This window comes from Devriesea agamarum, from assembly GCF_900070355.1.
GTDB classification, from domain to species: Bacteria; Actinomycetota; Actinomycetes; order Actinomycetales; family Dermabacteraceae; genus Devriesea; species Devriesea agamarum.
In genome coordinates, this window is record NZ_LN849456.1 from 2883577 (window position 1) to 2941247 (window position 57671).

General features: G+C 61.3%; 49 protein-coding genes (1 of these 49 running past the window's edge). 36 read left to right on the top strand and 13 right to left on the bottom strand.

Translation table 11 applies throughout. The annotated features are described in order from the left end of the window. From rsmH to dnaE, 20 genes are all read left to right on the top strand, one after another. Window positions 1-280, top strand: the 3' portion of a protein-coding gene (rsmH, locus tag BN1724_RS12105; RefSeq protein ID WP_058235568.1) for a 16S rRNA (cytosine(1402)-N(4))-methyltransferase RsmH. Its footprint begins 740 nt before the window's first position; only the last 280 of its 1020 coding nucleotides appear in the window; its start codon lies beyond the left edge, outside the window; the stop codon is at window positions 278-280. 2 nt (window positions 281-282) lie between these two features. Continuing rightward, window positions 283-789 carry a hypothetical protein gene (locus tag BN1724_RS12110; RefSeq protein WP_058235569.1) on the top strand — a complete coding sequence of 169 codons (507 nt, stop codon included), beginning with the start codon at window positions 283-285 and terminating at the stop codon, window positions 787-789. Window positions 790-793: 4 nt separating this feature from the next. Next, window positions 794-2539: a peptidoglycan D,D-transpeptidase FtsI family protein gene (locus BN1724_RS12115; RefSeq protein ID WP_084253041.1), complete on the top strand. Its 1746-nt coding sequence runs from the start codon at window positions 794-796 to the stop codon at window positions 2537-2539. Window positions 2540-2545: 6 nt separating this feature from the next. Continuing rightward, complete coding sequence (locus BN1724_RS12120; protein WP_058235570.1) at window positions 2546-4420, top strand: UDP-N-acetylmuramoyl-L-alanyl-D-glutamate--2,6-diaminopimelate ligase; 1875 nt, start codon at window positions 2546-2548, stop codon at window positions 4418-4420. Further along, entirely contained in the window at window positions 4414-5937 is a 1524-nt protein-coding gene (locus BN1724_RS12125; protein WP_058235571.1) for a UDP-N-acetylmuramoyl-tripeptide--D-alanyl-D-alanine ligase, read from the top strand. Before BN1724_RS12120 ends, BN1724_RS12125 begins: the two co-directional genes overlap by 7 nt. Further along, window positions 5934-7019 (top strand): phospho-N-acetylmuramoyl-pentapeptide-transferase, encoded by a 1086-nt coding sequence (gene mraY, locus BN1724_RS12130; RefSeq protein WP_058235572.1) that lies wholly within the window; start codon window positions 5934-5936, stop codon window positions 7017-7019. The genes BN1724_RS12125 and mraY overlap by 4 nt, the downstream gene beginning before the upstream one ends. After that, the gene (gene murD, locus BN1724_RS12135) at window positions 7016-8686 is read left to right on the top strand and encodes a UDP-N-acetylmuramoyl-L-alanine--D-glutamate ligase (protein ID WP_084253042.1); all 1671 of its coding nucleotides are present in this window, start codon (window positions 7016-7018) and stop codon (window positions 8684-8686) included. Before mraY ends, murD begins: the two co-directional genes overlap by 4 nt. 2 nt (window positions 8687-8688) lie before the next feature. Next, window positions 8689-10056 (top strand): peptidoglycan glycosyltransferase FtsW, encoded by a 1368-nt coding sequence (locus BN1724_RS12140; RefSeq protein ID WP_157085892.1) that lies wholly within the window; start codon window positions 8689-8691, stop codon window positions 10054-10056. Next, the gene (gene murG / locus BN1724_RS12145; protein ID WP_058235573.1) at window positions 10053-11195 is read left to right on the top strand and encodes an undecaprenyldiphospho-muramoylpentapeptide beta-N-acetylglucosaminyltransferase; all 1143 of its coding nucleotides are present in this window, start codon (window positions 10053-10055) and stop codon (window positions 11193-11195) included. The genes BN1724_RS12140 and murG overlap by 4 nt, the downstream gene beginning before the upstream one ends. Then, the gene (locus BN1724_RS12150) at window positions 11195-12919 is read left to right on the top strand and encodes a UDP-N-acetylmuramate--L-alanine ligase (RefSeq protein WP_084253044.1); all 1725 of its coding nucleotides are present in this window, start codon (window positions 11195-11197) and stop codon (window positions 12917-12919) included. Before murG ends, BN1724_RS12150 begins: the two co-directional genes overlap by 1 nt. A 272-nt stretch (window positions 12920-13191) precedes the next feature. Further along, window positions 13192-14289 (top strand): cell division protein FtsQ/DivIB, encoded by a 1098-nt coding sequence (locus tag BN1724_RS12155; RefSeq protein WP_172797132.1) that lies wholly within the window; start codon window positions 13192-13194, stop codon window positions 14287-14289. Between the two features lie 368 nt (window positions 14290-14657). Next, window positions 14658-15791, top strand: coding sequence for a hypothetical protein (locus BN1724_RS12160; protein WP_058235575.1), 1134 nt, complete (start codon window positions 14658-14660; stop codon window positions 15789-15791). A gap of 510 nt (window positions 15792-16301) precedes the next feature. Then, entirely contained in the window at window positions 16302-17600 is a 1299-nt protein-coding gene (gene ftsZ, locus BN1724_RS12165) for a cell division protein FtsZ (protein ID WP_058235576.1), read from the top strand. Next, window positions 17600-18367 carry a peptidoglycan editing factor PgeF gene (gene pgeF / locus BN1724_RS12170; RefSeq protein ID WP_084253046.1) on the top strand — a complete coding sequence of 256 codons (768 nt, stop codon included), beginning with the start codon at window positions 17600-17602 and terminating at the stop codon, window positions 18365-18367. The genes ftsZ and pgeF overlap by 1 nt, the downstream gene beginning before the upstream one ends. Before the next feature lie 208 nt (window positions 18368-18575). Then, window positions 18576-19064: a cell division protein SepF gene (locus BN1724_RS12175; RefSeq protein WP_058235577.1), complete on the top strand. Its 489-nt coding sequence runs from the start codon at window positions 18576-18578 to the stop codon at window positions 19062-19064. A gap of 9 nt (window positions 19065-19073) precedes the next feature. Beyond that, window positions 19074-19364, top strand: a complete 291-nt coding sequence (locus BN1724_RS12180; RefSeq protein ID WP_058235578.1) for a YggT family protein — start codon at window positions 19074-19076, stop codon at window positions 19362-19364. Window positions 19365-19520: 156 nt separating this feature from the next. Then, window positions 19521-20204, top strand: coding sequence for a DivIVA domain-containing protein (locus BN1724_RS12185; RefSeq protein WP_058235579.1), 684 nt, complete (start codon window positions 19521-19523; stop codon window positions 20202-20204). Then, window positions 20201-20785, top strand: a complete 585-nt coding sequence (gene lspA, locus BN1724_RS12190) for a signal peptidase II (RefSeq protein WP_058235580.1) — start codon at window positions 20201-20203, stop codon at window positions 20783-20785. Before BN1724_RS12185 ends, lspA begins: the two co-directional genes overlap by 4 nt. Further along, window positions 20778-21704 carry an RluA family pseudouridine synthase gene (locus BN1724_RS12195; protein ID WP_058235581.1) on the top strand — a complete coding sequence of 309 codons (927 nt, stop codon included), beginning with the start codon at window positions 20778-20780 and terminating at the stop codon, window positions 21702-21704. The genes lspA and BN1724_RS12195 overlap by 8 nt, the downstream gene beginning before the upstream one ends. A 217-nt stretch (window positions 21705-21921) precedes the next feature. Further along, entirely contained in the window at window positions 21922-25473 is a 3552-nt protein-coding gene (gene dnaE, locus BN1724_RS12200) for a DNA polymerase III subunit alpha (protein WP_058235582.1), read from the top strand. Window positions 25474-25802: 329 nt separating this feature from the next. On the opposite strand, the gene BN1724_RS12205 is transcribed toward dnaE, so the two are convergent. Then, window positions 25803-27899: an MDR family MFS transporter gene (locus BN1724_RS12205; protein ID WP_231928251.1), complete on the bottom strand. Its 2097-nt coding sequence runs from the start codon at window positions 27897-27899 to the stop codon at window positions 25803-25805. Beyond that, window positions 27896-28393 carry a MarR family winged helix-turn-helix transcriptional regulator gene (locus tag BN1724_RS12210; RefSeq protein WP_058235583.1) on the bottom strand — a complete coding sequence of 166 codons (498 nt, stop codon included), beginning with the start codon at window positions 28391-28393 and terminating at the stop codon, window positions 27896-27898. The genes BN1724_RS12205 and BN1724_RS12210 overlap by 4 nt, the downstream gene beginning before the upstream one ends. A gap of 205 nt (window positions 28394-28598) precedes the next feature. On the opposite strand from BN1724_RS12210, the gene hisD reads away from it, so the two are divergent. After that, window positions 28599-30086 (top strand): histidinol dehydrogenase, encoded by a 1488-nt coding sequence (gene hisD, locus BN1724_RS12215; protein ID WP_058235584.1) that lies wholly within the window; start codon window positions 28599-28601, stop codon window positions 30084-30086. Between the two features lie 131 nt (window positions 30087-30217). Here the strand turns inward: hisD and BN1724_RS12220 are convergent, their stop codons facing one another. After that, the gene (locus tag BN1724_RS12220; protein WP_058235585.1) at window positions 30218-30592 is read right to left on the bottom strand and encodes a DUF3054 domain-containing protein; all 375 of its coding nucleotides are present in this window, start codon (window positions 30590-30592) and stop codon (window positions 30218-30220) included. A 211-nt stretch (window positions 30593-30803) separates the two neighbouring features. On the opposite strand from BN1724_RS12220, the gene BN1724_RS12225 reads away from it, so the two are divergent. The 8 genes from BN1724_RS12225 to BN1724_RS12255 all read left to right on the top strand — a co-directional run bounded on the left by BN1724_RS12225 (window position 30804) and on the right by BN1724_RS12255 (window position 37272). Next, the gene (locus BN1724_RS12225; RefSeq protein ID WP_331709467.1) at window positions 30804-31844 is read left to right on the top strand and encodes a histidinol-phosphate transaminase; all 1041 of its coding nucleotides are present in this window, start codon (window positions 30804-30806) and stop codon (window positions 31842-31844) included. Then, a complete protein-coding gene (hisB, locus tag BN1724_RS12230; RefSeq protein ID WP_084253047.1) occupies window positions 31841-32545 on the top strand; it encodes an imidazoleglycerol-phosphate dehydratase HisB in 705 nt (234 codons plus the stop codon). Before BN1724_RS12225 ends, hisB begins: the two co-directional genes overlap by 4 nt. Next, window positions 32542-33324, top strand: a complete 783-nt coding sequence (locus BN1724_RS12235; protein WP_058235586.1) for a hypothetical protein — start codon at window positions 32542-32544, stop codon at window positions 33322-33324. The genes hisB and BN1724_RS12235 overlap by 4 nt, the downstream gene beginning before the upstream one ends. After that, window positions 33321-34040, top strand: coding sequence for an imidazole glycerol phosphate synthase subunit HisH (gene hisH, locus BN1724_RS12240; protein WP_058235587.1), 720 nt, complete (start codon window positions 33321-33323; stop codon window positions 34038-34040). The genes BN1724_RS12235 and hisH overlap by 4 nt, the downstream gene beginning before the upstream one ends. Beyond that, complete coding sequence (locus BN1724_RS13125) at window positions 34022-34186, top strand: hypothetical protein (protein WP_172797133.1); 165 nt, start codon at window positions 34022-34024, stop codon at window positions 34184-34186. Before hisH ends, BN1724_RS13125 begins: the two co-directional genes overlap by 19 nt. Before the next feature lie 77 nt (window positions 34187-34263). Beyond that, window positions 34264-34998: a bifunctional 1-(5-phosphoribosyl)-5-((5-phosphoribosylamino)methylideneamino)imidazole-4-carboxamide isomerase/phosphoribosylanthranilate isomerase PriA gene (priA, locus tag BN1724_RS12245; protein WP_058235588.1), complete on the top strand. Its 735-nt coding sequence runs from the start codon at window positions 34264-34266 to the stop codon at window positions 34996-34998. 77 nt (window positions 34999-35075) lie between these two features. After that, window positions 35076-35813 (top strand): SseB family protein, encoded by a 738-nt coding sequence (locus tag BN1724_RS12250; RefSeq protein WP_058235589.1) that lies wholly within the window; start codon window positions 35076-35078, stop codon window positions 35811-35813. A 154-nt stretch (window positions 35814-35967) separates the two neighbouring features. Beyond that, complete coding sequence (locus BN1724_RS12255) at window positions 35968-37272, top strand: MFS transporter (protein WP_058235590.1); 1305 nt, start codon at window positions 35968-35970, stop codon at window positions 37270-37272. A 258-nt stretch (window positions 37273-37530) separates the two neighbouring features. Here BN1724_RS12255 and BN1724_RS13460 read toward each other — a convergent pair whose 3' ends face one another. From BN1724_RS13460 to BN1724_RS12270, 3 genes are all read right to left on the bottom strand, one after another. Then, the gene (locus tag BN1724_RS13460) at window positions 37531-38238 is read right to left on the bottom strand and encodes a hypothetical protein (protein ID WP_058235591.1); all 708 of its coding nucleotides are present in this window, start codon (window positions 38236-38238) and stop codon (window positions 37531-37533) included. A 113-nt stretch (window positions 38239-38351) separates the two neighbouring features. Then, entirely contained in the window at window positions 38352-38915 is a 564-nt protein-coding gene (locus BN1724_RS12265; RefSeq protein WP_058235592.1) for a hypothetical protein, read from the bottom strand. A gap of 273 nt (window positions 38916-39188) precedes the next feature. Then, window positions 39189-39497 (bottom strand): DUF1844 domain-containing protein, encoded by a 309-nt coding sequence (locus tag BN1724_RS12270; RefSeq protein WP_084253178.1) that lies wholly within the window; start codon window positions 39495-39497, stop codon window positions 39189-39191. A 747-nt stretch (window positions 39498-40244) separates the two neighbouring features. On the opposite strand from BN1724_RS12270, the gene infC reads away from it, so the two are divergent. The 5 genes from infC (at window position 40245) to BN1724_RS12295 (ending at window position 44987) form a co-directional block, all read left to right on the top strand. Further along, window positions 40245-40841, top strand: a complete 597-nt coding sequence (infC, locus tag BN1724_RS12275; protein WP_231928300.1) for a translation initiation factor IF-3 — start codon at window positions 40245-40247, stop codon at window positions 40839-40841. Window positions 40842-40931: 90 nt separating this feature from the next. Beyond that, complete coding sequence (gene rpmI / locus BN1724_RS12280) at window positions 40932-41126, top strand: 50S ribosomal protein L35 (RefSeq protein WP_058235594.1); 195 nt, start codon at window positions 40932-40934, stop codon at window positions 41124-41126. An 83-nt stretch (window positions 41127-41209) separates the two neighbouring features. Next, entirely contained in the window at window positions 41210-41590 is a 381-nt protein-coding gene (gene rplT, locus BN1724_RS12285) for a 50S ribosomal protein L20 (RefSeq protein WP_058235595.1), read from the top strand. 8 nt (window positions 41591-41598) lie between these two features. Then, entirely contained in the window at window positions 41599-42504 is a 906-nt protein-coding gene (locus BN1724_RS12290; protein ID WP_231928252.1) for a TrmH family RNA methyltransferase, read from the top strand. A 425-nt stretch (window positions 42505-42929) separates the two neighbouring features. After that, a complete protein-coding gene (locus BN1724_RS12295) occupies window positions 42930-44987 on the top strand; it encodes a bifunctional copper resistance protein CopD/cytochrome c oxidase assembly protein (protein WP_172797134.1) in 2058 nt (685 codons plus the stop codon). 250 nt (window positions 44988-45237) lie between these two features. Here the strand turns inward: BN1724_RS12295 and BN1724_RS12300 are convergent, their stop codons facing one another. Further along, window positions 45238-45870 (bottom strand): MBL fold metallo-hydrolase, encoded by a 633-nt coding sequence (locus BN1724_RS12300; RefSeq protein WP_058235597.1) that lies wholly within the window; start codon window positions 45868-45870, stop codon window positions 45238-45240. A 41-nt stretch (window positions 45871-45911) separates the two neighbouring features. Next, window positions 45912-47009 (bottom strand): S-(hydroxymethyl)mycothiol dehydrogenase, encoded by a 1098-nt coding sequence (locus tag BN1724_RS12305; RefSeq protein ID WP_058235598.1) that lies wholly within the window; start codon window positions 47007-47009, stop codon window positions 45912-45914. Window positions 47010-47168: 159 nt separating this feature from the next. On the opposite strand from BN1724_RS12305, the gene pheS reads away from it, so the two are divergent. Together pheS and BN1724_RS12315 are read left to right on the top strand one after the other, a co-directional pair. Further along, window positions 47169-48464: a phenylalanine--tRNA ligase subunit alpha gene (pheS, locus tag BN1724_RS12310; protein WP_084253179.1), complete on the top strand. Its 1296-nt coding sequence runs from the start codon at window positions 47169-47171 to the stop codon at window positions 48462-48464. Between the two features lies 1 nt (window position 48465). Continuing rightward, entirely contained in the window at window positions 48466-51141 is a 2676-nt protein-coding gene (locus tag BN1724_RS12315) for a phenylalanine--tRNA ligase subunit beta (protein WP_058235599.1), read from the top strand. 104 nt (window positions 51142-51245) lie between these two features. Here BN1724_RS12315 and BN1724_RS12320 read toward each other — a convergent pair whose 3' ends face one another. The 5 genes from BN1724_RS12320 to BN1724_RS12770 all read right to left on the bottom strand — a co-directional run bounded on the left by BN1724_RS12320 (window position 51246) and on the right by BN1724_RS12770 (window position 57445). Next, window positions 51246-52991 (bottom strand): ABC transporter substrate-binding protein, encoded by a 1746-nt coding sequence (locus BN1724_RS12320; RefSeq protein WP_058235600.1) that lies wholly within the window; start codon window positions 52989-52991, stop codon window positions 51246-51248. Window positions 52992-53129: 138 nt separating this feature from the next. Further along, window positions 53130-54191 carry an ABC transporter ATP-binding protein gene (locus tag BN1724_RS12325; protein ID WP_058235601.1) on the bottom strand — a complete coding sequence of 354 codons (1062 nt, stop codon included), beginning with the start codon at window positions 54189-54191 and terminating at the stop codon, window positions 53130-53132. Further along, window positions 54188-55387 (bottom strand): ABC transporter ATP-binding protein, encoded by a 1200-nt coding sequence (locus BN1724_RS12330; RefSeq protein ID WP_084253049.1) that lies wholly within the window; start codon window positions 55385-55387, stop codon window positions 54188-54190. Before BN1724_RS12330 ends, BN1724_RS12325 begins: the two co-directional genes overlap by 4 nt. Next, a complete protein-coding gene (locus tag BN1724_RS12335; RefSeq protein WP_058235602.1) occupies window positions 55384-56328 on the bottom strand; it encodes an ABC transporter permease in 945 nt (314 codons plus the stop codon). The genes BN1724_RS12330 and BN1724_RS12335 overlap by 4 nt, the downstream gene beginning before the upstream one ends. Window positions 56329-56335: 7 nt before the next feature. After that, window positions 56336-57445, bottom strand: a complete 1110-nt coding sequence (locus BN1724_RS12770; protein ID WP_231928253.1) for an ABC transporter permease — start codon at window positions 57443-57445, stop codon at window positions 56336-56338. Window positions 57446-57671 lie beyond the last annotated feature (226 nt).

A 57671-nucleotide genomic window follows, 5' to 3' on the forward strand; every position in this document is an offset into this window, starting at 1 on the left:
TCGGCTGGCGGTTGAGTCCTACCACTCGCTCGAAGACCGGATTGTGAAAACAGAATTTGTGGCGCGGACAAGTTCCTCAGCGCCACCCGGGCTTCCGATTGAACTCGACGAACACCGCCCAGACTTCCGCTTGATCACCCGGGGTGCGGAAAAAGCATCCGACCAGGAACAAGCCATTAACCCGCGATCCGCATCGGTGCGCCTGCGGGCAATTGAACGAACGCGTGAAAAGACCTCGACCAGCTCACAACCCAGCAAGCACAGGAGGAGGGAGAACTGAGGATGGCACAGCCCGCCCGACAGTACGCCCCCGGTATGCGCTCCGCATCCACCCAACGCGGACCTGCTGCCACGTCCGCGAGTGCTCCGCGACTGACGGTCGTTGCGCGCCCGCGTCCTTCCCGCAGCAATGTTCCCTTTGTTCTGCTGTGCACCGCAATTCTGCTGGCTACGCTGGGAGCAGTGTTAGCCCTCAATATCTCCATGGGGCAGGGGTCGTATGAGCTGAGTTCACTTCAGCGCACCTCACAAAAACTGGTCCACGAGAAGCAGACCCTCGCCGAACGTAACCAAATGCTAGGCGCTCCGCAGGAACTTGAACGTCGGGCGCGAGCCATTGGGATGGTTCCCGCGGGAACATCAGCGTACGTTGACCTCGCAACCGGCAAGATTATCGGCGATCCGCACCCGGCAGCGGCCGACGAAGCGCCCAAGCCCGGTGTGCCGGTCCCGGATCTGTCCACCCACGGGCATAAGCCGTACCACGGGATGGGTAACGAGGGGGATTAGGTAGATGCGCAGTATTCCCCCGTCGCGGGTGGGTAACCCCACCACCAGACATCGCGCCATCCTTGCGGTGGTGCTTGTCGCTATTTTGGTGCTCGCGGGTCGCTTGGTGTGGGTGCAAGGGCTTAACGGGCAGGCCCTTGCCGCCCAAGCGCGCGAAGAGCGCACCGTCACCACAGACATTCCCGCTGTTCGCGGTGAGATTATGGACCGCAACGGGACGGTCCTCGCGGCCTCCATCGAAAGGTATGACATCTGGGTTAACCAGCTGCAAGTGGTGGACTACGGAAAAAACAATAAAAAAGTCGACGTGAAGGGCGTGAAAGGTGCGGCGATGAAGCTCGCGCCGGTGCTCGGTATGTCGGTGGACGAGTTAGAGCAAAAACTCACCGGTAAGCGCGGTTTCCTCTATCTCGCCAAAGGCGTGACGCCGCAGGTTCGCGATGCGGTCATCAAGCTGAAGATTGATGGGATCGGGTCCTATCGAGTGGGTGCTCGCGCCTACCCGGCTGGACAGGTCGGAGCGAACATCGTCGGGTTTATGAAAGCCGATGGAACTCCCGCGGCGGGTGCGGAACTCTCACTGGAAAAAGAGTTGCAGGGCACCAATGGCAAAGTCACGTATGAGCGAGGCGGTGGCGGCCAAACGATTCCCACCGGGGACAACACCACGATTCCGGCCGTGGATGGCAAAGATATCGTGTTGACAACTGACCGCGATCTGCAGTGGAAAGCGCAGGATGTGCTCGCCCAGACCGTGCAGAAATGGGGTGGCACCGGGGGTAGCGCGGTGGTGATCAACCCGCGCACCGGGGAAGTGCTCGCATTGGCGGATTACCCGACCTATGATCCGAACGCGCCGTCGAAGGGTAAAGATACCTATTGGGGAAATCGCTCAATATCGAATGTATTTGAACCAGGGTCGACTGGGAAACTATTCACTATGGCGGCCCTTATCGACCAGGGTAAGGTCACTCCTGAAACACAGTTCACCGTTCCTTACGAAAAATACTTCGAGGGTGAACGAATTAAGGATTCCCATGAGCATTCGGTGCAAAAACTGACGCTCGCTGGGGTGCTGAAAAACAGTTCCAATGTTGGCACTGTGATGGCCTCACTGAAGGTTGAACCGTCGGTGCGCTATGACTATCTGAAAAAGTTCGGATTCGGTTCACCCACGGGTATTGATCTCCCCGGGGAGTCCGGCGGAATCTTGCATCCGGCCAACGAATGGCACGGTCGCACCAAGTTCACGACTGCGTTTGGTCAGGGGTATGCGGTGACCGCGCTCCAGGTCACCTCCGCGGTCGGAACATTTGCCAACGGTGGAGTGCATGTCTCGCCAACCATTGTGCGCGGCGAGCAACAGCAAAACGGCACGATTAAACCGCTGCACGAGAAAAAGCAGACCCAGGTGGTATCGCCGCAGACCGCATCGACCATTTTGCAGATGATGTCGACCAATGTTCCGGATAATCCAAAGGAAACCGCGTATGTACCGGGGTACGCGGTGGGTGGTAAAACTGGAACAGCTCAAGAACCCGGGGGAACGTACACCGCGTCGTTTATTGGAACAGCCCCGGTGGATTCGCCTCAACTAGTGGTCGGGGTCTTTGTTTACGGTTTGAAGACCTTTATTTCGGGCAGTCAAGCTGCGGCGCCAGCATTTTCAGAGATCATGCAGTACGCACTGCAAAATCAGCAGATCGCCCCGACGGGTAGGCCCAGCCCGCAGCTGGCGACGGAATGGTGAGAGCGCATGGCGGATCTGACATCTCAGCACCTCGATGATTCATCGTATGCTCAGGCCGATTGCTTCAAGCCTCAGCCCGAGACTCAGGACCTCACGGCGAAAACCCAACACGTCATGACAGACCTTCCACGACCAATAACCCCGAGGTACATTCCACTCACCCGGATCGCTGACTACCTTGCGCAGCTGTGCCAGCTTCACACGGGACCCGTGAAAGACGGGACCCAGACCGTGGATACCAACCTCGTAGCCGAAGAGATGGTCGATGCTCCGCCCGACGTATGCGGCGTCAGCCTCGACTCGCGCCGGATCATGCCTGGTGATCTCTACGCAGCCTTACCCGGTGCAGTGACCCACGGGGCTCGATTCGCGTCCCAGGCACACAGCGCCGGAGCGGTTGCCGCCCTCACCGACCCGTCAGGTGCCGCGGACTGCCGAGAAGCTGGACTGGCAACCTTGGTGGTGCCAGATCCTCGCGCTGTTCTCGGCGAGGTATCCGCGCTGATTTACGGCACGAAAGCTGCCGCTGACACCCCAACCGGTGCGCCCGCCATTGATATGCCGAGGTTGATCGCCGTGACCGGGACCAACGGGAAAACCTCGGTAACTACTATGCTCACCGACGCGGTGCGTGTCCTCGGTGAACGGGTCGCCGTGATCGGCACAAACGGTACTCGCTATGACGGCGTCGACGGGGAGCACCGGATCGCTACCGTGCGCACCACGCCGGAAGCCCCGGAAGTCCACGGGATTCTAGCGCGTTGCGGGCAAAGCGGCGTGCGCACCGTCGCGATGGAAATCTCATCCCACGCTCTTGTTCTCCACCGGGTCGACGCGCTGGTGGCAGATATTGCCTGTTTTACGAATCTGAGTCAGGACCATCTGGATTTCCATCACTCGATGGACGAATACTTCCAGGCCAAAGCCATGTTGTTTACTCCCGAGCGCTGCCGGGAGGCGGTGATCTGCCTCGATGATGAGTGGGGACAGCAGCTCGCAGCGCTCAGCCAGGCGCGTGGCCTTCGCGTGACAACCTATTCGGTGAGCGCTCACACCCAGGCCGATGATGCGCATCCGGCTTCAGCCCACGCCTCATCCCCTGTTGGCGCCCCCGGGCCGATTGCGGACTACGTAGCGACCGATCTTCGTGCCGACGGCTACGGCGTGCGGTTCACCATGCTGCATACGTCCTCCGGTCAACGCCGTGAGGTGCACAGTCCCTTACCCGGGCGTCACTATGTGGCCAACACGATGGCTGTGCTACTGATCCTGGACCGTCTCGGCTACCAGGCTGAGGCGGCGGCCGCCGCGATCTCTACCGGGCATGGAGTGCCGGGGCGAATGGAACTCGTTCATCGCGAACAGATTCTCGGGGTGGTCGATTACGCCCACACCCATGACGCCTTGGACAAAGCGCTCACGGCCTTGCGCCCGGCCCTGACATCGGGTGGTCGGCTGCTGGTCGTCATGGGGGCCGGAGGTGATCGCGACCGAGATAAACGGCCCCGCATGGGGCAGGTGGCTGCTGAGGGAGCCGATGTTGTGATCGTGACCGATGACAACCCACGCAGCGAAAACCCAGCGGATATCCGCGCAGCGATCCGGGCTGGTATCCCGCAGGACACCGCGGCCGAGGTGATTGAGATTCCCGGCCGGGCCGAGGCCATCCGCCATGCTGTCACCCTGGCTCGACCCGGCGATATCGTGCTTGTGGCCGGCAAGGGAGCGGAAACAGGTCAAGACATCGCCGGGGTGATCCATCCCTTTGACGATCGGGCCTGTTTGCGGGAGGCTTTCGGCCAGGCGAGAACACCAAACTCACCGCCGCACCCATCACCGTTACATTCGCATCACACCGCTACTGGAGGACCTCAGTGCTGAAGATCAGCGTCCGCGAGATTGCCGACATCGTCGGAGGGCGGATCGTCGGAGATATGGACGCGACGGCACTGATCGATGGCGACGTCACCATTGATTCGCGTGCGGTGCGTCCCGGTGATGTGTTCGCAGCTTATGTCGGCGAACGCGTTGACGGGCACAACTATGCCGCGGCCGCGGTGGATAGCGGAGCTGCACTGTGTCTGCTTACCCGGGATGTAGGGGTGCCTGGGATCGTTATCGAGGACATGACGCACGCGCTGTCCGCACTCGCGCGGGCCACCCTCGACCGGGCGCGCCAGGTAAACCCGCGTCTGAAAGTTGCCGCAGTCACCGGCTCCGCAGGTAAAACCGGTGTCAAAGACCTACTCGGCCAGATCCTCAGCAGTCAGGGTCCGACCATAGCCCCGCCAGGCAGTTTGAATAATGAAATCGGCCTGCCACTGACGGTGCTGAAACTCCGCGAAAACACCGCATACCTGGTCCTCGAAATGGGGGCCCGGGGCATCGGCCACATCGCCCACCTCACCAGCATTGCCCGACCCGACGTCGCCGTGGTGTTGAACGTGGGGACGGCACATCTTGGGGAATTCGGTAGCGCGGACGGCACCGCGCAGGCCAAAGGTGAACTGGTGGAAGCACTCGCCGAGTCAGGCCGTGCCGTGCTGAACGCTGACGACCCGCGCGTTGCAGGCATGGCTACCCGCGCGCAGGCCCCCGTGACCACCTGGGGGCTCGGTCCCGCGAATATTAGGGCAGAGGATGTACGGCTGAGCCGGGATGCGTGTCCATGTTTCCGGCTGGTTATTGAGCCCGGTCTGCGCGCACTTGGCGGCGAGCCGATTGCGGCGGCTGAGTATCGGGTATCGCTTCAGCTGGTCGGGGAACACCAGGTGTATACCGCGCTCGCCGCGATGACGACCGCACTTGTTCTCGGGGTGGATGCCGACGCGGTGTGCACCGCAGTGGAGCAGGCGCGCGCCGTCTCGCCCCACCGAATGGCGGTTCACCACGGCGCAGACGGTGTCACGATCATTGACGATGCCTATAACGCCAACCCGGATTCCATGCGGTCGGCGCTCAGAACACTTGCCCATCTCGGACGCGGGCAGACCAATGGTTCCTCGGCAGGGACCCCTCGGACCATCGCGGTGCTGGGTGAAATGCGGGAACTTGGCCCAGACAGTGTCAGACTCCACGATGAGATTGGGCGCCTCGCCGTACGGTATGACATAAATCTGCTGCTTACCATCGGCGATGGCACCCGTCCTATGCACCAGGGAGCTCTCCTCGAAGGTAGCTTCGGAGGTGAAGCACAGCACGTCGATACCATCGCTGAGGCTGAGGCTGTGTTACAAACATCAGTGGTCCCGGGCGATATCGTTCTCGTGAAATCGTCACTCTCCGCAGGACTGTGTCATCTTGCTGATCGATTGGTCGCGATCCATGAGCCAGCAGCGGGTGGGGATGGCACCACAACGCGAACGAGCAGATTAAACGTCGGAAAGGCACAGGCATGATCCCCATCATTGTGGCCGGAGGCATCGGCTTCGTGCTGTCCTTTATCGGGACTCCGATGTTTATCCGTCTGCTCGAGAAAAAGGGATACGGCCAGTTCATCCGGGACGACGGCCCCACATCCCACCACACCAAGCGCGGCACGCCCACCATGGGCGGGACCATCATTATTTTGGCGTCGATCATCGGCTTTTTCGGTGCGCACGCTTTGATCTGGCAAGCCCCAACCGTCTCAGGCATGCTGGTGCTGTTTTTGATGGCGGGCCTTGGCATTGTGGGATTTGCCGACGACTACATCAAGATCAGCCGTCACCGCAGTCTCGGCCTGCGACCCCGCTCGAAACTCGCCGGTCAATTCCTGGTGGCGACTGTATTCGCGGTGCTTGCCCTGAGCTTCCCCAATGCTGACGGGCTGACCCCGGCATCGAGCCGCATATCGTTCGTGCGTGATATTCCCTGGCTTGACCTCGCGGTGGGCGGAACAGTTGTGGGGATCATTCTGTTTGCTATCTGGTCGAACTTCCTGGTGGCGGCTTGGTCCAACGGTGTAAATCTCACCGATGGGCTCGATGGTCTTGCCACCGGCGCCACCATCTTGTTCACCGGCGCGTATGTGTTGATCGCGTTTTGGCAGTGGCGCCAATCCTGTGACGATCTGATAGCTGGTGCCTGCTATTCGGTGCGTGACCCCCAAGACATTGCCGTGGTGGCCTCTGCTATCGCCGGGGCGTGCGTGGGCTTTTTATGGTGGAACACCTCGCCCGCCAAAATCTTCATGGGCGACACTGGTGCGTTGGCGCTCGGTGGGGCGCTGGCCGGGCTCACGATGGTCTCGCGTACGGAGCTGCTCGGAGCCATTATCGGTGGTCTGTTCGTGGTGATTTCACTGTCGGTCATCATCCAGGTGGGATCCTTCAAAATGACGGGCAAGCGAGTGTTCCGAATGGCGCCGCTGCAACATCACTTCGAGCTCAAAGGCTGGGGTGAAGTCACCATTGTGGTGAGATTCTGGATCATCGCAGTGATTTGTGCGGCAGCTGGCCTCGGTATCTTCTATCTTGACGCCATTCCGAGGCTGCGATGACGACGTCGCCGCAACCGGACGCGAAGCAGCCGAGCCCACAGCAACTGAACCCACAACAATCTGACCCGCAGCGGGTGGCCATACAGCTAACGGAATTGGAACAGGCAGGCCCGGCACAGTCGGATAGCGCGTCGGTACGCTCAGTCCCGGTCGCTGATCGGCCTTGGCCCGGCTTAGACGTCACCGGGTTATCGATACTGGTCTGCGGTTTCGGAGTCTCCGGATATGCCGTCGCCGACCAAACCATGCAACGCGGAGCCCACGTGCTGGTGGTAGACGCCCAAGAGTCTGATACCAAGCGCGAACAGGCACAGATACTGGGTAATCTCGGGGTCGAGGTGCGCTTTGGCGATGATCACGTGCGCGTTCTTCCCGACGACCGGCACATCGACTTAGTGGTGACCTCACCGGGTTGGCGTCCAGACCACCAGCTACTCACCGCAGCCCGAGACAAAGGAATCCCGGTCTGGTCCGAGATTGAACTCGCCCGCCGCATGCAATCTGCCGACGGTCCGGTCTGGTTGGGGGTGACCGGCACCAACGGTAAAACCACGGTGGTCACCATGCTCGAGAGCATGTTGCGCGCGGCGGGGATCCGGGCGGTTGCCGCCGGTAACGTCGGGCTACCGGTCATTGAAGCGGCCCTGTCACCGGAACCGTTCGAGGTACTTGCCGTCGAACTCTCGTCGTTCCAATTGCATTGGACCGATCATGTTCGGTGCGAGAGCGCAGCTGTGCTCAATATTGCCGACGATCACCTCGACTGGCACGGCGACCTGGACGCCTACGGCGCAGCCAAAGGGAAGATCTATGACGGGGTTCAGATCGCGTGCGTGTACAACACCGCAGATCACAAGACCCGCCACCTGGTCGAGAACGCGGACGTCGTGGAGGGGGCACGGGCCATCGGAGTGCGGCTTTCCACCCCCGATATATCTGAGCTCGGCCTGGTCGAAGATATTCTGTGTGACCGCGCCTTCATCCCCACCCGCCAGCACCAGGCCGCTGAACTCGCCACCCTGGCCGACCTTGCACATCTGGCCCCCGCCCCAGAGCCAGATTCCGACGATGGTACGCCGAACATACCCCCACACCTCGTGTTTAACGCCTTGGCGGCCGCCGCGCTTGCACGCGCACACGGGGTCAGTCCGCAGGCGGTTCGCGACGGGCTACGGGCATACCGCATGGGCGGGCACCGCAGTGCGGTGGTCGCATCGGACAATGGTGTGACCTGGATTGACGACTCCAAAGCCACAAACCCGCATGCTGCCTTGGCGGCGTTCGGCAGCCACTCGAGCGCGGTGTGGATCGCCGGTGGTCTTGCAAAGGGCGCGCACTTTGACGATCTCGTTCAGGCAATCGGCCCTAAGCTGCGGGCAGTCGTGCTGATCGGAACCGATCCGGAACCGCTCATCGATGCGTTGGGCCGACACGCCAGCGGCGTCCCGGTGATCCGGATTGATCCGGGAGAGACTGGAAGTGACCGGCATGCAGATGGCGGACGCGCGGTGATGGCGGCAGCAGTTCGAGCGGCGCACGGGGTGGCTGAGTCCGGCGATGCCGTGGTGCTCGCACCGGCCTGCGCCTCGATGGACCAGTTCACCGACTACGCCGCCCGGGGTGACATCTTCGCCGCTGAGGTCGGTGCACTGATGACGAAGGGATGACTATGGCGGTGTTGAACCCCCGTCGGCGCGCAGCTGCTCGCCAGAAACGGGCAGTTGCCGCTTCCCGCGCATCAGGTTCACCTCGTGAATTGAAACCCGTCGCCGACCCGCCGACACCCCAGCATCGATCACCTGTGACGGCGTGGCTGTCCTCGCCCGCTCTTGACTTCTACGCCTTGATCGTGCTGGGCATTTTGCTGGTGGGTTTCGGTTTGATGATGGTGCTGTCCAGCACAGCGATCAGCAACATCGCGGTGGATCGCTCCGGGTATGCGGGCCTGCTTCAGCAGGGACGATTCGCGATCCTCGGCATCGTGGCAGCGGTGGTCGCAGCACTGGTTCCGATCCGGGTGTTCAAACGCTATGCCTGGCCCTTTATGGTGTTCGCGATTTTGTTCCAGCTGCTCGTGTTTGTGCCCGGGCTGGGATGGGCGGTGGGGGGTAACCGCAACTGGATCAGGATCGCTGGTTTTACCGCGCAACCCTCGGAGCTGCTGAAGCTTGCGCTCGCGTTATGGATGGGCGCGGTGCTGGCCATTAAACGACCGTTGCTGCGCGAATTTAGACACTTACTGATCCCCGCGGTGCCTATGTTCGGTCTGGTGCTGCTGCTCGTCGCGCTCGGCCATGACCTAGGAACCACGCTGGTTCTGGCGTGTTTAGTCGCGGGGTCGCTGTGGGTGGCCGGGGTACCGCGCAGAGTGTTCGCGGCATTCGGTGCGGTTGGCCTCATCGGGGTGATTGGTTTGACGGTCACCAGCAAAAACCGGATGGGGCGCATCCTTGCCTGGCTCACCGGGGACTGCCCGGACGATCTATGTATGCAGCCGGTGCACGGTCTCCAAGCCCTGGCCGAAGGTGGCTGGTGGGGAGTCGGGCTGGGGGCGTCGCGACAAAAATGGGGGCGGCTACCCGCTGCCGCCAACGACTACATTTTCGCCATTATCGGCGAAGAACTCGGTTTATTTGGCACGCTCACGGTGATTTTGCTGTTCGTAGCGCTGGCATTGGTGCTGGCCCGCATGGTGGTGCGCCATCACGGTAACCCGTTCGTCCAGATCACCATTGCGGGTGTGTCAGCTTGGCTATTTGGGCAGGCACTGATGAACATGTGCGTGGTGGTGGGGCTACTGCCGGTGATCGGTGTTCCCCTGCCCTTTATCTCCGCGGGTGGATCGGCACTGGTGGTGTCATTGATGGCTCTCGGTGTCATGATTTCGTTTGCCCGACATGAGCCCGGGGCACAGGAAGCAATTTCTGCTAGCTTTGGCCGGGTTCGCCGGTCGGTCGCTGTGCTGCCGGTTCGTCGCCGGGGTGCTTCGCGTCCCTCCCGTTCAGCTCGAAAGTCATCCCGAAAGGCAGGTTCATGACCTCAAAGTCCGCTCCTGTGCGTATTTTGCTAGCTGGAGGGGGCACCAGCGGTCACGTCTCCCCGCTGCTGGCCACCGCCGATGCGCTTCGTCGACGCGCGTCCGAACCCGAGCTGGTGGTGCTTGGCACCGCGGTTGGTCTCGAAGCGGATCTGGTTCCCGCCGCGGGCTTAGAACTGGTCACCGTGCCGAAGGTTCCGTTTCCGAGGCGGCCCAATACTGCGGCCTTAAAGTTTCCAGGACGGCTCGTGGGGACGGTGAAAACCGTGCGCCGTCTGCTGACCGACCGCCGAATCGATGCGGTGGTGGGTTTTGGCGGCTACGTGTGCCCACCGGCCTACATCGCTGCCCGGATCTGTGGCATCCCGGTGGTGCTGCACGAATCCAATGTCAGGCCGGGTTTGGCGAATCGGCTCGGCGCCAAGTCGGCCCGGCACGTGACAGTTGCATTCGACGGCACCCCGTTACCGGACGCCGTCACCATCGGGATGCCGATGCGTCGCGAGATCACGCAGTTAGGCGCCGGTGACACGGGCGAAGATCAAAGCACACGAGTGGCATTGCGCGCCCAGGCTTGCGCAGAGTTTGGCCTGGATCCGCAGCGGCCGGTGTTGCTGGTGACCGGCGGGTCGCTAGGTGCAAAAAGATTGAACGATGCGGTGGCTGAATCAGCTCGAAGGATCATCGATTCCGGCGTACAGATTCTCCATATCACCGGTCGGGGAAAGCTCGGTGCTACTGAGCGTCCCGGCTACCGTGCGGTGGAGTTCATCTCGCAGATGGAACGTGCCTATGCGGTCGCGGATCTTGCAATCACTAGGTCTGGCGCCGGCACTGTGAGCGAACTCGCAGCGGTTGGCCTGCCTGCGATTTTGGTCCCGTTGCCGATTGGTAACGGCGAGCAGGCGCTGAACGGTCGGCATCTGGTCGAGGCGGGAGGGGCACTGATGGTTCCCGATGCTGAGCTCACCGCGCAATGGCTGCTTGACCATGCGCTGGTGATCCTTCACGATCCCGCGCGACTTGAGACCATGAAGTCGGCCGTGGCGAAGGCATGTCCTCGGGATGCGGCGGAACGCCTTGCGGATCTTGTTCTTGAGGCTGCCCATAGCCACGCTGTGAGCGCGGGAGGAAAGTGATGAGTGAGTCTCGCCAGGGGATCGCCTCGACCGACGATACGTCGATTAACCTGCCATCCGATGTGCCCACTGTGCTGCGGCCAGGGCCCGTGATCACCCGCAGCACCTGGCCCGCCTTAGAGCTGGGTGGGGGACCGCAGTCGGTGCATATTGTGTGCATCGGTGGCGCGGGGATGTCGGCCATTGCCCGGCTCGCCGTGCAGGCGGGCCTGAAGGTTAGTGGATCGGATCCACTCGAGGGGCGCTTTATCGGCCTGCTGCGGGAGGCCGGGGCCGATATCGCGATCGGCTTTCACACCGACAATGTTCCCGATGACGTCGATATTTTGGCGGTTTCCTCCGCGGTGCGACCCGATAATCCCGAGGTCAAACGGGCTCATGACCTGGGTATTCCTGTTGTTCACCGGGCGGCGGCGCTGGCGGGTCTGCTTGCGGGACGCCGCACCTTGATCGTGGCGGGGACCCACGGGAAGACCACCACCACGGCGATGTCGGTGATGGCTCTGCGCGGGGGGATGACGGGGCAGCACCAGCCTGATTCCGACTTGTCGGGATCGCCGCATGATCCGGCGTTCGCTGTGGGGGCGGCGGTGCCAGACCTCGGACACAATGCGTACCTGGGGACAGGGCAGTTCGCGGTAATTGAAGCCGATGAATCCGATGCCTCGTTTATTGCCTACGCGCCGCAGGTGATCGTCGTCACCAACGTTGAAGCTGATCACCTGGACCATTACGGCGACGAGCACACCATGCTGCGCGCTTACGATGCGCTCGTGGCCCGGCTGCCGGAAAGCGGCCACCTGGTGGTGTGCATCGATGATCCCGGAGCGGCAGCGCTCGGACAGCGGGCGCAAAGCCTTGGCTGTCAGGTGGTGTCCTACGGCACCTCAGCGCAAGCTCAGTGGCGCATTCATGACATTTATGAGACGCCCCAGGGCGTATGCGCCACGGTGCAGGCCCCCGGCACCCAATCGCCGTTTACGCTCCGCTTGGCGGTTCACGGGCGCCACAATGCTCTGAATGCTGTGGGTGCGTTGGCGGGTACGGCTTTGCTCCAGCCCGAGCGTGACCTCAATGATCTTGCGGCTGGTCTTGCCCGTTTCCATGGGGCGGCACGGCGTTTTGAAGCCAAGGGGGAGAGCGGCGGGGTACGGGTGTATGACGACTATGCCCATCATCCGCGGGAGGTCGCCGCAACGATCGTGGCGGCCCGTGGGATCGTGGCCCAGCCAGATGGTCAGCCAGTGCAAGCCGGCTTGGGTTCGGCTGCGGCGAATGCGGATGTAGCGAATGCGGCTGCGGCGAATGTGGACACTGAGCGTCAGCGCGACAGCTCGGCCGGCAATTCGGCCCACGGTCGGGTGCTGGCTGTATTCCAGCCGCACTTGTTTTCTCGGACCCGCGCCTTTGCCGCGGAATTCGCGCAGGCACTCGCGCTCGCCGACAAGGCCTGGGTGCTGCCGGTGTATGCCGCACGCGAAGACATCGACGACACCGTGGATGCGAGCACGATTACCCAAGCGCTGCCGGGTGCAGTGGAGGGCTTGGTGGCGCTGACACGCCGTGAGGACCTTCCCGCGCTGGTCGCTGAGGTGGCGAGGCCCGGAGATGTGCTGTTGATGATGGGTGCCGGCGATATTACTGATGACACCGAACCTGTTCTTGCGGCACTGGGGCGCGCAGCTGCGCAGCGTGCTCCCGAGGGCGGAGGGTCGCGGCGGTGACACCGCGCAGGCCTCCTGCCCCTCGGGTCCCGCGGGCGAGCAGCGGACAGCCACCGAGCGGTGGAAAACCATCGAGCAGTGGAAACTCTTCGAGCGGTGGAAATTCGCCGGGCAGTCGAAATCTCAGGGCCAACGGCAAGCCCATCGCGGCGGGTAGTTCTCGCGGGCGAGGGAAGCCCCCGGCTCAGATGGATCCGGCCACCGGGAAACCCTCTTCGAGCAGGAGCACGTCACAGCCTCCAGCGGCCCCGACGGTGCCACCGCGGCGAATTATGGCACAGGGGCGCGACGCGTCTGCTCTGGGGACGAGGCAACCCGGATCGGTCAGACCGTCTCGTTGGCCGAAGCGTGCGGCGAACGCGGCGGGAGGTGCGCGCGGTTCCGGCGGGGATGGGGTGCACAATCCCGACCCGGGCAAAGAACTTAACCCCAGCCCGGGTAGTGCTCGTAAACCCGGCGCAGGTGCCGGTGCGAGCGGTGCCCGCGTGGTACAGGCTGGTGACCGTTTTGGTGCCCGAACCCCGGCGCGCAGGGGTGGCGCGGCGAAAAAAGCGGTACGAAAGACAGATGCGCGTGCGGTGACCTTGGCCGCAGGAGGTCGGCGAAAAGCTCGCAGCGCCGATCCTGGGGGCACCGAACAGGGGCTGTTCCGCCGGATCCTTTGGGGGAAAAAATCCTGGCGGCGTGGCCGACGGATTGCGACGCTCAGCGCGATCGGTGTTCTGATCGTGGTGGGGATTTTGTTTGCCCTCGCACTGTTTTTGCCAGCGCTGTCGGTGCAGACCATTGAGGTCAAAGGGCGCACGTATGTGAGTTCCGGCAGCGTCGAGAAGGCATTGTCTGGGACGAAAGGAAGTCCGCTTCTGTTCGTCAATACCGGCGCTTTGGATAAAAGTCTGGATGCCGTGCCCGGTATTCAGTCGGCGACGGTGGTGCGCAAGTGGCCTTCCACGCTGGTGGTGACGGTGAAGGAAAGGACACCTCTGGCGATCATTAGCGAGCCCGGCGGAGCCACCAAGGTTGTAGATGCTGAAGGGGTGACCTTGCCGGTTGATCCCGGTTCACAAGAAGGACTAGTTCCCCTGACCGTGGGGCAGGGTTCCCAGGATCCCAATGCCGCAGTGGAGACGATGCTGAGCACTTTGGCGTCGATGCCCCAGGACTTGCGGGGGCGGATCTCTGATATTGCCGCGACCTCACGCGATGATGTGTCTTTTACGATTCGTGCCAATGAGAACGAAACTAAGCGCGTGATCTGGGGAAATGCGAGTGATGGGCCGTTGAAGTCGCGGGTGCTCACGGTTTTGCTCGGGCAACCGGGCGGAACTATTGATGTCTCCTCGCCGACCGCCCCGGTGACGCATCCGTAGCCGTGGTTCGCCGCTGGCGAGGGACACGATGTGACTTTGATTGGAAGGTGGCGCTCTCTTCGCGACGGCTGTGGCGTCCTATCCCGCGCTTGGCCGGCGCAAAGTTGCTCCGTACCGGGCCTAATGCAGCTAGCCGCTGAACCGTGATGGCCTGTACCGATCTCGTCTAGAAACCCCGGAGGGATCTCCCTTGCCCGAGACGTTTTGGTGGTGGACCCTGGAATCGTGGCAGCTCAGGAGGCGCGGACGAGCCCTGGACAGCCTGACTGTTCGTAATGCTCTGCCTCGTCCCGGTTCGTATTTCGATTTGGCACTGTATGTACGTCTTCGTCGCAGAACGCCTTCCCTAGTTCTTCCAAGGAGTCTTTATGACGATTGAGCAGACTGGACAGACTTCTAAGCTGCCAGATCTCGCCCATGATTCGCTTCCTGTGCTATGGCTCTGCGGGGCCCCGGGAGCGGGCAAGTCGACAGTTGCTTGGGAGTTGTTCATAAAGCATGCAAATGAGCAGGTTGCGTATGTAGACATCGATCAGCTGAAGATATTTGCTCCGGGCTCTGGAGAGTCTTTCGCGCTAGCCATAATGAATTTCGGCACGCTCGTCGATATCCACCGTGAACTTGGAACACAGGCCTTGATTGTGTCAGGTGTCATCGACCCTGAGCAGATGTCGTTCCTTGAGGCCGGGATCAGTGGCAGAGCTAATGTGACTTGGTGTCTAGTCGATGCTGACGACGCTAGACTCCGCTGTCGTATTCGAGAGCGGGACTGGCCGGAGCAGCTGGTTGACCTGGTGATCGCCGAAGCTCGCGCATGGCGCGGCATGCGCCACATCGCGAGAGTAGATACCACTTCCACGACTCCCGCAGAGGCCGGGAAAGACGTCGAAGGGCTCATTGCTCTGCGACCCGCTACTGGGCCCGAGTCATGTCTGCGGCGTGGTGCAATGGGTAGCAGTGACCTCGTCGTCATTTATGGACCGCGAGCGGTGGGCAAGTCTACGATCTCCTGGGGCTTATTTGAGAACTGTGTCAACCGAGGTGAGCCGACCGGATACTTGGATGCAGATCAGCTCGGATTCATCCACGCCGATGAGGTGATTCGTGATCGGCTGATTTGTCTCGCCGTCGTATCCATTGCGCAGAATTTCAGGAAAGCTGGCGCTACCTGCACCATAGTCAACGGCAATCTATCGTGGAACCTGATCGCGACTTTAGAAGACAATCAAACAATGCTGGTGTATCTGGATGCATCCCATGAGGTGCTCGTCGAACGCATAGCGGCTCGGAACGCTGGTGATTATGCCCGTCTGGCAGGTGATGACCTAAGCGGTGCCTCCGATGAGACTCGCGCAATGGTGCTCGAGCAAGCTCAACGACAACGCGAAGAATACGCTAGGGCTGCCGCGTCTGCTCACAGAATCAACGTCACCACTACTGACACCAACGCCCACGTGGGGGCTCTCATCGGACTGCTCTTGGGCCCCCGAGCTCGCCCATAGCTGGCCTCCCACAGGAGGCGTCGACCACGGCGTCTGCCTGCTGGGTGATCATCGCAGGGTGTCTGGGAACGGCAAGAATACGCTGACTCGTATCCTCGCCGACCGCCCTGGTGACCCATCCGTAGCCGTGGTTCGCCGCTGGCGGGTCGCATGCCTGAATGGGTACCACATCAAAGCCGCTGTCAGTGTCCTGGTGACCGGCTCACGTTAGCCCGTCCCCTGCAGAAGAAGCCATGTAATGATTACATTTGGTGCAAGGGTGCAAGGGTGCAAGGGTGCAAGGGTGCAAGGTGTTGGTTGCGGTACCTTGGATTATTTCTGGATTGGGTCTCGTGATTGTTGCGACACGCGAGGGGCGTAGGTTGTTGCACCTGCATGATGCCCGCCCTAGCGTCAAAAGAAGAGATGAGCGCACTAAACTATGAACCTCAAGTCGAGGTTTAGGGTTTGAGGCGGATGGCATTCCAGCCCCTCATCAGTATGAATACGTCGAAGAGCAAGGAAAGCGCCGTGGCAGGAGCCCAGAACTACCTCGCAGTCATCAAGGTTGTCGGCATCGGTGGCGGTGGTGTCAACGCTGTAAACCGAATGATTGAGTCCGGTTTGAAAGGCGTCGAGTTCATCGCTATTAACACCGATGCACAGGCTCTTCTGATGTCGGACGCCGACGTGAAGCTCGACGTTGGTAAGGAAATCACTCGAGGGCTGGGCGCAGGCGCCGACCCAGAAGTTGGGCGCAAAGCCGCAGAGGACCACGCCGAGGAAATCGAAGAGGTCCTCCGCGGCGCCGACATGGTGTTCGTTACCGCAGGTGAGGGCGGAGGAACCGGCACCGGTGGCGCCCCCGTGGTAGCCAAGATCGCCCGCAGCCTCGGCGCTCTGACTATCGGCGTAGTCACCCGGCCCTTCACCTTTGAAGGTCGCCGCCGTTCCACCCAGGCTGAATCGGGCATCGCCGCCCTGCAGTCTGAGGTCGACACCCTCATCGTGATCCCGAACGATCGTTTGCTGTCAATCGCCGACAAGCAGGTTTCCATGCTGGACGCCTTCAAGAGCGCTGACCAGGTGCTCTTGTCTGGTGTTCAGGGCATAACCGATCTGATCACGACCCCCGGCCTGATCAACCTCGACTTCGCCGACGTGAAGTCCGTGATGCAGGGCGCAGGAAGCGCCCTGATGGGGATCGGTTCCTCGCGCGGAGACGACCGTGCGCTGCAGGCCGCTGAACTTGCCGTGTCCAGCCCGCTGCTGGAAGCCAGCATCGACGGCGCTTACGGCGTGCTGCTGTCCATCCAGGGCGGCAGTGATCTCGGCCTGTACGAGGTATCCGAGGCGGCACGTCTGGTGCAGGAAGCTGCTCACCCCGATGCCAACATCATTTTCGGTGCGGTGATCGACGACGCCCTTGGAGACGAGGTGCGAGTGACTGTGATCGCCGCCGGATTCGAGGCCGGAGGTCCGACCCGGCGCGAAGAGGTGCGGGTGCTCCCCACCCGTGCACAGCCTGCCCAGACGACACCCCAGGTGTCCGCTCCAGCGCCTGTGTCTCCCGCTGGCCGTCACGAAGACCGTCCAGCTGCCACGCAGTGGGGTGCTGCTCAGCAGACGTTCCATCCCTCTCAGCCCGCCCCCGCGGCTCCCGCAGGGGAGACGCAGCCGGTCAACGCGGTGCCTGCCGAGGGTGAGGCATTCGAGACGGACAACCAGCAGGCGGATCCGGCACCGGTTGCCCCGCCGCGCGTACCCCACATTGACGAACCCCGCCGCGGACGAGACGACGATCTCGACATCCCCGATTTCCTCAAGTGATGGCCGAGGTCTCCCGGGGTATTCGTCCCGCTCATCTCGGCCACGCTCCGGGAGACCCGACCCGCAGTTTCTTCACCACCCGATACGGTGGCGTCTCCTGCACGCCGTTTGATAGCGCGAATCTGGCCTTCCATGTGGGTGATCAGCCAGATCAGGTGAAGGTGAACCGGGATCGGCTGCGGATGTTCTGCCAGAAGCCGGTGCTGTTTGTTGACCAAGTGCATTCAGCTGATGTCTACACCGTGCCCGAGGACATTAACCTTCCAGACCTACTCGCCAGGCCCCCGGTCCACGCTGATGCGATAGTGACCCAGCGGCGCGATATCGCGATTGCGGTGATGGTGGCCGACTGTGTTCCCGTGATCATGCGCGATGACGTGAACGGAGTGATCGGGGTAGCGCACGCTGGGCGCCCCGGACTACTCGCCGGTGTGCTGCAAGCCTGTGTCGCAGCCATGCAGGCCTACGGAGCAGACCCGGTTGCCATGGTGGCCGCCGTCGGGCCGTCTGTATGCGGACGATGCTACGAAGTGCCAGCCGATATGCGCGAGATGGCCTGCCAGATCCTGCCGGAGTGTTGGGCTGAAACCTCGTGGAACACTCCGGCTCTGGACCTTCGCGCCGGAGCCCGCTCTGTTCTTCGGTCCCTCGGGCTGAGCGCTGAGAGCATCGATATGGCCCACCCCTGCACGATGGAAGATGACAGGTTTTTCTCCTACCGCAGAGACGGACGGACTGGCCGCTTCGCAGGGGTCGCGGTGCGATGAGTACCGGTATATGGGCACAAAGGCGTCCCAGTTTGTCCCGATCGGATGATCTGTTCGCGAAATTCCCAACAGAGCTGGCGACACGCCGGGTGAAAATGTGCGGTAGGGCTCGTGGTCAGGTACGTTCTGGACAAGGACCGTACTGCACTCCCGTGCTTCCCCAAGTCAACGACGCGTCCGATGTAACGACGAACAGGGAGACCTCACAATGGCCGGCGCACTGCGCAAGACGATGGTTTACCTCGGTTTGGCCGAGGACGACGACAGGTACTACGAGCAGCCTCAAACCAGTGAGCCGCATGCGGTCTCTCCAAGGGCCCAGGAGGTCCGACACGACCAGGAGGAGCGGGAGGCACACGTGACGCCAATCCGGAATCGACAGAATATAGCGCCGGTCCAGATGGCCAGCATCCACGACACAGCTATGCAGCGCATCACTACAATCCATCCGCGCTCGTATAACGACGCCAAAGCGATTGGCGAGTCCTTTAGGGACGGCGTGCCGGTGATTATGAACCTGTCCGATATGGATGACGCCGACGCGAAGCGGATGGTGGACTTCTCTGCGGGTCTGGTGTTCGGGTTGCGCGGCGCTATTGAGCGTGTCACCAACAAAGTTTTCCTCCTCTCGCCAGAACACGTCCAGATTGAGGGCGATGGCAGTGGCGAGGAGAGCAGCTTCTACAACCAGAGCTGATCAGACACCATGCAGCTGATTGTAGGCATCGCATATTTGGCGGTGCTGCTCTACATGATTGCGCTCATCACGAGGTTGGTTCTGGAATGGATTCAGGCCTATGCCCGGGACTTTAGGCCGCGTGGATTAGTGCTGATCCTGTTTGAGGTGGTCTACACCGTGACCGATCCGCCGGTTTCCCTGGCCAGGCGCTTAATTCCGCCGCTCCGGTTTGGGGGCATTGCGCTGGATCTAGGCCTCTTTATCGTGCTGATCCTGTGCTCCGTGATCCTTTCTATTCTCGGAGCGTTGGTGTCATGACCAGCAAAGATAACCAGCTGGCTAGGTTGTGTTCCGAGAACTGTTTCAGCTGCGCCGACATTTCGACTACGCTGATCTATGTACCGTCCATAAGGACGGCCAAGTACCGTCCATAAGGACGGCCAGTCATGATCCGATCCACGAGAAGGTGACCCCATGGCCCTGATGCCCGAGGACCTGCTGAATAAGCGGTTCACCCCGGTGCGTTTCACCGAAGGCTACGACATGGACGAGGTCGATGAGTACCTCGATAACGACGTCATGCCTCGCCTCCAGGAGCTCATCGACGAAAACGATCGTCTGACCAAGGACCTCGAACTGGCGAAGCAGCGCATCGCTGAACTCGAGTCCCGGATCGACGCTCCCGTGGGAGCTGAGGTTCGCCCCGAGTTCCGCCCTGTCGAGGAGCCGGCGGTCACCGCCGCTGTCGAAGAAACCCCGAAGGCTCCAGCTGCACGCGACGAGGCACCGGTACCCAGCGACACGACCTCCGCCATCGCTCAGATGGGCGCAGATGGCGCCGACCGGTCTGCCACCGGCATCATTGCCCTGGCTCAGCGTCTGCACGACGAGTACGTCAAGAACGGCGAGGACGAGCGCGATCGCCTCATTGCCGAGGCTCGGATCGAGCACCGTCGGATCATCGGCGAAGCGGAAGAGAAGTCTCGCGCCACGCTCGAGCAGCTTGAACAGCGCAAGATCGGGCTGGAGAAGAGCATCGAGCAGCTTCGCACCTTCGAGCGCGACTACCGCAACCGGCTGCGCAACTACCTCGAGAGCCAGCTGCGCGACCTCGAGACCAGCGAGACCCAGGACAAGCAGGCGACCTTCGGCCTGTGACCCAGAAATCGCCCGACGCGGCGGATTCCGAGCGCACCTCGTTCGGCGTCCGCCGCGTCGTATTACGTTGCATTCTTCCGGCAGTTATGGTCGCAGTGTTTGTGCTGCTGATCGACCAATGGACGAAGTCGTTAGCTCTGACCCACCTCGCTGAGCTCGAGCCCTATCCCGTCATACCCGGAATCTTGAACTTCACCCTGCTGTTTAATTCGGGGGCAGCGTGGAGCCTGGGTGCGAACGCCACCCCCGTGGTCACACTCGTGCAGGTGCTCATTTCGTTGATCGCGGTGTGGTTCTTAATCGCCAAAGTGCGTTCCACCGGGTGGGCCATTGCACTGGGTCTGCTTCTGGGCGGTGCCTGCGGCAACCTTTACGACCGCCTTTTGCGTCCTCCAGGTTTTGGTCGAGGGCACGTCGTGGACTTCCTGCAACTGCCTCACTGGCCGGTCTTTAATGTCGCCGACATGTCTGTTGTGTTCGCCGCCATCTCGATTGTTGTGTTCAGCCTGATCGGGATAGGCCCGTCTAACCCCCACCGCCACAGCCCGTCGCCGCAGGCGGAGGAGTCACCGCATGACTGATTCGCGAATGTTGTATGTCCCCGATGGGCTGGCTGGGGAGAGAGTGGATGTGGGACTCTCGCGCCTTCTGGGCATGTCGCGCTCACGGGTTGCTGACATGGTGGAACAGGGCGATGTTCTGCTTGATGGAAAGTGTCCCGCCAGATCAGAACGCCTCACCGCCGGGGCACTGCTAGCCGTCGAAATCCCTGCGGAGCGCCCCGGCCCCATGGTGCGGGCCGAAGTGGTTGAAGGGATGGGAATCGTCCACGAAGACGACGACATCGTGGTGGTGGATAAACCCGTTGGAGTGGCAGCGCACCCCAGCGTCGGTTGGACCGGCCCCACCGTGCTTGGGCATCTGGCCGCAATCGGTGTGGGTGTGGCCACCTCGGGAGCCAGTGAGCGTCAGGGCATCGTGCAACGCCTGGACGTGGGCACCAGCGGCCTGATGGTTGTCGCGAAATCAGAAATCGCGTACTCGGTGCTGAAGGATGCCTTCCGCAAACGAACCGTCTCCAAGACGTACCACGCCGTATGCCAAGGCCATCCTGACCCGCTCTCAGGCACGATCGACGCCCCGATAGGCCGCAGCCCCAACCATGACTACAAATACGCTGTCATGCGCAATGGAAAGCCGTCTATCACGCATTACGAAGTGCTGGAAATGTTTCGCGCTGCGTCATTGCTTGAGATACATCTTGAGACGGGTCGAACCCACCAGATTCGGGTCCACATGTCGGCTATGCGTCATCCGCTGGTCGGTGACCCTCTGTACGGAAGTGATCCGACACTGGCCGACCGTCTGGGATTGATCCGGCAATGGTTGCATGCAAAGGACCTGTCTTTTGAACACCCCACCTCGCGCCGGATGGTGACCTACACCTCGGCGTATCCGGAGGATCTGCGCATCGCTTTGGAGAAGCTGCGCGCTGTTTAGTGAGAAGCCGGGCTGTTTGGGGAGAAACTGCACTGTCTAGTGAGAAACTGTGCAGCCTGGCGGAAAACTGCGCGGTGCTTAAGTGCCCAGCCGATCACCGGCGCCGGATGTCAACTCGCGCCGATGGCTTCCAGGTCAGGCCGACGGGACCCAGGCGTGATTGGTGCGACCCTCCCGCCGTGCCCGCGAGAGATTCAAGCTCGCTAGGCTGTACCGCATGGCCGCCGCATCAGACTTTGTCCATCTGCATGTCCACACCGACTACTCGCTCCTGGATGGAGCCGCCAAGATCGACAAGCTCATCGCGGAAGCGTCCAAGCAGGGTCAACGCTCGATAGCGATCACCGACCACGGATATGTCTTTGGCGCCTACGAGTTCTACAACACGGCCAAAGCGGCGGGCATTAAACCAATTATCGGCGTGGAAGCCTATGTGACCCCGGGTACTTCTCGGCACGACCGTACGCGCGTGCAGTGGGGAACCAAAGAACAGCAAGCGGCGGGCGATGACGTCTCTGCGCGGGGTGCCTACACCCACCTCACCCTGCTGTCGCGCACCACCGAAGGCATGCACAATCTGTTCCGGCTCGCATCGGCGGCATCCCTCGACGGACAGATGGGCAAGTGGCCCCGGATGGACCGGGAAATCCTCGCGAAATTTGCCCCGGGGCTGATCGCCTCCACGGGCTGCCCCTCGGGGGAGGTGCAGACTCGTCTACGTCTGGGGCAGTGGGATGAGGCGGTCAAAGCCGCGGCTGACTACCAGGACATATTCGGTAAGGAAAACTACTTCGTTGAGCTGATGGATCACGGCCTAGAGATCGAAACTCGGGTTACCAAACAGCTGCTGGAACTATCCAAGACCATCGGCGCACCCCTTATCGCGACCAACGACCTTCACTACGTGACCGAGGGCGACGCACCAATCCAGGACGCCATGCTGTGCATCAACTCCGGCTCGACCTTCGATGCTCCGGGGCGGTTTAAGTTCGACGGGTCTGGCTACTACCTGAAGTCCGCACAGGAAATGCGGACCCTGTTCAAAGAACTGCCGGAGGCTTGCGACAACACGCTGAAAGTCGCCGAAATGTGCGACGTGCACTTCACAACCACCTCTGACGGTGCGAACTTTATGCCGGTGTTTCCCTGTCCACCCGGGGAAGACGAGCATTCCTGGTTTATTAAAGAGGTGCAGCGGGGCCTCGAATATAGATTCCCGCAGGGCATCCCGGATGAGGTGCAAGAACGGGCGAATTTCGAGGTGTCCGTGATTACCCAGATGGGCTTTCCCGGATACTTCCTGGTGGTGGCGGACTTCATTAACTGGGCGAAGGACCACGACATTCGCGTGGGCCCCGGTCGCGGATCTGGGGCAGGGTCCATGGTCGCCTATGCCATGCGTATTACCGACTTGAACCCGATCGACCACGGGTTGCTGTTCGAGAGGTTCCTGAATCCCGACCGTATTTCCATGCCGGACTTCGACGTTGACTTCGACGATCGTCGTCGCGGTGAGGTGCTGGAATACGTGACGAAGAAGTACGGAGATGACCGGGTCGCCCAGCTCATTACGTACGGCGTCATGAAAACGAAGAACTCGTTGAAAGATGCGGCCCGAGTGCTGGGGTACCCGTATGCGTTGGGCGATAAAATCACTAAGGCGCTGCCGCCGTCGGTCATGGGCAAAGACATTCCGATCAACGGGATTTTTGACACCGCTCATAAGCGCTACGCGGAGGCCGAGGAATTTCGCAAACTGCACGCCGAGGATCCGGATGTCCAGAAGGTTGTGGAGATTGCCAAAGGGGTTGAGGGGCTGACTCGAGGATGGGGCGTGCACGCCTGTGGTGTGATCATGTCCAGTGTTCCGCTGACGGATGTTATTCCGATTATGCGGCGTCCCTCGGACGGTCAGATCATCACCCAGTTTGAATACTCGACCTGCGAAACCCTCGGTCTGCTGAAAATGGACTTCCTGGGGCTTCGTAACCTGACCGTCATTTCCGATGCCCTGGAGAATATTCAAACCAACGGGAAAACCCCGCCGGACTTAGAGACTCTCGGCACCGACGATCCGGCATCTTACGAACTGCTTTCACGCGGGGACACCTTGGGTGTGTTCCAGCTGGACGGTAGCGGAATGCGGACGCTGCTGCGGCAGATGAAGCCAGACAACTTCGAGGACATCTCGGCTGTCAGCGCTCTGTATCGTCCTGGTCCGATGGGCGCGAACTCTCACACTAACTATGCGCTGCGCAAGAACGGCTTGCAGGAGATCACCCCGATTCACCCCGAGCTGGAAGAGCCGCTGGCAGAGATTCTTGGCACCACCTACGGGTTGATTGTGTACCAAGAGCAGGTAATGCAGATTGCGCAGAAGGTGGCGGGATTCAGCCTCGGACAGGCAGATATTCTTCGCCGCGCGATGGGCAAGAAGAAAAAGGCGGAACTGGATAAGCAGTTCGCTGGGTTCCGGCAGGGAATGCTCGACAACGGGTTCTCCGATGCGTGCGTGAATACGCTGTGGGAGATCCTGGTTCCGTTCTCTGACTATGCGTTCAATAAGTCGCACTCTGCCGCGTACGGCCTGGTGTCCTACTGGACCGCATACCTGAAGGCAAACTTCCCGACCGAATACATGGCGGCCCTGCTCACGTCGACCCAGGAAAATCGCGACCGGTTGGGACTGTACCTCGGTGAGTGCCGCCATCTTGGGATTACCGTGCTGCCTCCGGATGTCAATGAGTCCGGCATGCACTTTTCCGCGGTGGGGGCGGATATTCGCTTTGGTCTATCGGCTATTCGTAACGTGGGCGCCAACGTGGTCGACGCGATTATCCAGGCTCGGGAAGAGAAAGGAGCGTTCACCTCGTTTAGGGACTTCTTGAAGAAAGTTCCACTGGTGGTGTGCAATAAACGCACCGTCGAGTCCCTCATTAAGGGCGGGGCTTTCGACTCTCTGGGGGAAAACCGCCGCACGCTCACGCTGCACCATGAAATGGCTGTGGATGAGTACGTGGGCGTGAAGAAGATGGAGAGCCACGGTCAGTTTGATCTGTTCGGCGGAGCCTTGGATGCCGGAACCGATGCCAGTTCCGAGTTGGAAGATCGTCCCTACCCGGAGGTACCGGAATGGGACCGGAAAGAAAAACTCGCGTTTGAACGCACCATGCTCGGCCTGTATGTGTCAGACCATCCGCTATCCGGGCTTGAACATGTGATCGCGCAGAACTCGTCCTGCTCGATTTCCAAGCTGTCCGATCCTGAAGCGGTCTCGGACGGCGCCATGGTCACCATCGCTGGTCTGATCACCGGGCTTCAGCGCAAGACCACGAAAACTGGCAATATGTGGGCGATTGCCACGGTGGAAGACCTCGAAGGAACGGTTGACTGCCTGCTGTTTCCATCGACCTATCAAACCGTTGCTACGGAACTAGCCGAAGATCTCATCGTCTCGATGAAGGGCCGGATCGACCTGTCTAAAGGCATGGCCGAGATGCGGGTGATGGAGATGACCATCCCGGAGATCACCGGTGGATCGGAAGGGCCTGTGGTGATTACGGTCCCGGCGATGCGCTGCACCGAAAAGCTTGCCGATGAATTGAGAAACATTTTGAGTGTGCACCCGGGGATGAGCGAGGTGCGGATGAAGCTCACGGAACCGGGCCGAACCACCGTTATGCAACTGGACAACAGACTGTCTGTGCAGCCCTCCGCGGCGCTGTATGCATCGTTGAAGGCGTTACTCGGGCCAGCTTGCCTCGGCTAAAGCGGTAACGGGGCGGGTAGTGGGATGAGCTATCGGCTGAGGCAGGCAGTCACAGCTCGAAACGTGCACCGGCAGGTTATACGCGTAGCGCGGTCCGCTCTAGGTGAGCGAACCGCGCCAAGGTTTACTGCGATGTGCGCCGCTGCGGCATGTTCGTGCGTGTTGCCGTATTGCTGCGCCGCCGTGTCAGCCTGTCACTGTCACTGTCACTGTCACTGTCACTGTCACTGTCACTGCGCCAGCGTGTCGGCACCTCAGCGCCGTCCACACCTCAGCAGGTCATCGCGTGGGCCTCAGGTCGGATCAACCATCGACGAAGTCGTGGCCGACTAATCGTCGTGCTGACCTCGTTGAGTCTCCCGGCGGTGGGTCTGCCGGTGCCGAGGCAAGGTATCCGATGCCGACGACTCGGAGATGGGATGGTCACTGACCACGCTGTTGTCCCCGTTTGCATGCTGTCCAGCGGATGCGAGATCGGGGCTGCCTGCCTGAACGGTTGCGCCCTGAAGCTCAGCGCCCTCAACGCGAGCTATGGGGCCGGAGGCCGTTTTCGGGTGCGAGTGATCGGGATGTGACCCGTCAGGATGCGTGCCGTCAGGGTGCGAGGGCTCAGGGTGAGATGAGGAATGGCGTCCAAACCCTCGGGTATCAGCGCGGTGCGCGTGAACGGTGCGATTGACCGGCTCCGCAGTGGCCAGGGCCGCGAGTCCTTCGCCGATCGGCTCGGTCTGCTCACGCAAAGCTGCGGCAGCCGAGGTGGTGCGCAGTTCGATCTTCGGCAGGAACAGCAGCACAATGAACCCGATCAGGGCCACCCCGGCGGCTACGAAGAACACGTGGTCCATGGAGGTGGCGAACCCAACCTCGAAGGGGTGGGCGAGGGCCGCGGGCATCCGGGTGAGAACTGCCGAGTCCTTGCTGATCGCGTCCAGTCCACTGGCATGGTGGGCGGGGTCGAGCAGGGCCTGAACGATATCCCACTGGGATGGATCGGTGGTGCGCAGATTGGTGTCGGTCGCAACCTGGCGGAGAGCCTGGCTGAACGACGGGGTGTGGGCCGCAGTGACCAGGGCATCTTTCATAGACCCGGCAACGGTGGAGAACAGAACCGAGAGGAAGACTGCCACACCGGCGGTGCCGCCCATCTGACGGAAGAAGGTTGCCGAGCTGGTGGCGACCCCAATTTCCTGGGGTGCAGCTACCGACTGCACAATCAGGGTCAACGGCTGCATACAAAGGCCCAGGCCAAGACCGATGATCGGGGTCATCAGCAGAACATGCCAGAGCTGGGTGTCAGCGGTGATCGTGGACAGTAGCACCAGTCCGGTCGTCAGCAGCAGGGTGCCAATGAGCGGGAAGATGCGGATCGCGCCGGTCTTTGAAATCAGCTGACCGGAGATGATCGAGGAGAACATCATTCCGACCACCATCGGCAGCATCATCAGGCCGGAATCCATGGGGTCGGCGCCGTGCACGATCTGGAAGTACAGCGGCAGCATGGTCATTGCGCCGAACATGGCGAAACCGATGATCAGAGAGGCGACGATGGTGACGCTGATGGAGCGCAAGCGGAACAGGCGCAGAGGAATCAGAGCGTTTTCTCCGGCCCTCCATTCGGAGAGGATGAACAGGATGATGCCGATACCGCCGATCACGAATGCGGCGATGGAACGGGTGGAGTCCCAGCCCCAGGTGCGTCCTTGCTCGGCTACGACCAAGAGCGGAACCAGAGCGATGATGATGGAGGCAGCGCCCCACCAGTCAATTGTGCGCTGCTGGCGGACATGGTGCAGGCGTAGGGTGCGGCTGACCACGATGAGGGCGAGGATGCCGATTGGCACATTGACCAGGAAGACCCAGCGCCAGCCGGTGACCCCAAGGATTGAGGATTGTCCGGCGAAGAAGCCGCCGATGACCGGTCCGAGCACGCTGGAGGTGCCGAAGACGGCGAGGAAGTACCCCTGGTATTTGGCGCGTTCACGAGGTGCGACGATGTCGCCGATGATTGCCAGGGCGAGCGAGAAGAGGCCACCGGCGCCAATACCTTGGATGGCGCGGAATGCGGCGAGCATGTACATGGAGCTCGCAATGGTGCACAACAGCGAGCCGACGATGAAGACCGCGATGGCGAAGAGGAAGAATCCTTTGCGACCGTAAATGTCGCTCAGTTTCCCATACAGCGGGGTGGCGATGGTGGAGGTGATGAGGTAGGCGGTGGTAACCCACGCCTGAATATCGAGCCCGTGGAGGTCGTCGGCGATGGTTCGGATCGCCGTGGTGACGATGGTCTGGTCCAGCGAGGCCAGAAACATTCCGAGTAGTAACCCAACAAGGATCGTGAGAACCTGCCGGTGGCTTAATTCGCCGGGCGCGGTGTTCGGAGGATCTTTGGGGGAGGGCCTGGTACTCGTCATAGTCGTGCTCATACGTTCTCCGTCTGGTGATGCGTGTCCTCGCTGGCGAGGACGATTTCGGGAAGGTGGGGGAGGCTATCGGTGAGGCCGTCGGCTAGTCGTCCCAGCAGGGATGCTAACTGCGCGATATCGGCCTCGGGCCATCCGCCCATCAGGTGGTTCAAAAGGCGTTCGCGGCGCAAGGTCCAGGTACTGAGCAGGTGGCGGCCGTCCTCGGTGAGATCGAGAAGCCTGGCTCGGTGGTCGTCCGGGTCGCGGACTTTTTGGACGAGGCCGTCAGTTTCGAGCCTCGCGACATGGCGACAGACTGTCGAGATGTCGGTGTGGGTGATGTCCGCCAGAGTTGTCAGCCGTTTGGGACCGTTGTTCAGGGCGAACAGGATGGGGTAGTGGGTTTGGTCGGAGGCTGCGCCGGATTCGACGAACCTGTGTTTGACGGCGGACATGAGGCGGGCCATTCGGAGGAGTTGATGCCCGACCTGCGAGGCGTCAGAGATCTCACCCATGCCCTAAGTCCTTCCCACTATGTCCAGTTGTAGCCGATGAGGCAACTTTGTGCCGCATTTGCGGTGTGTCGTTGTGACATCACCATCATGCAATAATTGGTTGGTGCATGCAACTATTTGTTGGGGGCTTATGTCGGCTACCTGGCTATCTCGCGGGGTGATCGCCGACCCGACACCCTCCCAACTCGGCGCCTAAACTAGAGCTATGACCTATCTTCGACGCCATGACGTGCGCGGACGCCAACTCACGGTCCGTGAACTCCTTACCCTCGTACCACGCCCTGCCGTCGATGTTCATTCCGTCACGCCCGCCGTGCGCGAGATCGTCCAGGACGTCGCCGCCAGGGGAGCGGTGGCCGTGAGCGACTGGTCACAACGACTAGACGGAGTACGCCCACCCTCGTTGCGGGTACCCCAAGAAGCCATAGCCGAGGCAGAACGAAACCTCGATCCCGCCGTGCGCCAAGCCCTCATGACCGCAATCGAACGCGTCAAAGCCGTGGACTCCCAGCAACGACGCCAGGACGACGTGGTCGAGGTGATCCCCGGCGGAGTCGTACGCCAACGATGGGTGCCGGTGCGCCGAGTCGGACTCTACGTTCCCGGCGGACGCGCGGTGCTGCCCAGCAGTGTCGTCATGAACGCCGTCCCAGCCCTCGTCGCCGGAGTTAAACAGCTCGCCCTGGCCTCCCCGCCGCAAAAGGAACACGGCGGCCTGCCACACCCCACCGTCTTAGCGGCCTGCGCACTCCTAGGCATTGACGAGGTCTACGCCGCAGGCGGAGCCCAAGCCATCGCGCTCTTCGCCTACGGCTCCACCGGACGCACCGCAGGTTTCGCCGATCCCGATGCCCCAATAAATGGGACCGACCCCGCCGGTGCCGCCGATGCCATGGATACGACAGCCCCAGTAAACGCGGCAGGCCCCGTAAACGCGACGGCCCCGGTGGATGCGGCAGACTCGCTATATGCGACCGACCAGGTTGACCCCGTGGACCTGGTCACCGGCCCCGGTAACGTCTACGTTGCAGCAGCAAAACGCCTCGTCAACGGCACGGTCGGAATCGATGCCGAAGCTGGGCCCACCGAAATAGCTATCCTCGCCGATGACAGCGCCGATCCCACCGCCGTTGCAGCCGACCTCATCTCCCAGGCCGAACACGATGTGCTCGCCGGCAGTGTGCTCGTGACCGACAGCGACGAACTCTTGACCGCCGTCGAAAAACAGCTCGCGATCCAGGTGCCGCAAGCCCGCCACCACAGCCGCATCGACGAAGCGCTCCGCGGACCCCAGTCAGGTGTCGTCATGGTGGACGATATCGACCAAGGCCTCGCCGTCGTCGATGCATACGGTGCTGAACACCTCGAAATCATGACCCGCAACGCCGCCGAGGTGGCTAGCCGCGTCACCAATGCGGGAGCTATTTTCGTGGGCCCCTATGCGCCGGTCAGCCTCGGTGATTACGCAGCTGGTTCCAACCACGTGCTGCCCACCGGAGGAACCTCACGACACAGCGGAGGACTCGGCGTACAGACCTTCCTGCGCGGAATCCACGTGGTCGAATACAGCAAAGAAGCGCTGGCTGCCTCCCGTGAAGCAGTCCTCACCCTCTCCACGGCAGAAGACCTTCCCGCCCATGGCCGCGCGGTCACCATCCGGTTGGAGGATGAAAGCTCACCCAGCAAAGGCTGACAGTGTGATCATTGGCGGTTAGGCGCTGACGAGGCGACGAATAATAAAAGCCGCCCCGAGACTAAACCGCCACCGCGCGACTAAAACGCCCCGCTGAGGCTACACGCCGCCGCGCAGCCAAAACCGCGTTGTTAAGAAGCCGCGTTCGCCCGGGACCGGCGCATCACCAGCAGGGCAATAAGACGCCACCCCAGCAGGAAGATCGCCAGAGTGATCGAGGTGACCACCACGAAACCGGTTGCCGTCCCCAAACCGATCAGCGTTCGCAACGCCATCGCCCCCACCACCGTGATCGCCCACAGAAGAACACCGTGCGGCCATATCCGCACCGGGTGATGCCAAGAGCGCAACGCAAGGTGGCCGAGTAACAGCGCCGCCAAGAACGGCCACGCGGTCAAAAGGACCAGGGACATCGACAAAGGTTCACCGTGCTGGGCACGGCCGATAGTGGCAAACACCACCACCAGGATGATGTCGAGAGCAAGAGCCAGGGCCGGGAGTTTCACGCCCCACACCCTACGCCAGATCGCCCACCTCACGGTGCGGTAACACCTACCCTGAACACCAGAACACCCCACGAGCCAGGACCTTTACCATGGAGTTTATGAGTGCAACCACCTCGCCCTCACCGGGATCCACCACAGTTCCGACGCACACCAGCTTCACCGCACCGGTGCGCGACGACTTGGTGGGCCTCCACGCCTACGGGGCCCCCAGTTGCGGGTTCGACACGCACTCAACGTCAACGAAAATCCCTTCCCCCCATCCGCGGCCCTCGCGGACGACCTCGCCACGGCAGTGCGCACAGCCGCCGTTGAGCTAAACCGCTACCCCGACCGGGACTTCATGACCCTGCGGACCGCGCTGAGTGACTATCTTGCGCGCGAGTCGCAGATCTCGCCGCCTCCCGCCGACACAGTGTGGGCCGCGAACGGCTCCAACGAAGTGATGCAGCATCTCTTCCAGGCCTTCGGCGGTCCGGGCCGCACCGCGCTCTCGTTCTCGCCGCACTACTCGATGTACAGCGAATACGCCCGCACCAGCCTGACCACCTGGGTGGCAGAAGACCGAGGACCCGCACCCAAGTTCGAGCTAGACGCCAACCGAATCGTCGCCGCCATCCAACGGCACCGACCCGCGTTACTGCTGTTGACCAGTCCAAATAACCCGACCGGAACAGCGCTGGACCTAGACAGTGTGCGGGCAGCAGCACACGCCCAATCCGCGCACGGGGGCCTGGTCATCGTGGACGAAGCGTATGCAGAATTTCGACGTGACGGCGTGAAAAGTGCGCTCAGCGTCATAGATGACCATCCCAACCTCGTGGTATCGCGCACAATGTCCAAAGCCTTTGCGTTTGCCGGCGCCCGAGTTGGATATCTAGTAGCGCACCCGGCCATTGTGCAGGCGGTGGAACTGGTTCGCCTGCCCTATCACCTGTCGGCGATTACCCAAACCGTAGCTCTGACCGCACTTGCCCACGCGGATGAATTGCTTGGCCACGTCGAGATATTGCGGACCGAACGCGACCAGCTTGCAGAGCATCTGCGTCACCGCGGATACGACGTCGCTCCCTCCGACGCCAACTTCCTGCTCGTGGGAACCTTTGCTGATCGCCGAGCGGTATGGGAAGGTCTGCTGGAACGCTCCGTGCTGATTCGTGAAACCGGACCCGACGGCTGGCTCCGCGTATCGGTGGGAACCCCGCACGACAATCAGGCATTTAAAGCCGCTTTGAAGGAGATTGATCCGCGATGACCACTACCTCTGACGCGGCCGCATCACACCCCGCAAAGAGCCACGCCACGACCCAGGCGCTATCCGAATCCCACAACAGTGCACCTGAACCGGGGCAGCCTCAACCGCGCCGCGCCCGAATCGAACGCACCACATCAGAATCCAGCGTCATCGTTGACCTCACAATTGACGGAAGCGGACACTGCGATATCCAAACCGGCGTTGCGTTCTACGACCACATGCTGACTGCGCTCGGCACTCACGGACGGTTCGACCTGCGCATCCAAGCCCACGGCGACACCCATATCGACGTTCACCACACCGTTGAAGACACCGCAATCGTGCTCGGGCAAGCATTGCGCCAAGCCCTCGGAGATAAACGCGGAATCCGCCGATTCGCCGATGCCTGTGTCCCGCTCGATGAAGCACTGGCCCACTGCGTGGTGGACGTGTCCGGCAGGCCCTACTGCGTTCACAGCGGTGAACCCGCTGGCCAGGAATACCATCTCATCGGTGGACACTTCACCGGTTCTCTGACCCGTCACGTGCTGGAATCCTTCGCTCACCACGCAGCGATCTGCCTACATATGCGCGTGCTCGCCGGAAGAGATCCGCACCATATCGTCGAGGCGCAGTTCAAAGCCCTCGCACGGGCACTGCGCACCGCCTGCGAACACGATGATCGGGTGGGGGACATCCCCTCTACGAAGGGATTGCTATGAATGAAGGCACGCCACAGGACCCTCGGACACCGGGGCGCGACGGCGATCACGATATTGACGCTGAGTTCGCCCGGCTCATGCAAGGGGCCGGCTTTGGAACCTTGGCAGATGATGCCAACACATCCGCAACCGACGACGCTGCCACCTCCCCGACTGATGCCGCTGATACAGAGCTAAGCGGCACACAGGCTGAACCGAGTGGCACGCGCGCTGACCTGAACGATCCAGGTGCTGGCACCCCCGCCGAGGATGCGCAGCTCATCAGCCCCGACAGTGAGCTGACCGTTGACGATATTCTCGCCGCCGGTGACGCAAACAAAACTCCGCCGATGGCCGTGATCGTGACCCCGATCGCCTCAGCCAAAGGGCTCGCGGGCCTGCTCCGAATCAGACGCGATGCCGGTGGGAAAGACCCGGACGCCGCGCTACCGGAATCGCTGCGCGTCATCCCCTGCCCATCAGGGGCTATCGCCGTGGCATCCCTCGACGAATCCACCGCGCACCGCGTCGGTGAACTGATCTCGCGCGTTTTAGTCCGTGTTCCCGTCGCTCTTTTCTGGCGGCGCGGTGATCAGATGACCGCGACCCGATACCACGGGGGAGAACGCGGGGATGACGTGCCACCTGCCCTAGTACTCGGTGCCTGCGATGACCTCGTGGAAGATTTCCTGCTCGGCGTCGCAACGGTGGACGACCGCGATGACGCAATCGACCCCTTCTCAATTGGAAAAATGCAGGCTCTGGCGTGGATCGCCTCAGCCGGGCGGAGACGGGAATGACCGGGGTCAACGGCGCACAGACGGCATCATTGCACGTAGTGGTGCTGGATTACGGTTCCGGCAATGTTCGTTCAGTAGTGCGTGCGCTCGCCGCCCAGGGCGCAACCGTGGAACTGACCGCTGACCCCGACACGGTCATGGCCGCCGACGGACTGGTGGTACCGGGCGTTGGCGCCTTCGCGGCATGTATGAGCCAGCTGCGAAAAGCCGGTGCCCCCGCCCTCATCGACCGTCGATTAGCTGGAGGACTCCCGGTACTCGGCATCTGCGTAGGCATGCAAGTTTTGTTCACCTCCGGAGAAGAACACGGCGTACGCAGCGAAGGCCTCGGACAATGGCCCGGCGCGATCACCCGTCTAAACGCACCAGTCGTCCCCCATATGGGATGGAACACCGTGGACGTGCCGCCGGGATCCCGGCTATTCCAGGGCATTGAGGACCAGCGTTTTTACTTCGTCCATTCCTATGCGGCCCATAGCCTGGACCTCGACACCTACGGCCCGTTCCCCGCCCCGCACCTGACCTGGTCGCAGCACGGCAATGACCGATTTTTGGCGGCGATTGAAAACGGCCCGCTCAGCGCCACCCAATTTCATCCCGAAAAGTCTGGAGCCGCGGGAGGTCGTTTGCTGCGCAACTGGCTAGCCACCCTGCCCCAGCGCGGTGGCATTCGTAAACCCGGTGAAGGAGACGCCACATGCTGTACGGATACCTGAGTCTGGCTATGGGTTGCATTCTGATCGGCGGATCCTGGTCGTTCTTCCGACAGAAAAAGCCGTGGTGGTCCATTGCGGTGCTGCTCGTTTTAGGGCTGATCACCGCAGGTGCCGGGCTCTGGCGCATTGTCACCGAACCGGTGTAACCCGTACCCTCTCCCACCCCGCTGAGGCCTTGGCACCCACCCGTGCGTAATTCCCCCGATAATCAAAGGAAAACAGTATGACCACCCCGATTCTCGACCTCCTTCCCGCCGTCGATGTCGCCGACGGACAGGCCGTTCGCCTTGTGCAAGGCGAAGCCGGGTCTGAGACCAGGTACGGGGCGCCGCTGGATGCTGCCCGAGTGTTTGAGCGAGCGGGAGCCCGGTGGCTGCATTTAGTGGATCTCGACGCCGCATTCGGACGGGGCAGCAACGCTGATCTGCTTGCAGAAGTCGTGGCGTCGGTGTCCATGGACGTTGAGTTATCCGGCGGAATTCGCGACGACGACTCACTTGCCCGCGCGCTCGCCACGGGGTGCCGCCGGGTCAACCTCGGCACCGCAGCCCTTGAAAACCCCGAGTGGACAGAGAGGGTCATCGCTGAGCACGGCGACAAAATCGCGGTCGGCTTGGACGTGCGCGGAACCACCCTGGCCGCACGAGGATGGACTCGCGACGGAGGCGATCTGTGGGAGACTCTCGCCCGGCTCGATGCCGCTGGCTGCGCACGCTACGTCGTCACGGATGTTCAGCGCGATGGCACCCTTACCGGCCCGAACCTGGAGCTTCTGCGGCAGGTATGCGAGGCCACCTCCGCCCCGGTGATCGCATCGGGTGGAGTCTCCAACCTCGAGGACCTCGCTGCTTTGCGCACCCTCGTTCCGGCAGGTGTCGAAGGCAGCATCGTCGGTAAAGCCTTGTATGCGGGCGCATTTACGCTGGATGAAGCCTTTGAGGTGGCGGGTCGGCCATGACCGCCGCGGATCGTTCCCTCCCTGGTTCCAGCGGGCGAGGTGCAGGCTTGCCAGAACATTTCCGCACTAAGGACCCCATGACCGATACCGCGGGGACTCCGTGGGCTGGGCGCGGGCATGTCACAAATCCCTTCGCGGGTGATCGTGGGGAGATAAACCCTCAGGTCGCCGAGGCACTTGCGCGCTTTGATGCAGGTGACGATGAGGCTGCCGTCGGGGTGGTGCAGACTCTGGCTGGTCAGCGAGTGTTGGTGCCCGTGCTCGCAGTCAGCACCGAGGAAGAAGTTACGGCTGACGGGCACCGAGCCGACAACGCCGCCGAGATGTCGATGGTTACGCTATCTGGTCCCGATGGCACCCTGGCCCTGCCCGTCTTCACCTGCGTATCCGCGATGACAGCCTGGAACCCGCAAGCCCGCCCGGTCCCCATGGTTATTGAACAAGCAGCGCAAGCGGCTGTTGCGGAAGAGTGCACCGTGTTAGTGGTGGATGCTGCGCGTGCACGTCCGCTAGTTCTTGGTCGGGGAGTTCTGTGGGCATTAGCGCAGGGCCGCGCATGGATCCCGCCCTGGGAAGATCCCGACGTGATGGCCGTGCTCCAAACGTTACCGCAGCAGGATTCACGTATTTGCGCGGTGAGTGCGGGACCGGGACAGCGGCGTGAGGTTGATATTGCGCTCCATTTGATTGACGGTCTCGACGAGCAAGAGCTGCAAGATGTCGTCGCCGGAGTGGAAAGTGCTTTAGCTGTGTCCCAGGCTGTCGCGGAACGCGTGAGTTCTTTGCGGATCGTATTGCGGCGTCGCGATATCTGAGGGGATGCGCGGTGGTGCGCTTCGATATGTGATCCGGTGAGTGAAGGTGCCGCGTCGCGGCACGTGAGGTCGCGAGAGGTGGTGCGCCGTTGCGAGACCAGAGGTGATGTGTCGCCTACTCGACGTGTGCCTGTGAATCGGCCACAATCGACTGGTGGCCCTTTCCCAGTACCGCCAGGTGCTTCACCGCCCGGGCGCAGCTTCTCTCCTCATCCTTGGTTTCATTGCTCGCATCCCATTTTCGACGATGGGGTTATTGCTGACCCTGCATACCGTGACGACTCTGGGCGAGACTTATTTTGCGGCAGGCTTGATTGTGACCGCCTCGACGTTGGGGTCAGCAATTTCATCGCCGTGGCGTGGCCGGCTCGTCGATAAATACGGGCTGCGCCGGGCACTGCTGCCCTCGGTCATCGTGGAAGCTGTGGTGTGGCTGGTGGCCCCGCATGTGGGGTATTGGTTGCTGCTACCGCTGGCTTTAGTCGGTGGTCTGTTCAATGTGCCGATCTGGTCGGTGATCCGGGTTGCCCTAGCGATTATGGTTCCGGCATCGCTCCGGCGCAGTGCCTATGCCCTGGACTCTGTGTTCACCGAGATCGTCTACATGATCGGTCCCGCCGCTATTACGGTGGTCGCCGTGGTCATTGGAACCCGTCCGTCCATGATGATCGTCGGGGTTGCGGTTGCTCTGGCCGGGCTCGGTCTGATGTGGGCGAATCCGCCCACCCGCAGTGACGATATGACCATCCCTGCAAAACTGGATGCCCCGTTGGACGTGATGGAAAACGCGGCGTTGGCTGCGGACGGTGAACTGGGCGAAAAGCGTGCCAGGGAAGACCATGACATCCGGAGTGCCCGCACCCCGGATGGTCGCATCACTGCCCGTCGTCAGTTGCTTCAACCCGGTGGGATCGCAGCTTTAGTGGCAACAGCTGTGGGCAGCATGATCATTACGGCAACCGACGTCTCTGTTGTGGCCGTTCTCGGTCCCGACAAGAACACAGTGCTGATTGGGATTGTGATCGCTACCTGGTGTGTGGGCTCGGCAATTGGTGGATTGGCATACGGCGCTTTGCGTACGGCGATCTCACCTCTGTGGGTGCTCTTTATTCTGGGTGCTCTGACGATCCCGATTATGTGGGCGCATAGTGTGTGGCAGGTTGCGCTGTTGATTCTGGTTGCGGGGCTTGGATGCGCACCGATTATTGCCTCGACCGGGGATGCGATTGCTCAGCGAGTTCCGGAGGAAGCCCGGGGCGAAGCCATGGGATGGCACGGTTCGGCTATGACCGTCGGTGCGGCGGTAGGTGGCCCCATTATCGGTTTCGTGATTGACACGTTGTCTCCGGGGTGGGGGTTCGGCGTGTCCGGGATGATCGGCGTGATCTGCGCGGTCGCTGGTTTGCTGGCTACGCGTCATCACCGTATGAAGCTTCGGGCTGCGCTAGCGCGGAGCTAGTGGACTGGACGAGTCCTGGGCCCGGGTGTGATGTTGCCGGGCGCGGATCGGGTGCCTTACCTGATGCATAGGCCCATCCATGCGCCGTGTCGGCTGCCAGGAGTGTCGGTTTGTGTTGCTCCCACGCTGTCTTTATACCGTTTCTCGCTGGGCGAGGCTAACCCTTGGCCTCGCGATCCCTTTGTGCTCAGGGGCAGTTGGTGGCTGTGGGTGGTGTTTGCTGGTTTGGTTGGGTTGGTGTTGTGTTGGTGGGGTGGTTTAGGTGAGGGGTGTGGCGAGGGTGGTGTATTGGGTGATGAGGAGTTGTTTGGTGGTGGTGAGGGTGAGGGGGATGGTGCCGTGTTGGGTGGGGGTGGTCCAGGTGATGGTCCAGTGGGCGGTGGTGGTGATGGTGTAGGTGTGGTGGGGTTGGTGGGTGCTGGTGTGGGTGTAGGTGTGTCCGCAGGTGGGGGAGGGGTTGGTGCCGTGTCCGGGGTAGGGGGTTGTGGTGGTGCAGGTGAGGGTGGTGTGGTCGCCGGTGGTGATGGTGAGGTGGGTGAGGTGGGCGGTGGCGGTGATGGTGGTGGTGTGGTTGGGGGTGGTGGCGGTGATGGTGAGGGGTCCGGTGGTGTGGGGGTTGGGTGTGGTCCAGAACCAGACGGGTAGGCCGATGGCTCCGGGGGTGTGGGGGTTGTCGGGGGTGGAGTGGAGGGTGGGTGGTTGGAGGTGCATGGTGTTGAGGATGGTGGTGGTGATGGTGGTGGGTGTGTGGGGTGGTGTGTTGGGTGTGGGTGTGGTTGGTGTGGTGGGGTGTGGGGCGTTGATGGTGGCGGTGAGGTTGGTGTGGGGGAAGTGGATGGTGTAGCCCTGGGTGGTGGGGGTGAGGGTTGTGGTGGGTTGTGTGGCGGGCACGGCGCTGGCGGTACCGCTGTGATGGGTTGTGTGGCTGGTATTGATTGTTTTGGTTTCGGTAACTCCGACGGTCACCGAACCTATCCCGCTCCTAAAATGATTTTGAACGTCTATGTAGCTTTTGTCGTCAGCGTGGGCTGACGGGGCTAGTCCGACTAGCCCGGCGATGCTCAGAGCTGTGGCGGCTATTAGTGTTTGAAATGTTCTGCGCATGACATGCTTTCCGGGTAGTAGCCCATTTCTTTGATCATCCAGGGAGATTTGTCGTCGCGGCGGATAAGGGTGAATCTGGAAACTGCTTCGCCGTTTCCTTCATTGCTGATGGTGACTGGTTTTCCGTCTTTGCTGGCTTTTTGGTCGCGGATGTTGTTGCAGAATTCGATGATGGAGGTGGTGCTGGTGGTGTTGATGGTGGTCCAGTCGGTGAGGTGTCGTGGCCCGGTGATGATGGCTCCGGTGGCTGCGTTGTCCTTATCTCCTTCTTCGCTTTTAGCGGCGACGTCAGGAACAAGGAATTCGTGGTTGTAGCGGAGGTCTTTCCAGCCGTGGGCGGCGGCTTGGTCGGCGGCATTGAAGAAGTTTTGGACGCGTTCTTTGGGGTTTTGTTGTGCGATGGGTTTTGGGGTGGGAGAGGTTGTTGTGGTGTGGGTTGGGGTGGGTGGTGGTGGGGTGTGTGAGGCGCAGGCCGTGGTCAGGGCGAGGCTGAGCAGAGCCAGGGTGAGAGTGGCGATGCGACGCATAACAGGGGTCATGATGTTTCTTCCTGGGCATAGCTCGCTCGAAGCTCTCGCGGCATGACAAGCGTGCACGCTGTGGTCTGAGGATCATGCCCATGATCAAAAGGTCCCATGTGGGTGGATGAGAGCGATGCTAGACCTGAAAAACCCAATACGGGGCGTTGTGGAAGAAAGTGTTGATAACTGCTGTGGATGCGTGCTTATCGTCCAGCAATGCGCGGCCGACACGGCCGATGCGGCCCGCTACAGCAACGTCAGTGATCTAACCGCTGTCGAGCCTGCTGTCCTCTAGCTGACGCGGCCGGTGTATTTCTCGCCGGGACCTTCTCCCGGTGCATCGGGGAAGGGTAACGCCTCGGCGAATGCTAGCTGGAGGGAGCGTAAGCCGTCTCGGAGTGAGCGAGCATGGTCGCCGCCGATTTCCGGTGCTCCGGCGGTGATCAGGCCAGCCAGAGCGGTGATGAGTTTACGGGCCTCGGCAAGGTCCTGGTAGTGGCCGGTGTCTTCGTCGTCCGCGAGGCCGATCTTGACCGCTGCGGCACTCATCAGGTGGACGGCGGCGGTGGTGATGATTTCGACGGCCGACACGTCGGCGATATCGCGAGCAGCCGACGCAACAACGTCTGACTCTGAGGAGGTTGTGCTGAGGTAGTCATCGGTGGCATCTAGGCCTGAAGCTGGGATGGCTGTGTTTGCGTCTGTGGAGACGGCATCTGTATATGAGGCGGCGGGGTCCGTGTCCGTGGTGTTCTTCGGCGAGGGGATGGACGAGGGTGAGGGCACGGTCGCTCCTTGACCTGGATCGAGTTCTGTGGCGCTATACAACGCTGTATGAGCGTACGTCGCTGCGCCCGTTGGCGTGCGACCGCCCTCGCCTATGGTAAACGCGAACGACGTCAGGTAAGTAAATAGGTGGTCGTGCTGCCGGTAATAGGTGGTGTGCCCTTATGTGCTGTATCCAGGATCCCTCATAACGGCTGCTGTGCGGGTTCCAACTATCGACTCCGCAATTGCCCGAGCCACCGGGTCTAACCGGGAGGCGACGCAGCTCACGGTGTGGATTGGGTGGGTGACTGCTACACTCATGTCAAGGAATATGACGTTCCGACGTTGAAGTGGAGACCTCTCCCACCTCGTAGTCGACTGTCCACCCTGCGCTTTAGTAGCGGGAATTGGCGACAGATTACCTGGTCAGTGCCGAACTTTTCGGTTTGGATGAACGCTCACAGTGCGCGATGCACGCTGTGTTCGCTGAGGCCCTCATGGAAACGTGGGGGCTTTTGTCATGTTCGACAGGCAACAAGGTGAGGAGCCACCATCAGCGAACCACGTATTAACGACCGCATCCGCGTCTCCGAGGTCCGACTCGTCGGACCGGGCGGCGAACAGGTCGGCATCGTGCGATTGGACGATGCGCTGCGACTCGCACGGGAGGCCGATCTCGATCTAGTCGAGGTCGCCCCCGACGCTCGTCCGCCGGTGTGCCGACTCATGGATTACGGCAAGTACAAGTACGAGGCCGCCATGAAGTCTCGCGAGGCGCGGAAGAATCAGGCGAACATGGATCTTAAAGAGATCCGTATGAACCTGAAGATCGACAAGCACGATTACGAGACCAAGCGCGGGCATATTGAGCGCTTCCTGTCCGGCGGAGACAAGGTGAAAGTCACGATCCGTTTCCGCGGTCGTGAGCAGTCCCGCCCAGAAATGGGCATTAGGCTGCTGTCGCGCCTGGCGGAAGATGTGTCCGAGCATGGATTTGTCGAGTCGCACCCCCGCCAAGACGGTCGCAACATGGTCATGGTGATTGGCCCGACCAAGAAGAAGGCGCAGGCTCGGGCGGAGGCGCGCAAGCGTAAAACCGACGCCGAAAAGGCCCAGCGTTCAGCCGCTGCGGGGAGCGGTGCAGCGAAGGCAGAAACCGCCACCGCCAGCGAGTAAGTAATACTCGCGACCCAGCAGTCGTAGTTCCGTCCGGACCCGTCTGTCCCTCGACCGGCGGCCCACCCGAGAATGAAGGAGAACGGCACGATGCCGAAAAACAAGACCCATAGCGGTACGAAGAAGCGCGTGCGCGTGACCGGATCCGGCAAGCTCATGCGCGAGCAGGTCGGCACTCGTCACCTCAACGAGCACAAGTCGGCCAAGCGCAAGCGTCGCTTGGGCCTGGATACGGCAGTTGCCAAGTCCGATGTCAAGCGCGTTAAGCGACTCCTCGGGCGCTGACTTTCGCCCCAGCGTCCGACTGATGCCCCACTGAGCGGGCGTCACGGCGCACCCCTCACACGTCACCAACAAAGGAGAATCACGTGGCACGCGTGAAGCGGGCGGTTAACGCCCAGAAGAAGCGTCGGGAGATCCTCGAACAGGCTAGTGGTTACCGTGGACAGCGTTCACGCCTGTACCGCAAGGCCAAAGAGCAGGTCCTCCACTCGATGACCTACAACTACCGCGACCGGAAGGTGCGCAAGTCCGACTTCCGTCGGCTGTGGATTCAGCGCATCAACGCGGCAGCTCGTGCCAACGGCATGACCTACAACCGGTTCATTCAGGGCCTCAGCCTGGCAGGCGTGGGCGTGGACCGCCGCATGCTGGCCGAGCTCGCCGTCAACGACCAGGCAGCGTTTGCCGCCCTGGTCGAGGTTGCGAAGAAGGCACTGCCCAAGGACGTCAATGCGCCGGCCGCCTGAGCCGTCGTATGACCCCTCATATCTCTGAGCACGAGCGTCCGGACGACGCAATGCTGGCTAACCCTCGGTCCGACCGAGTCCGCCGCATTAGCGCCTTGTCCGGGCGCTCGTTGCGTCGACGTACCGGGCTATTCCGAGTGGAAGGTCCGCAGGCAGTGCGCTCCCTCGTGCGTTATCGCAGTGACCTTCTCTGCGAGCTGTATGCAACACCGGAAGCCGCCCGCCGTCACCCGGATATCCTCGACCGCTGCACCGGCAAGGTTCTCACGGTGACCGACGAGGTTCTGGCCGCCATGGTCTCTGCCCGAACCCGAGACGACGATACTGGGCCCGCGCAAACTATGGTCACGCCCCAGGGGATCGTGGCGGTTGCGCGCACTGAACACACCGCACTAGCTGACCTGCAACCGATTCTGACTGCCGGTGCAACTGCCCGCACCAGCCTCACAATCGCTGTTATGCACGAGGTCCGGGACCCAGGGAATGCCGGAACCGTGATCCGCGCTGCAGACGCCGCCGGTGCACAGGCCGTCATCCTCACCCGTGCCAGCGTCGACGTGTTCTCCCCCAAAGTCGTGCGCTCCACAGCAGGTAGCCTCTTTCACCTGCCGGTGATCACCGGTGCTGATCTTGGCGAGACCTTGAACGTCCTGCGCACAGCCCAGGTGCAAACGCTTGCAACCTCCGGACGCGCAGAACACGACCTATTCACCGCCAATCTGTCTGCGCGACGGGCATGGATCTTCGGCAACGAAGCGCATGGGCTCGACGCCGATGCTCTGGCCAATGCTGATATGCGGGTTCGGATTCCTTTGAAGGGGCGCGCGGAGTCATTAAACCTCGCGATGGCGGCCACCCTCTGCTTGTTCTCCGGGACTGGTTCGAGCACTCATCCAGAGCACGCCCCAGGCTAGGAAAAGCGCGTTCAGGGCTGGGGGAACGGTCTGCGCGAGTGACCGGTCGTGACATCGCCTCGAGCGACCGACCGGCACCGTATTGTCGACACTGTACTGCCGACACCGTATTGCGTGAACGGCCGACCCGCCGCGTTAACGGACCGAGAGCCGTCAGTAACCGGGGTCAGAACCCCTAGGGCCGAGGCAGCAGCGATCCTACGGATCTCACAACCGCTCCGGCATCTCAGCCAAATCATCAGGTGTCCTCTTTGAATACAGCCATCCCCGGTTGAATACAGCCATCCCCGGTTGAATGCAGCCGTCCTCGCTCGAACACAGCCACCCTCGGTTTGCTGATCGGACAGAGTGACTTGATCCGAGTAGCCTGACATTATTCTCGCTCGTCCCGTACCCACCTCGGTCCGTCTCAAAGGAGCATGATCGTGACCACCAACGCGTCGTTGGAGCAGCAGGCGAACGCATCCGATGCCCCGGCGATCTCTGGGCGACGCAGCCTCGGAGTTCTCGCCGCACTGTTTGCCCCGGTGATGATTTTGTCGGCCATTGTTGGACTCCTCATCACCGGCGCCAACGCCGCCTCAGCTACCGGTTTAGTTCCCGAAAGCTTCGCCGTGTCGTGGGGATTCCCGGTTGTACGCGCTTTGCATCACTGCGCGATGCTGTTGTGCGTCGGTGCCCTGGTGATCGTGGTGCTATTTTTACCGGCGGCCTCGCGCGAGCGGACCGGTGACTTAGACGGCGCACGCGCGGTGATTACCCGCCACGCGGCATGGGCAGCGGGTGCATGGGCGGTTCTCGGACTGGCCATGAACCTGATGACCTACCTCGACGCAATCGGGGATTTGGGGGGAACCCGCGACGTACTCGGCGGGTTTATCGACTATGCGCTTCGGGTAGGCCTTGGACAGATTCAGTTGGCGTCTACCATTTTCGTGATTGCGGCTGCTCATTTTTTAGCGTTGGCGCGGCGTATCAATACGGTGTGCTGGGGATTTGCTTTCGTCGTGGTCGCGGTTTTGCTGCTCGGACTCGCAGGGCATTCAGGGTCTTCCACCGATCACCTCAACGCGGTCAATGCGCTGGCTGTCCATCTGATTGCCGTGTCGGTTTGGGTGGGCTGCTTAGTGGTGCTGGTCATTGAGCGGCGGGTGATCGGTGACCAGCTCGGTGTCGTGATAGCCCGGTATTCGCCGTTCGCGTTTGCGTGCTTCATTGCCATTGCAATCTCTGGAATCATTAACGCCGCAATCCGGTTAACAGGTCCGGCGGATTTATTGACTACCAGCTACGGCTGGGTGGTTAGCGCGAAAATTCTGCTAATGGTTGTGCTTGGGGTTTTCGGATGGTGGCAGCGTCACCATCATCTGGGCTGGTGGGCAGAGCATGAGCGTCGCGGAACCTCTCCAGGGTTTTTGCGCACCACCGTGAATGAGACGCTGCTGATGGCCTTGGTGATCGGCATTTCGATTGCGCTGTCGCGGTCGGCTCCTCCGCAGCCGCAGTCATTCCCACAGAATCTGCGGGTGGAGGCACTGGTGGGGTACGCGCCTCCAGCGTCCCCGTTCAACATGGAGACCCTGTTCACCCAGTGGCGGATCGATTGGATCATGCTGGGTGTTGCGCTCACGATGGCGGGGCTCTATATCGCAGGGGTGGTGCGATTGATGCGCCGAGGGGATTCCTGGTCGGCGTGGCGCACGGTGCCGTTTCTGCTCGGTTGCCTCGCTTTTATCTGGGTGATGAGCGGTGGTCCGGCCGCGTACGGCATGGTGCTGTTCCAGGCGCATATGGTCCAGCACATGGCTTTGATGATGGTGGTGCCGCCGCTATGGGTGCTAGGTGCTCCTGTCACTCTCTTGACCCGGGCGGTCGCTCCGCGCACAGATGGGTCGCGGGGGATCCGAGAGTGGACCCTGGTGGTCATGCATTCTCGGTATGCCCGTATCTTGTCGTTCGCGCCGGTTGCTGGGGTGCTGTTCGCGGGGTCACTGGTCGCTTTTTACTTCACGCCGCTGTTTACCATCGCGATGTTCGATCACCTGGGCCATGTGCTGATGACGGTGCACTTTTTGGCATCTGGATATCTTTTCAGTTGGGTTTTGATTGGGGTGGATCCGTCACCGCATCCGCTGAACCATACGTTGCGCCTGATAACCCTGCTGGTGACTCTGTCTTTCCACGCGTTTTTCGGGGTTGCGGTGATTTCGAGCACGGATATTCTCGGCATGCCGTGGTATCAGGCATTGGGAATGTACGGGCCGGAGCAGCTCGCGTTGAACCAGCGAATCGGTGGCTCCATTATGTGGGGTATATCGGAGATTCCGACGGTGTTGCTGGGGATCGGAGTCATCATCCAATGGACCACATCTGATGAGCGACGGGCTCGTCAGTGGGACCGCAAAGCTGATCGCGATGGTGGTGCGGAACTGGCCGCGTACAACGAGAAACTCCGCCAGCTAGCCGCCCGAGATGGCGACTAGGCGACGGAGCGTCTGACAACCTTGCGGAGACTTCGATAACTTTTCGGAGATTCTGGCACGCTATAGAAATTTCGATGACTTTGCGAAGATTCCGATAGGCCTTCGGAGTTCGTGACTAGCCCGTAGGGGTGCAGGGAGCGCGCTTCACCGCAGTCTGACCGCGTTAAAACAGTCGACCGCCGCACTGCGGTCTGACCGCCTAACCACGGCCAGACCGCCGTGTCACCACACATGGCCTTGACGCCTGGGGTTAGTCTGGGCGCTCGCCGACAAAGGCCGTTTTCTCCTCCCCGATAGTGGTGTCCTCACCGTGGCCGGTGTGCACAACCGTGTGACTGGGGAGCACGAACAAGCGTTCCTGGATGGAGCGTTCGATTGTCGGGCGGGATGAGAAAGACCTGCCTGTTGCGCCCGGACCACCCTGGAAAAGGGTGTCGCCGCTGAAAATCGTGGACAGCGCCGGTACGTAATAACAGACAGATCCGGGAGAGTGGCCCGGGGTGTGAATCACCGTGATGACGGCGTCGTCTCCGAGCGGGAATTCGTCGCCGTCTCGAACGTCCCGGTCCCATGGTCGGTTGGGATGGGTGAGGTTCCATAGGGGTTGATCATCCGGGTGCAAGCACAGCGGGGCGTGAAACTGATCGGCCAGAGCTGGGGCGCACGCAACATGATCGTCGTGGGCATGGGTGAGCAATACGCCGAGGACGCGGCGATCCCCAACCAGGTTCGCTACGGCCTGGGTATCATGCGGCGCATCGAACACATAGCAATCGTCGTCATCTCCGATCACCCACGCGTTATTGTCCACATTGAAGGTTTCCCCATCCAGGGTGAAGGTTCCGCTGGTGACGGTGTGGTCGAGACGGATAGGTCCTGCCATGTCATGCTCCTGGTGTTCTCGGTGTGGTGGGCACGGGCGGGTTAATCGAACATCACGACGCTGCGCAGAACAGAACCGTCATGCATTTTGGTGAAAGCGTCCTCCACATCGTGCAGAGAGCAGGTCTCGCTGACGAAGGTATCCAGTGGTAACCGGCCCTGGAGGAACAGATCGATGAGGTAGGGGAAATCGCGCTCGGGCAGGCAGTCGCCGTACCACGAGGATTTCAATGCGCCACCCCGGCCGAAGATGTCCGCCAGCGGCAGTGTGAGCTCCGCTTCCGGATGCGGGACCCCGACCAGTACTACTCGTCCGGCGAGGTCACGCCCATAAAACGCTGCACGGTAGGTTTCGGGCCGGGCCACGGCGTCGATCACCACATCGGCCCCGAACCCGCCGGTCAGTTCGCGAATGGCCTCGGCAACCTGTTCTGGATTCATCTTCGCGGTGTTGACCGTGTGAGTGGCACCGACTTGGCAGGCGGCTGCGAATTTTCGTTCGTCGACATCGAGCGCGATGATGGTGGTGGCCCCTGCGAGCTGAGCTCCCGCGATCGCCGCATCACCCACGCCGCCGCAGCCGATCACCGCCACGGACTCACCGCGTTGGACTGCACCGGTGTTAACTGCGGCACCGATTCCCGCCATCACTCCGCAGCCCAGCAGCCCTGCAACTTCCGGCGGGGCCGTGTCATGAACCCGGGTGCACTGCTTTTCATGGACGAGGGTTTTCTCGGCGAAGGCCCCGATGCCAAGCGCTGCCGTCAGCTCTGTTCCGTCGGTCAGCGTCATGGGCTGGGAGGCATTGTGGGTGGAAAAGCAGTATTCGGGAACACCCTTGCGGCAGGCTCGGCACTGCCCGCATACGGCGCGCCAGTTGAGGATGACGTAGTCCCCAACCTCCACCATGCTGACCTGTGAACCGACGTGCGCGACCTTGCCGGCCGCTTCATGCCCGAGCAGAAACGGGTAGTCGTCGGTAATAGCGCCGTTGCGATACGACAAGTCGGTATGGCACACCCCGCAAGCCAGGACATCGACGACCACATCGTGTGGTCCAGGATCGGGGATGAGAATGTCGACGAGTTCGGTCGGTTCATGAGCGGTCCGGGAGACCACTCCCTTAACGGTCCACGGCATTGGTGACCTCCTTATGTGATGGGTCACTCCAGGCTAACCAATGCTTATGACACGGCAGGTGATCGAGCGGGTTGAATGTCCCGCAGAGTTGTAAAGATGCCTGGTCGTAGTGACCGGATTAGAATGGCTGATGGTCCGGCCGCCGTGCGTGAGATGCGGATGAGGCCGCCCCACACAACGGAAGGCCCCATCATCGTGACACCCAGTCCTGACAGCACGCCCTCAGGCGAGGGCGGAAGCGCCATCACCCCCACGTCTACGCCCACTCATGGCGGTTCGTTCGACACGGATATCACCCCCGAGGTGATTGACGCCGCCGTGTGCGCGGCGCTCGCCGACATCGAGCAGGCATCCGGCACTGCTGAACTCAAAACGGTCCGCCAACGCCATATCGGCGATGGATCCGTGCTCGCAACGGCGGGACGGCGAATTGGCGCGCTTCCCAAAGAACTGAAAGCCAGTGTCGGCAAGTTGGTCGGCCAGGCGAAAGGCCGGGTCAATAAGGCGCTAGCCGACCGGCAGGCCGTGCTTTCCCGTCAGGAAGAAGAAGCGGCGCTGGCTGCGGAGACGGTTGATGTCTGCCTGCCCACGGATCGGAACCCGCGCGGCGCGTTGCACCCGCTGAGCATTTTGTCTGATCGGATCGCTGATTTCTTTGTCGGTCTCGGCTGGGAGATTGCCGAAGGACCCGAGATTGAAGCTGAGTGGTTTAACTTCGATGCGCTGAACTTCGATGTTGACCACCCGGCGCGTCAGATGCAGGACACGTTCTACGTCGCTTCATCGACTCACCAAACTGGTGCTGCCGGTGGGGACGGTCATAACGGTCGCGGTGCCGAGGTGGCGCAGGGCGCTGATGCCTCCGGCGCTGCAGAGCAGGCCAGTGGCCTGGTGTTGCGCACGCATACCTCCCCGGTTCAGGCGCGTTCCCTGCTGGAACGGGGTGTTCCGCTGTATATTGCGTGCCCCGGTCGGACGTTTAGAACCGATGAACTGGATGCTACCCACACCCCGGTGTTCCACCAGGTGGAGGGCCTTGCTATCGATGAAGGTCTCACGATGGCGAATCTGAAAGGCACCCTGGATGCGTTTGCTGCGGCGATGTTCGGTCCCGGGACGCTGACCCGTCTGCGGCCTAGCTACTTCCCGTTCACGGAGCCGAGCGCTGAAATGGACTTTAGGTGCTTTGCCTGCACCGCGCGCAACGGTTTGGATCACGACGCAGCGCCGGACTGCCGAGTCTGTGGCGGAACCGGATGGATTGAATGGGGTGGCTGCGGCATGGTGAACCCGGCGGTTCTGCGGGCCTGCGGGATTGACCCTGAGCGTTACCAGGGGTTCGCATTCGGTATGGGAATCGAACGCACCCTGATGTTGCGCAACGGGGTTCAAGATATGCACGACATGGTGGAGGGCGATGTCCGCTTCTCCCAGCACTACGGGACGGAGATCTGAAATGCCTCGCATTCCCCTGACCTGGCTCGCTGACCATGTGCGCCTAGGCGAAGGTGCCCGTGGCAGTGGCCAGGCGACGGCTGAAGCTGTGGCCGCTGATCTCGTGTCGGTGGGCCTGGAAGAAGAAGCGATTTACGGTGCGCAGGTTACCGGTCCGCTGGTGATTGGCCAGGTTCTCGATCTGGTGAAAGAACCCCAGAAAAATGGGAAAACCATTAATTGGTGCCGGGTTGACGTGGGGCCTGACCACAATCATGAGCACGACAATCCCAAGGATCCTCAGCCCGGTGATGAGCGTCCGAGTCGTGGGATCATCTGCGGTGCCCACAACTTTGTGCCCGGAGATTTCGTGGTGGTGTCCCTTCCCGGAACGGTGCTTCCCGGCCCGTTCCCAATCGCCGCTCGGAAAACCTACGGGCATATTTCAGATGGGATGATTTGTTCCACCGCCGAGCTTGGCCTGGGTGAAGACCCCGAGGACGGCATTATCGTGCTGGGGCGCGGCATTGCCGAGGGGATGACGGCAAAGCCTGGGGACGACGCCATTGCGCTCTTCGGCCTGGGTGAAGAGGTCGTCGAGATTAACGTGACCCCAGACCGCGGATACTGCTTCTCTATGCGCGGGGTTGCGCGTGAATACTCCCACGCCACCGGCGCCGAGTTTTCCGATCCAGTGCTCAGCATTGACGTGCCGCCAGCTGCCGGAGATTCCGTACCGGTAGAGCTCGCCGATGAGGCACCGATCCGCGAGCAGGATGGCTGCTCCCAGTACATCGCCCAGCTGGTGACTGGGGTGAATGCGAAAGCGCCGAGTCCGCGCTGGATGCAGCAGCGCCTCACCCTCGCCGGGATGCGTCCCATTTCTTTGATCGTGGACGTCGCGAACTATGTGATGCTGGATCTGGGGCAGCCATTGCACACTTTCGATGCGGCGCGGTTGTCGGCGCCGATTGTGGTGCGCCGGGCCCGCGTCGGTGAAGTGCTCACCACGTTGGATAATGTGCGACGAACGTTGCACCCCGAGGACCTGGTGATCTGCGACAGCGAAGGCGGGCACGGCGAGCGCGTGTTGGCCATCGCCGGGGTGATGGGGGGCGCGAGCACCGAGGTCACAGACGAGACCACCGACGTGCTGATCGAAGCGGCCACGTTCTCCTCCTTCAGCATCGCGCGGTCGGCTCGCAGGCATAAGTTGCCCAGTGAAGCCTCGAAACGGTTTGAGCGGGGAGTTGATCCCGCTCTGGCCGAAGTCGCCGCGATCCGAGCCGCCCAGCTGATCGCTGAATATGGCGGCGGAACTGTGGACGCTACGAGGACGGTGGTTGGATCCCAGCGGCAGCCAGAACCAATTGACCTCGATATGAAGGCTGCGGCCAACCTGGTCGGGGTCGAGTATTCGCGCGAAGAGATTGTCGACAGCCTGAGGATGCTGGGATGCCACATCCAGGCCGCACCCGCCGCGGATGCTCCGAATGATGCTGGTCCTGGCGCTGAAGTAAGCAATCATGACTCCGGTTCAGATCAGCTGCACCAGATCGATGTGCTGCGCGTGACACCGCCGACCTGGCGCCCAGATCTAAAGCATCGGGAAGATCTGATCGAAGAAATCGCGCGGCTCAACGGGTATGACCGGATCCCATCCGTTCTTCCCAAGGCTCCGGCAGGAGGCCGGGGGCTGACGCTCGCACAGCGTCGCCGCCGCACCGTCGCTTTGACCCTCGCTGAAAAGGGTCTGACCGAGGTGCTGTCGTATCCCTTCACCGGTGAGGCCACGTTTGAAGCGCTCGGATATGCCGAGGATGATCGGCGCCGGGACACGGTTCGGCTCGCCAACCCAATCTCCGAGGCAGACGGAAGCATGCGCACCGAGCTGCTCCAGACGCTGCTCCCGGTGGCGCGCCTCAATATCGGTCGAGGCGCTGACGATGTGGCTCTGTTCGAGATCGGTTTGGTGTCGGCACCGTCATCGGCGGGACCAGTTCCTTCGCTGGAGGTGGCACAGCGCCCCAGCGATGAGCAGCTCGCGCAGCTTGCAGCCGCAGTGCCGGCGCAGCCGCGTCATCTAGCAGCGGTGATAGGTGGGCCAACGGGTAAATCGTCGTGGTACGGGCCCGCCCGGGTGGCAGATTGGTCCGACGCCGTAGACGCGGCGCGACGAGTGCTCGACAGCATCGGTGTGGTCTATGACGTCGTCCAGACTGAGCGGGCCCCGTGGCATCCGGGCCGTTGTGCTGAGCTGCGTGCTCAGGACGGCACCGTCCTCGGATATGCTGGTGAGTTGCATCCGCGCGTTGCTAAAGCCTTCGGGTTGCCACACCGCACCAGTGCCTGCGAGCTCAGCCTGGATGCTGCGTTTGCGGCTGCGCCCGATCTGGTGCCAGCCGAACCGCTATCGACCTACCCGGTGGCAAAAGAAGACTTCGCTTTTGTGGTGGACCAGACCATGCCGGCTAGCGCCATCGAGGCGGCAATCACCGCAGGCATCGGGGATGTGCTCGAAAGCGTGCGCCTGTTCGACGTTTATGTGGGTGAACAGGTGGGCGAGGGGAAGAAATCCCTGGCGTTTGCTGTGCGTTTACGTTCTGCTGAGGGAACCCTCACCGCGGACCAGATCGGTGCTGCTCGTGAGCGCTGTATCCGCGCCGTCCAGGCGATTGGTGGTGTTCTGCGCGCCTGAGCGGGTGAGAGATCAATGAGAAGGGCCGGGGGCGATATGCCCCCGGCCCTTTCATGTCACCGGTGCGCAAGTGCTACCTCACCGGTTCGTCACCGACAGACGGTTTATTTCTTGGACGGCTCGAAGTCCCGGACGGTGCCGATGATGTTGTTCCATCCGGTGATGCGCGGGAAGTAATCGATCTCGTCAGCTTTCTTGAGACCGCTCCATTTCTTCGTTGAGTACATACCACCGGCGCCGTTATTTTGAACCGGAATGTACGGTGCTTCGTCAGCGATCGCCTTCTGCACGATCTGGCAGAGCTCAGCTAGTTTCTTGGTGTCTTCCAAAGGCGTGTTCATCATCTCCAGGATGGCATTGCTGACCGCTTCCGGAGTCTTCCAGCGACCGTAGTTGCCGTCGGCCTTTTCGTCGCCGACCTGGTAGAACTTGGTGAGGCGGTACATGGCGAAGGCTTGGAAGGCGCCGCCCGCAGCATTGGTTGTCCACAAGCCGAGGTCGTAGTCGCCCTTCGACTGTGCAGGACCGTACACTTCCTTGGGCAGCGGAGTGAACTTGATATCCAGCCCCAGGTTTTTCTTCCACTGGTCGCACACCACGGGCATGGTGGCCATCTCCACCGCATTGTCATTTGAAATGTGCAGCTGCAAAGGATAGGACTTTCCATCCTTGACCAAGTTGCCGTTTTCGATGGTCCAGCCCGCATCCTTGAGCTCTTTCTTAGCCTGTTCGACATCGGGGGTGAGAGGCTTTTGGTACTCGGGCAGCAGCATGTCCTTGTAGATCACTGGATCCAGACCGGTAATGCTCGGAACCGTGTAGTCGATACCACCCGCCTTGGCCACGATATTCATATCCACCGACGCGCGCAGTGCCTTGCGTACGGCAACGTCCGAGCAGGGCAGACGGTGCGCGGCCATGATGATGCCACGGGTGGAGCCGTCTGGGTAGTAGCGGTACCCGTTGTGAGGATCGCGCGGGACGAAGCTGTTGAGCAGGCCGGGGGCTCCGCCTTCGGCCCAGTCCACTTTGCCGTCACTGATCTGGGACTGGATGTTGCCTGCCTGTCCTGCCGGAACTAGGCGTACTTCTTTGACGCCCTTGGTTTTCTCGCCCCAGTAGTCATCGCGAATCGTGATCGTGATTTCCTGATTAGCGAAGCTCTTAAGCTTGCCCGGACCGGTACCCACCGGGTTTTTGTCGATAAAGGACTTGCGGTCAACGTTTTTGTAGATGTGTTCGGGGAAAATGGGGTAGTACAGCGAGAGCGGTAGATCCTCGGCGTACTGCGGCTCGTTGTAGTGCAGTACCACGGTGTACTCATCGGGGGTTTCGATGGGCGATTTGAGGAACTCGTAAGTGCCTTCGGCGTTCTTCTCCGGCGAGGGCGGTCCGAACACGAAGTCGTAGGTGAAGGCGACATCTTTGGAGGTAAACGGTTTGCCGTCGTTCCAGGTGACGCCTTTGCGTAGGGTGTAGGTGGCAACTTTTCCACCGTCGGTGTACACCACTTTTTCGGCGAGGTGCGGTACCAGCTTCATGCCGTTTTTGGATGAGATGCGGAAGAGCGTTTCAAAGAACAGACTGGTTCCGGCCGCCGTTTCGCCGCCGCCGTAGGAGTTGAAGTTCTCCGGGAACATGTTCGAGGTGCTCACCTGCGTGCCGATGGTGAGGACACCGTCATTGTTGATCGTGCCTTGCATCTCACGGGCGCCGGAGTCCGCTGAGGGAGCTGCGCCTTTGTCTTTAGATGAGCCGCAGGCCGCCAGAGCGGGGACGGTTACGGCGACTGCTCCGAGCATGAGTACGCGCCGCCTGGAAAGACCGGAGCGGGGATCCTGAGGGGTCATGATGTTATCTCCTTCGATATGGGTGGGGGATACTGCGGGTGGGTGGTAAAGGATCGGGTTGAGGTTGTGATGCTTTCTCTTCGGGTGAGAACTTTGAGTGGGTTTAGTCAGATGAGTTCGGTGTGTGGTGAACCTCAGCTAGTCCCGGGTAAAAGCAGGGTTATTCTCAGCGAGCCAGCAGGTGACCATCCGCCCGCTAACTCGGTCATCGAACTTCGGCAATGGCGAATCGGTGCACTTGGGCATCGCCAGGGGACAGCGGGAGGCAAAGCGGCAGCTGGTGACTTCGATGGAGTTGTCCACGGGCTGCACATCGGAGATGCGGGTGGTGATCGGTTTGCCGGAGCCTTTATAGCGGGCCGGGTCTGGGGCCGCGTTGAGCAGCAACGAGGTATAGGGGTGAATGGGGGAGGAAATGATGTCTTCGGTGGGGCCGCTCTCCACAAGCTTTCCGCCGTACATCACGTTGATGCGGTCGGAAAGGTACCGGGCACTGGCGATGTCGTGGGTGATGTAGAGGATGGCGACGTTTTCGCTCTCGCGCAGGTCCTTGAGGAGGTTCAGCACGTCTAAGCGGATCGAGGCGTCGAGCATCGAGGTGGGTTCATCGGCTAGCAAAACGCTGGGATTAACGGCGAGCCCGCGCGCGATCGCGATGCGTTGCCGCTGTCCGCCAGATAGATCCGTGGGATAGCGGTCAAGATAGCGCGAGGCAGGCGTCATGTTGACCTTACCGAGGAGCTCTAGCAGACGTTCTTTAATCGCCGTTCGACTGAGCTTGGGGAAGTGGATTTTCACCACGCGCGATAAGATCGTGCGGTTTTTCTTCAAGCCGTTCAATGAGGCGAAGGGGTCTTGGTAGATCAGTTGGACATCGCGGTAGTAGGCGCGGCGGGCACGCTGGCCCTTAATCTTGATCGGTTTGCCGTTAAACAGAATCTCACCGCTAGTTGCCTTGTAAATAAGTGCGAATAAGCGGGCGATCGTGGTTTTTCCGGAGCCAGATTCTCCGACCAACGCGCTGATTTGCCCCGGATAGAGTTTGAGATCTACTCCGTCGAGTGCTCGAATGGTTACTTTGCGTCCGGAGGCGTCGGTGCCAGGAAAGTGGAGTTTAACATTGCGGGCTTCCAGCACCGGGACCTGGTCCTCGGGTCGCGGCGAGGCCGCCGACTGCTCATGGGTAAGTGATTGAGTCATCGCGCATCTCCCACCGGTTGAGGGTCAGTGTGACCTGGAGTTTCGGAGTCTTGGATGGGGTTGTCGGCCAGAGCCCGTTCGCCCTGCTGATGGACGATCTCCTCGGAACTGAGTTCGCCATTGGAGAAAAAGCAGGCTGACCGGCCGCCTGGGATATCGCGCAGCTCGGGAATGCGCTCGTGGCAGATGGGCATCGCCACATCGCATCGGGGAGAGAACGCGCAGCCTTTGGGGAGGTCGAGCAGATCGGGTGGTGACCCTGGGATGCCCTGGAGCCTCCGCACGGGTTCCGATAGCGGTGGGAACGCGCGGCGTAGAGCACGCGTGTAGGGGTGCTTGGCGGATTCGTGGAGGCGTTTGGCGGTTCCGATTTCCACGATTTTGCCGCCGTACATGATGGCGATCTTGTCGGAGATTTCCAGGAGCAGCGACAGGTCGTGGGTGACGAAGACGATCGCGAATCCGAGTTCGGCTTGGGCACTTAGAAGCTGCTGCAGAATTTGGCGCTGCATCACAACGTCCACCGCGGTGGTCGGCTCATCCATGAGGACGAGATCCGGGTTGCAGGCAAGGGACAGCGCGATCAACGCGCGCTGTTGCATTCCGCCGGAGAGCTGGAATGGGAACGCGGTGAGTCGTTCGGAGGATATTCCGACCAGGGAGAGCAACTCGCCAGCCCGGGCCATGGCGGCTTTGCTCGACAGTTCTTTGTCGTGGCGTTGGAGGACGTCGGTGAACTGTTCACCGAGTCTAATGACCGGGTTGAGGCAGGCCATGGCGGACTGCATGACGATGGAGATGTTGCTCCAGCGATACGGTTCGAGCTCTTCTTCGCTGAGGGCGACGAGGTCGACGCGGGGGCTGCCGTCGGTGGGGTGCAGCCAGATCTCCCCGGCGGACGTGGCGGCGGGCATGCGCTGAAGTCGGCCGAGGGCATTTAGCAGCGTTGATTTGCCGCTGGCTGACTCACCGGCGACCCCCAGGATTTCTCCGCGACGCAGGGTGAAGGTGATATCGTCGCAGGCCCGAATATTTCCGTCCTCGGTGACGTAGTCCACGCACAGTCCTTGGACGTCGAGCAGAACCGGGGAGGTTTCCAGACGCTGGAGGATCTGTTCCTCGGTTTCGTGGACGGTCACGTTGGAGTGGGTGTGCGGGTTGGTATCGCCGGTCGTGGTGGTGTGGGTGAGGGTCATGATGCGCTCACCGCTTCCGGGGCGGCCGGGGCTGCGGTTTTCACCGCTGCCTTTCGGTTTTTGTCTCGGACGAATTTGCGCATCAGCTTCATTCGTTTGGTGGACAGAGTCGGGTTGGTAATTTCGTCAAGGCCGAAGTTGATCATGGTGGTGGCGAAACCTACGAGTGCTAGGGCCATGCCTGGCGGGACGAACCACCACCACATGCCACGGAAGAGTGCGTTTTGGGTCATTGCCCAGTTAATCATCAGGCCCCAAGACGGTTGGGAGGGGTCACCGATGCCGAGGAAGGCGAGGGATGCCTGCATGTTGACCCCTGCTGCGATCAGCGTCAGGAACATCGGGGAGATGACGCCGAGCAGGTGTGGCATCACTTCGACCAGGATGATTCGCCACTGGGATTCACCGACGGTGCGCAGGGCGGTGGTGAAGTCTCGTCCGCGCAAGCTCATGGTCTGGGCTCGAATCATGCGAGCGCCGCCAGACCATTCGAGGCAGGCGATCACGATGGAGACCAGAAGCCAGTTACTGCTTTGGGTGGCAGCGGCGATGATGAACAGGATGGCGAAGGTCGGGATGGTGGTGAAGACCAGGATAAATCCGTTGAGGATACGATCCATGACTCCGCCGGCGAACCCGGCCCAGGCTCCGATGACCACGGTGAGGATGGTGCCGAGGATAGCGGAGGTGAGTCCGACGAAGATGGAGGTTTGGGTTCCGACCAGCATCCAAACCAATACGTCTTGTCCGGCGCTGGTGGTGCCGAGCCAGTGGTCTGTGTCCGGGGGGAGCCCGCCGATGGTGTTGTAGTCGATGTCGGCAGGGCTCATATTCAGAACATGGGTGGCAAAGGGTTGACCGGCGAACGCCACCAGAATGAACAGACCCATGATGCCGAGTCCGATTTGGACTTTACCAATGGAGAGGAATCGCTTCAGCATGGCAGCCTCACCGTGATTCTCGCGTGCGCGGGTCGAGGACGACGTAGACGGAGTCCGCAATGAAGTTGAAGAAGAGTGTCATGAAGATAAAGATCAGCATGATCCCCTGCATGACCGGGTAGTCGCGGGCCCCTTGCGCGCCCTGAAGTAGCGAGCCGATTCCGGGGTAGAAGAACACGGTTTCCGCGAGCACAACGGCGGTGAGGGAGCCGCCGATGCGCTGCGCGAGTCCGGTGAAGTTGGGTAGCAGAGCGTTGCGGGCTGCGTAGCGGTTGCGGATGCGGCTTTGGGTGAGCCCTTTTGCGCGGGCAAGCTGGACGTAGTCTTCGTTGACGGTTGTGATCATCATGTTGCGCATGCTGAACATCCAGCCGGCGAATCCGACGATGATCAACGTCGCAAAGGGCAGGACCGAGTGGTACAGCACGGAGCCGAGGAACGCGGGGTCGAAGAGGTTGATGGGTATCGAGTTGTCATATGACCCTTGATTGGGGAACCAGCCGTTGTCGTAGGCGAAGAACCAGACGATCAGCAGGCCGAGCCAGAAGGCGGGGATGGAGGAGAAGAACATGGATGCCGGGGTGACGATGGCGTCGAGGCGGCGGCCTGGCCTCCACCCGAGTCGGGCCCCGAGATACGTTCCGATGATCCAGCCCAGGATGGTGGATGCGATCGCAAGATAGAAGGTCCAGGGGATGGCTTTGCCGATCAACTCCGTGACCGTGAGTGGGTAGTACTGAACGGATCGTCCCAGGTCAAAGTGCAGCAGTTGCCAGATGTAGTCCCAAAACTGGAGCAGGATTGACCGGTCGGGATCGCCATATCGGGCTTTGATGAGCTGTAACTGATAGCCACTTGGCGGGGCGCCGGTCTTAGCCACGATGTCTCGGATCATCTGCGTGGCTGGGTCGCCGGGCATGAACCGCGGTAGGACGAAGTTCAATATGACAGCAGAGATTGCGACGATGATGTAGGTCACAAGCCTTTGGAATAGGAACCGTAGGCCGGCATGGCTGGCGCGGCCTTTGCGCCGCGGCGCGGTCTGTTCCGTCTGCCTGGGCACGTCGATGTTTGCCTCGGTGCGTTCGGTCTGCTGTAGCTCACCTGGACTGGTCACTTCTGCTCACCTCCCTGTGGACATTGGGATGACGCGCTCGATTGGCTCTGCAGTGAAGCCGATCGCTCAGGGCGTCCTTTCCGGGTAGTTTAGCGCTTCAGTTGGTGGGACTTACGCCACCGGGCGACCCGAGACCAGATTGAAACATCGGATCTATATTCAAGGTGGTTGTGACACGGATTGTCTGCACCCATGGCTCGCTAGGCGCTATGTCCGAGGTCAGGCG

Bases quoted from the DNA above. Each gene is read 5' to 3' on its own strand.
- BN1724_RS12330 (WP_084253049.1), bottom strand. From the start codon at position 55,387: ATGACCCTCACCCACACCACCACGACCGGCGATACCAACCCGCACACC.
- rpmI (WP_058235594.1), top strand. From the start codon at position 40,932: ATGCCGAAAAACAAGACCCATAGCGGTACGAAGAAGCGCGTGCGCGTG.
- BN1724_RS12235 (WP_058235586.1), top strand. From the start codon at position 32,542: ATGAATGAAGGCACGCCACAGGACCCTCGGACACCGGGGCGCGACGGC.
- priA (WP_058235588.1), top strand. From the start codon at position 34,264: ATGACCACCCCGATTCTCGACCTCCTTCCCGCCGTCGATGTCGCCGAC.
- pheS (WP_084253179.1), top strand. From the start codon at position 47,169: ATGAGGCCGCCCCACACAACGGAAGGCCCCATCATCGTGACACCCAGT.
- mraY (WP_058235572.1), top strand. From the start codon at position 5,934: ATGATCCCCATCATTGTGGCCGGAGGCATCGGCTTCGTGCTGTCCTTT.
- BN1724_RS12210 (WP_058235583.1), bottom strand. From the start codon at position 28,393: ATGGGTGAGATCTCTGACGCCTCGCAGGTCGGGCATCAACTCCTCCGA.
- BN1724_RS12305 (WP_058235598.1), bottom strand. From the start codon at position 47,009: ATGCCGTGGACCGTTAAGGGAGTGGTCTCCCGGACCGCTCATGAACCG.
- BN1724_RS12140 (WP_157085892.1), top strand. From the start codon at position 8,689: ATGGCGGTGTTGAACCCCCGTCGGCGCGCAGCTGCTCGCCAGAAACGG.
- BN1724_RS12155 (WP_172797132.1), top strand. From the start codon at position 13,192: ATGGCACAGGGGCGCGACGCGTCTGCTCTGGGGACGAGGCAACCCGGA.
- BN1724_RS12115 (WP_084253041.1), top strand. From the start codon at position 794: ATGCGCAGTATTCCCCCGTCGCGGGTGGGTAACCCCACCACCAGACAT.
- BN1724_RS12300 (WP_058235597.1), bottom strand. From the start codon at position 45,870: ATGGCAGGACCTATCCGTCTCGACCACACCGTCACCAGCGGAACCTTC.
- BN1724_RS12265 (WP_058235592.1), bottom strand. From the start codon at position 38,915: ATGACCCCTGTTATGCGTCGCATCGCCACTCTCACCCTGGCTCTGCTC.
- BN1724_RS12175 (WP_058235577.1), top strand. From the start codon at position 18,576: ATGGCCGGCGCACTGCGCAAGACGATGGTTTACCTCGGTTTGGCCGAG.
- BN1724_RS13125 (WP_172797133.1), top strand. From the start codon at position 34,022: ATGCTGTACGGATACCTGAGTCTGGCTATGGGTTGCATTCTGATCGGC.
- BN1724_RS12250 (WP_058235589.1), top strand. From the start codon at position 35,076: ATGACCGATACCGCGGGGACTCCGTGGGCTGGGCGCGGGCATGTCACA.
- hisD (WP_058235584.1), top strand. From the start codon at position 28,599: ATGACCTATCTTCGACGCCATGACGTGCGCGGACGCCAACTCACGGTC.
- BN1724_RS12290 (WP_231928252.1), top strand. From the start codon at position 41,599: ATGACCCCTCATATCTCTGAGCACGAGCGTCCGGACGACGCAATGCTG.
- BN1724_RS12315 (WP_058235599.1), top strand. From the start codon at position 48,466: ATGCCTCGCATTCCCCTGACCTGGCTCGCTGACCATGTGCGCCTAGGC.
- BN1724_RS12150 (WP_084253044.1), top strand. From the start codon at position 11,195: ATGAGTGAGTCTCGCCAGGGGATCGCCTCGACCGACGATACGTCGATT.
- BN1724_RS12110 (WP_058235569.1), top strand. From the start codon at position 283: ATGGCACAGCCCGCCCGACAGTACGCCCCCGGTATGCGCTCCGCATCC.
- hisB (WP_084253047.1), top strand. From the start codon at position 31,841: ATGACCACTACCTCTGACGCGGCCGCATCACACCCCGCAAAGAGCCAC.
- BN1724_RS12195 (WP_058235581.1), top strand. From the start codon at position 20,778: ATGACTGATTCGCGAATGTTGTATGTCCCCGATGGGCTGGCTGGGGAG.
- pgeF (WP_084253046.1), top strand. From the start codon at position 17,600: ATGGCCGAGGTCTCCCGGGGTATTCGTCCCGCTCATCTCGGCCACGCT.
- BN1724_RS12180 (WP_058235578.1), top strand. From the start codon at position 19,074: ATGCAGCTGATTGTAGGCATCGCATATTTGGCGGTGCTGCTCTACATG.
- hisH (WP_058235587.1), top strand. From the start codon at position 33,321: ATGACCGGGGTCAACGGCGCACAGACGGCATCATTGCACGTAGTGGTG.
- dnaE (WP_058235582.1), top strand. From the start codon at position 21,922: ATGGCCGCCGCATCAGACTTTGTCCATCTGCATGTCCACACCGACTAC.
- BN1724_RS12185 (WP_058235579.1), top strand. From the start codon at position 19,521: ATGGCCCTGATGCCCGAGGACCTGCTGAATAAGCGGTTCACCCCGGTG.
- BN1724_RS12325 (WP_058235601.1), bottom strand. From the start codon at position 54,191: ATGACTCAATCACTTACCCATGAGCAGTCGGCGGCCTCGCCGCGACCC.
- murG (WP_058235573.1), top strand. From the start codon at position 10,053: ATGACCTCAAAGTCCGCTCCTGTGCGTATTTTGCTAGCTGGAGGGGGC.
- BN1724_RS12160 (WP_058235575.1), top strand. From the start codon at position 14,658: ATGACGATTGAGCAGACTGGACAGACTTCTAAGCTGCCAGATCTCGCC.
- BN1724_RS12120 (WP_058235570.1), top strand. From the start codon at position 2,546: ATGGCGGATCTGACATCTCAGCACCTCGATGATTCATCGTATGCTCAG.
- BN1724_RS12320 (WP_058235600.1), bottom strand. From the start codon at position 52,991: ATGACCCCTCAGGATCCCCGCTCCGGTCTTTCCAGGCGGCGCGTACTC.
- BN1724_RS12205 (WP_231928251.1), bottom strand. From the start codon at position 27,899: ATGAGCACGACTATGACGAGTACCAGGCCCTCCCCCAAAGATCCTCCG.
- BN1724_RS12335 (WP_058235602.1), bottom strand. From the start codon at position 56,328: ATGCTGAAGCGATTCCTCTCCATTGGTAAAGTCCAAATCGGACTCGGC.
- murD (WP_084253042.1), top strand. From the start codon at position 7,016: ATGACGACGTCGCCGCAACCGGACGCGAAGCAGCCGAGCCCACAGCAA.